This window comes from Methanolobus sp., from assembly GCF_016278365.1.
Lineage (GTDB): Archaea > Halobacteriota > Methanosarcinia > Methanosarcinales > Methanosarcinaceae > Methanolobus.
Genome location: NZ_JADQBZ010000002.1, coordinates 129,561 through 179,496 on the forward strand (window position 1 = coordinate 129,561; position 49,936 = coordinate 179,496).

Consider the following 49,936-nt stretch of genomic DNA (forward strand, 5'->3'; position numbering starts at 1 on the left):
TACATAGGGCGATGGATATTCCATGTACTCCCGGGCCTTAGCGGTCCCATTGGTCACATTAGGACTCTCTTCTATCCCTTTGAACCACTGGCCAGCAGGGTTACACCCAACAGCATAGACACGATTATATTTGTCCTCTGACGAGTTTACAACAGCAATATCAATGGTATCGCCGTCTATCCGCTCGAGGATTGCAGGGGTTGGAAGATCCAGACCATCTGTTACATTATCGATCTGGTTAGACCTTACGAAATACGCTCTGGATATCCAGATAGGAGACTGAGATGTTCCTGTATTATTCCACTTGACCTCAAAAACGCAATTATAGTACTCTGCAATATCGCTGATAGCATCCATTTTTGTCTTATCTGGCCTGAATACGAACTCCTTTTTAGGTATTGCAGGAGGTGGGGTATTGACCTTGTAAGGCTCGATCCCGCTGATTATCTGCCAATTCACACCACCCAGCAGTTCCTCGATGTACCAGTTCACACTCTCATCTGCAGGCAATACCAGCAGTTCCTCGGGAACGAACTGTCTTGACAGGAACCAGCCGTGGTCATAAGCAAATATCTGGACCATTGACCCTGCGTTCTTTAGCGTGTAAGCTTCGTCGGGAGCAGTAACGCCATAAAAGACAGTTCTATCGACACCATCATTATCTTTCAGCTGCACAGGCACATCAGTATAGTTTGCAGGAATATCCACATCCGACATGCTTGCTTCCATCTGCCAGAAAGCGTCACTTATCGACTTGGATATCCTGATAGAACTAAGAGGATAATTATCTAGGCCTGTCATGCAGTATGCCTCACAAAATTGATATTGTATGTGTACTTCCCACTGCCCTTGATGAGCTCTTTATATCGAACCGGCGGAGCAATGTAGCATTTTGTGAACGACTCTGAATCTATGACAAGGGTTCCGGAGGAGCCTAGCTTCCCGAGCAGGTTGGATATCTCAGTGAAATCCTCTGTGTAGCATTCGAAGGTCCTGGCAAACTTCTGCTCGGGCGAAGCCTGGATATACACTTTGCCTGACAGCAGGGTCGTTTGCTTGAAAGGTGCATCGACTGCGATCTCCCCTTCTTTAATGACAGATAGTGTTACTCCATCAAAGGATACTGCCACTCTCAGTACCCCCTACGAACATGTTTTTGTCTATTGTACTGTTCAAGGTCCCTGACAAACTTCTCGAAAGGATAATCTGCAGACAGGTTGACGTTCTGAATAACGAACTCATCACCTGCATATGTGTTATTGGTGGTACTGGTGCTTGTGGAGAAGTTTCCAGCTACACTGGTCAGACCCGAGGACAGCATGGCATCCATCTTCCCAACTGACCTCTTAATAGGGGACACAAAGAATGCATCCCAGTTTGGAAGCTCCGATAACGGTCCAACCTTTGCGGGGCTATGAGGTAGATATCTTGAGATACCCGAGAATACATTCGAGACCGTAGATGTCAGAGGATTCACCATTGCCTTGATGCCGTTGATGAAGTTCTGTATCAGGTCCTTCCCTGACTGGTAGAAACTGCTGCTAGCAGATGTGAATATTGAAAGTATAGGCTCAAGTGCATCAGATATGATAGAATAAAGGAAACCCATGCTGTTCTGGGCTATGTTCTGTAAGGTCTGCCAGGCTCCTGCCCAGTCACCTGTAAGGACCTGAGAGAACAGCAGTATGAGATCGAGCACCTGTTCAAGGACGTATTCAAATGTTCTCAGAACCAGAGGCAGCCATACCATAATATTATCTACAACATGGTCTGCAATGTATGAGATCAATGTCCCGAGGATGGATATGATGACAGATACTGCAGATGCTATCGTGTCTCCGTTTGCTGCCCACCAATCACTGATCTTGTTCATGGTATTGGATACGAGATCTTTCACGAGAGGAATGAGCGGTTCAATTGCTGTTCGAATGTTCTCCAGAGTTTCCCTTACAACGGGAGATACTTTGTCCCAGCTCTTCCAAATCAGAAATGCACCCAATACTAGAGCAGCAATTGCTATTCCCACTGGCCCTGTAATTACTGCAACTATGCTACCCAGTGCTCCGGCCAGCCCGGCGCCACCTAGGAAAGTTGTCAGTGTTCCAATAGCCCCGATTGCAGAACCTGCTATTATGAGGATAGGACCAATCACTGCAGCCACAGCAGCAATTGTCACTATGAGCTCTATTATTGGTTTGGGTATCCCGGACACAACATTGAGGACATCCGTGAAAGCCCTGACAAGAGGCATGAACCCTTCTGCAATAATGTCTCCGAAGGTTATCATTACACCTTCCAGTGCGGACTTCAGTTCACGCATGACCCCACCCGGTCCACCCTCCATCTCCTCGGCCATCCTGGCAGCAGCTCCTGCAGAGCTCTCCAGCAATTTCGTCTGCTCACGTATAGCATCAGAACCCGCAGATAGGAGTGCGATCATACCAGGTCCTGCTTCCTGGCCAAAGAGTGCCATTGCATCTGCTGTGGACAAACCAACTGTACTCAATCTCTCAATGATATCTGTAAAAGACTGCGTGGTGGGGTCAATATCAGCAAGTGTGAGCTGGTATTTCTCAAGTACCCTGGCAACCTCGGCTGTCGGATCTGCAAGCCTTGTCATTGCACCTCTTAATGCAGTACCTGCACGGCTTCCCTGGACACCAGCATCTGACATCTTGCCTATTATGGAAGCTGTCTCTTCCATGGATATACCCATGGCAGCTGCAAGAGGAGCAACGTAGGACATTGCCTCTCCCAGCTGGATGATATCGGTGTTCGATGATGCAGACGCTTTGGCCAGGACATCTGCCACTCTTCCGGCTTCAGTTGCTTCCAGGTTAAAACCGGTGAGCACGTTCGATGCGATATCGGCAGCAGTTCCGAGGTCGATGGCTCCAGCTGCAGCAAGATTGAGCATGTCGTCGATGGACTCCATGACCTCGGATGTGGAGAATCCTGCCATTGCAAGGTACTGCATACCTTCTGCAGCTTCACTTGCAGAAAAACGTGTAGTTCGGCCAAGCTCCCGGGCTAAGTCGGTCATCTGTTTGAATTCATCGCCTGTTGCACCGGAGATGGCCTTGACCTTTCTCATGGAGTCATCAAAAGAGGAAGCAGTATGAAACGCCACGGCACCAAGTCCCAGGACAGGAGCGGTAACGTAGGTGGAGAGCGTTTTCCCGGCAGAGGTCATTTGTTTACCTGCTTCCTGGAACTTCTTTCCCATCTGGCTAGCCTGTGAGCTCACGTCCTCAAAAGCCTTCTTTATCTGGCTGATATCCCCGATGATGGAGACTATGAGCTCACCAACAGAAGCCATGTTCACTCTCTTTTTATCCTGTTTCCGTAAAGTTCGTAGAATTTATTCAGATCCGGTCTGTCACTATTGCCTGCTTCACTTGCCTTTTCCTGGCCTCCAAGAGCCTCTCCAAGAACACTCCAGAATATCTTTGCCTGCAGTTCTATGGATTTAATCCCTTTCTCATAGTAGAGCATGACCTGGTTCATCGACATACGGTCCAGCAGATGTTCCGGGGTGGCCCAGGAGTACATGATCCCCATCTGGGAGAAAATGTCCCCGATGGTCACTGACAGTTTTTTTCAGGATCCTCGGCAGGTTTCATCTCCTCAAGTTTCCGGACGATCGGCTCCAGGACGAACTTTGAGAACTCCACAAGGGTGAACATGTCCACATTGTCCATGAGCCAGTCTGCGGTTATCTTCGGGTTTGAGCGCTGGCATGCGGTTGCTACGACCTCGACAAAGCCTTGGATGTTCTTCCCTTCCTCAAGGCTTCGGACCTTCTCCGGAGAATCGGTCATATCGATGAGTTTCAAGGTTGCCCTTGTTGAGAACACTGAAACATCAACCTCTTCACCTGCGACCCTAGCAAGCCGTTTAGGAGGAACGATGGTATCGAAATCCTTCATGATATCAGAGCTCATGTTCAGACCCCCTGCTCATCGTATATCTCAAAAAGCTGGTCACCAGCAGTCCTGGTAACATCGAGGACGCCTTTCATCTTCAGGTGTGGCATTGCCGGGTCATCACCGTCATCTGCAGGGAACTCGATGTTCTGTCCCTCGTTAACTGTGGCCTTGTAGAGTGTGATCCTGAATATCTTACCATTCTCATCGGTGTTGGTTATGCGGACCACACGGTCTGATATTGTGGTCTTGCCACCGCTCTTGAGGGTCACTGCGGAGTTTGGAGTATAAGAGTAGTCCACCAGCACTCCTTCTCCGTCAATGATCACAGAGGATGCTGCCACTCTGGCGATGCAGGTGTATCCGGCACTGTCCACGGCTATCACGTAGTCGGTGTTCTGGACAGCTGCATTGCTGCTTGCATCGGTGACAACGATAGAACCGACCTCAGTACCATCCCCGTCCTTGTGTTTAAGTCTCACAAAATCAGTACCATTGAGGATATGGGCTTCATTTTCTACAGACACCGGTGTCCCGGCAACGGCTGCATAGGTGTCAAGGCCACCTCTGATAGTGTTGAGGTTTGCCAGGTCGACCTCCATCATGTCGCCTTCGATATAAGCTACATGCTCCTTAATGCCTACCTTCACGACGCCGGCATTATCTGATCTTACCTCTACGTCTTCCCATTCTTCCTTGAAGACGGCACTACGGATCGCTCCGATGTTAACAAGCGTTGCAATCGAGGTTCCTACCTCAAGCTTCCCGGACCCAAACCTTATGGACCCAGAGTTCTGTACTGTTGTCTGTGCCATTTTTTTTCACCTAGATGTGTATGATCTTGAAATCAACAGGCACATGGAAGAGACCGGTCTCGTCCTCGATAGCATCATGAGAATTCTCGTAAACGACCTGCTTGATATGGTTCCCCGATGCTACGCCTTTGTACCTTACAAGACAGTTCATCGCTGCCTCGGATAATGTTTGTACTATTACGAATGATTCTGCCCAGCATGAGACCTGGTACCTTGGCGTGCCATGACCTGTAATGTGGTCAATTGGATTGCTTATCTTGTGAATGCTTATTGCAGGCAGTGGACAGTCCAGTGGCAATCTAAGCGGATAGATCCGGTTGCCGGTAAGGCCCGTCACCGTATTGTCTGCAAGCAGCAGGTTCCTAAGAGCTCCATGTATCGAGGTCATCTGTAGCTCCTGATAACTTTCTCAAGTTTGAGGGCAATGGCTCTCTCGACCTCGTCCGTGTTCTCATCCAGCGCAGGCCGGAGGAACGGTCTTGGCGGCTGATGATATCTCCGTCCCAGTGAATCAGTATCATTGAACCCTTTCTCAAGACGCATTGCGTAGTTCATGGTAGAGCCTACCATCACCTCACACCTTTCACTTGATCTCTCCACGTATATCGGACTCACCTGTGCAATGTTGCGGAACAGATTACCGGTTATCCTGTGTGGGAAGTTGTCACCGCCTTTTCTTGAGTTCTCCTGAGCAGCTCTAACAACCACGTCTGCTCCTGCAAGTGTACCTTCCTCCAGGACATCAGCAATGTCCTTACCTAACTCTTTCAGGGTCTTCTGCAACTCCTCCAGACCGTTGACCTTCATTTTGAACATGATCAGCTCCCAAGGAACACTATCTGGACCACAATTCCCGCTATCTGCAGGACCACAACAACAGCCAGGCCGATGAAAGCGTTCCTTCCAAGCCATCTGTTCTGCCGCTCTTCCAGCATACGGATCCGTTCCTCGTGGTCCTCGATGGAACATTTCTCAAGCACACGGATCCTCTTCTCATGATCGTCAAGCTGGCAGCTCATCTTGTCGATACCGGCACGAACATGCTTGACATCGATATGGGTCTCAATTATCTTGTCATAGGTTTCCTGGTCGATATCCATCATTTCACTGCCTTGAGATCGCATTCATAGTGATGCACGGTGTTTGCCATGGGCCAGAAGACGGGCTTTACGGCTGTAACTTCGTAAGTGTTAGAGAATTCAGGGATGGTGCTTGTGATCGTTTGACCCTCTGTAACTGTTACGGTAGACGGAAGTATAATAAATAGTTCTGAGACAACGTGCTCTCCGCTATCCTGTGAGATCATCCGGCCATTACCCGGGATAAAACGACAGGCTGATGCAGCAACGGTGGTTGTGTATACAGGTGAACCGTACTCATCCTGGCCTGACTGGATCCTGGAGACAATACTGCAGGTATGAACAAGTCCGATATCGTGGATCATCATTCCTCACTGTTGACCGCCTTAATGCCTGCTCTTGCGTACAATATTGAAAATCCAGAAGTTGCGTACCTGTATTTCCTAATGTACTTTTCAGCGAGCTGTTCATGTCTGGCGATATCAACGTCGATACTGTTGGATTGGGATTCGTTGCCAAGTTTGATCTGTGCTGCCAGCTCTCCTGTGAACTTCATCTTCTGGAGGACCAGTGCAGCGGACAGGTGAATGCAGGCAGTGCTTAGGATATCATGATCTGCATCAACACTGGACCCCGTGTTCAGGGCAACAACATTGCTGGCATGATCAATGATGACAGCAATATCGTCATCTGTGAGATGTTTTGGATCTACGATCGCTCTGACCTCAACTACAGTGCACAGGCCCACTCGCTCACTTCCGTTTTCTGGCTGTTGTTGTGTCTGGAGGGGTTTGATCTGGCTCAGGCATATCTACAAGGATAAGGACAGAATTGCCCAGCCCTAGAGCTCGTTCTGCGGGGATGTCAAGCACATCCCCCTGCCTGAACTTCATCTCCTTTCCATCAACATCGATAGCAAGATTGTTCACACGTATCTGTACTTTGACCATGTTCTCACCTCAGATCGCACTGGTCTTGCAGATTGCCACGTTCTGTTTGATCCTCAGGATACCGGCACTATAGACACGACCATTGAGGTCGCCTGTATCGGGATGCTTTGAATCGACCCCATGCTCTGTCCTGAAGTCGGATGTCAGATAGAAATCAACATAAGGCTCTCCGAAGTTCTCTGTAGGACAGACAAGTCCGGTACCTGCAGTAAGAGTATTGGTACCAAATATCTGGCCTCCGTTTAGCATGTCCAGGATGTCCTGCATTTCTTTGATACCGTTAGCACTGCGACTGGCCATCAGCTGCCTGCGCTGGGCGGTTGCAAGTACCCAGTTGAAGGAAAGGCTGTCAACAGGGATGCCATCATCATCCATGAGCTCATAGACACCTGCCAGAGCATCGGTGGCATTGCCATAGGTCCCAAAGTCCTTGGTCACAGAGTAATCGTTGCCTGCACCCTCATAGAGGCCTTTGAGATCGTAATTTGTACCATCGTTGCTGATACCCATTATGATGGCTGTATTCTCTGCCTTTGCTGCCCTGTACGCAGCTGATATAGCAGATGCCCTATCAACGTCTACCCCGTTTCTAAGCCAGCTTCCATATATTCGCCTATCAACAGTGTAGTCTTTCCAGTAGACAGGTACCTTTGAGTTGGTCAGATATACCTCGACCTTATCCTCGTTACCATCGCGGAAACCGTACGATACGTACCCATCACTGACGTCAGTGATCTTGCCCCAGTCAACGGAAGTGATACCGAATCCCTTCTCCGGGGTCACATGCACGAGTTTCCTCCCGATGAGCGCGTTCCTGATAGCAGGTACAAGAGAGGAATCAATTTCTTTAGAGAATGTTGCGAGTGCGTTTGTCATTTTATCACCTCATATGAGACTCAGTACCACAATGTCTGCAGCTGCAGAGGTAGCATCAACGGATTGCTGTGCTATCGCGACAACAAGTCCCTCGTCGGGGATGGAACCACTGACTATTGCTCCGTTTGCTGCTCCGGATGTAACCGGGGTAGCTCCAGAATCAATTACAAGAGATGTTGCAGCGGAAAGCTCACCGTTTGCAGCAGCTACAAGTCTTGTTCCCTTTGTGACGTTCTGGCCCGATGCAAGTCTGCCAACTATCAGGAAGCTTCCACCGTACAGGATAGCTGCCATGTCATTCTGGGCGTAAATGGTGTCAACATCTGTAGGCATGAAAACGGGATTTGTCTGCTCGTATCCAAGCCAGCCCAGCGCAGGACCACCTGCAGTGTTCACTACCATGTCATCATCATTGGTACCCCTCTTGACCAGACGGCCCGGGTACATGTTCGTGGCAGTCTCGACCTTAAGCTCCTGAGTAAGGGGACTACCGCCTGCCACTATCTTGTTGACCGGTTTCACCACACCTGAGTATGTCATTATGCCACCACCCATTCTTTCTTAGTGCTATCCCATCTACCGACAGTCCCGGCTCCGGTTGAGCTGGGGTATCTGATGCTTTCAGCAGATGCTCCGAGCTTTATGCTTCCAAGGTCCTGTGCAAGCTTCTCGATATCCGATGCTGTCAGATGCTGGTAATCTTCAGATTTTGTTTCGAGGTTCAGGTCCTTTCTGGCAGCTGTAAAACTATCCATTGCAATGGCCCTTCTCTGCTCTTCCTTGTAGGCCACGATCTTTGCAGTGGCAATCTCGTCTGCTTTGCTTGCAACAAGTTCCTGCACCTTTTCCAGAGGGACAGAGGTTGCCTTATCCTTTTCATAAGAAGCGGCCACTTTTTCGAGAGCCTTGACCTTCGTTTCAAGTTCTGTTCTGGCAGCTTTCAGGCCCTCGATCTCCTTGTTCTTAGATGCATTGTCCTTTTCGAGCTCAGCAAGCTTTTCATCCGGTGAAGGATCTCCACCGTTGTTAGGATTGTCTTTGTTGTCTGTCATAAGATCACCTGATGCGATGACTTTGAATTGATGAATATTACGTACCGCTACCTTTCCTTCCTCAGCTGCCGCTATGCTCCATATTGCCTGCTCCCACGCAGGATTCTGGACAAGTGTAAGGGACCTGGCCTGGATTCCATTGGCCCAGTTATCGTTAATTGAATCGGCCAGAGAATAGACACTCCAGGTGTTTTCCCAGGTCCCTTCCTGGATCTTTCTTTCAGCCACAGAGTCGGTTACTGATGCTCTTGCTTTGATCTCGGATCCTTCACGCCAGGCGTCGATGACCCTGCCTATCTCAGCGTTTGGATCCTCCGAAAAGTCACATTCGTGTGGAGCATCCCGTGGACATATTCGCAGAACAGAATTCTTGAGAGAGGATATGGCATTGTCTGCTTCTGAAGAGGGAATGCCCCATCCATTCTTGTTTACCTCGTCGAGTGGAAATGCAGTACCTTCAATAATTATAGCCATCGACAATCAAGTACAAATACAACACCTATAAAAAGATTATACAAAAGAAAACTAGCAAACAAGCAAGATGGATTATCCACTTTTGCGCTTTCTCCACTTATAAACCAGGATTAGGAGAACAAGAATAATAAGAAGCGGTAGCGCAAAATAATGTAGCAGAGTGAGAATTAATATGATAATTACAAATAATAAATAGGAAGCAGCGTTCATTAAACGGGACATTTCCAATGTCTTGAAGTTCATTTTATTATCATTGTTGTATCCATCGGAGTCGGTCTTGATAAGCAGTGCGTCTTCTCCACCATGCGAATAGGTAATTCCGGTTAATACATAGCCACCATCATTGGTTTGCCGGACGGAAAAACCTCGATCTTCTCCATCACCACCAAACATACGATCCCATTCCTTATTGCCCTTTGAATCGGTTTTGATAAGCTGGATATCGTAACCGCTTCCTGCAATGATGTAACCATCATCCTTTGTCTGCCTAACATCTTCCCCTTCTATCTCCTTAATCCATTCCTCGTTGCCTTCAGAATCGGTTTTTACAAGCCAGTCTCCGCCGATAATATAACCGCCATCGATGGTCTGTTGGACGGACCGGCCGTTTTGATATCCTCCCCGGCCAAATACCCGATCCCACTCTTTATTGCCCTTGGAATCAGTTTTAATGAGCCAGATATTATCTCCATACCCATAGGAGGATGTAGACCCTGCAACAATATAGCCACCATCAGTTGTCTGCTCGACGGAAGAACCGAAATCATCATCTTCCCCTCCAAATGTGGTATTCCACTCCATATTGCCAACGCTGTCGGTTTTAATTAGCCAGACGTCACGCTCATCTCCCGTATAAGTACCAGTTATGATGTAACCGCCATCGGAAGTCTGCCGGACAGATCGACCTGTGTCATCGTTACTTGCATTAAAAACCTTCATCCATTCAAAAGTGCCGTTTGCAGTTGTTTTAATCAGGCAGGCGCCTTCCACGAGATGATGCTCTCCACCTGCCTCCCAGTATTTGTGGTAGTAGCCGGTTACTACATACCCACCATCAGAAGTTTGCTCAACACAATATCCTCCCACGTTCTCACCGTACTCCCCGAAGAGAACGTTTTCCCATCTCTCTTCCTGTGACTCCCCAGCTGTCCCACTGACAACAATCACCGATAAAAAGAAGATTAAAAATACAGCCGTGCAGAATTTCCCTGCTGTGAACGACGTTGCTTTTTTACACATAACATCCCTTTTGGTTGAGTCGTACTGGAAGATAAATTAATTATTCCAAAGTATTAAAAGTATAAAGGAGTTGTGAATCTGTAGAATCTACTAGAAAGATGGTGAATTGGTACTGACTAATTAACACTATTCACCATTATACTGAATGCTCGCACGATTTGTGATTTTACACTGGCTCCTGCCGGATCTCATCCCATGAGTCGTCAATTATGGCTTTTGTGATTTTGCGCTGGCTAAAGGAAACTCTTATTGTATGATCTGTGAGCGATTCAGTCAACACTTCATCCGAGTGGTCACCGTAGCCTCCATGGATGCTGGTGAATGTGTAAATCAACAGATGTGTTGAAGGTAGTTCATCTTGTCGAATATGTTCGTCTAATGTCAGGTTTGAACCATCAAAACTGTAAGTTGGCATAGAAGTGATCCACTGTTCGACTATTTCTTGTGCCTCTTCAAAAGAAGGCTCTAATGCAAGCAATTTCACAAAAAGCATGTAATCTTCGATTTGATACAATTCTTCAGGTTGATATTCTGGAGAATCTGAATCAATGGTTAAAGTATGAATTATGCCATTCTGTAATACAATTACTTCCAAAGTACCAGAGCCTGAAACATCTGGTTGGATCTTCTGTGCCTGAGAAGAAGAACTGATCTCAAGGAAGGGTTTTTCTTTCAACGTATAAGGAGGCTGTTTCCACTGATATTCGATCATTGGCCGGGTATAGTGTGCTTTGAGTTGATGGGTAAGGCTGTAAATACTGAGGTCCATGGAAGTTGAATTAATTATTAACTCCTGTATTTCCATATCAGTAACTGAAGTAGTTACATATTTCATGGACAGTATAGTTGCATTATTTAATATTGTAACTTCATCCTGATTCTGTTCTGCACACCCCGAGCTCATCAGAATTAAAAGAAGAAACACTATGATTGTTTTTGTATGCGTCATAAATAAATATATATGTGCTCTGTCATATAGGACTTTGCAGATTTCACGCTTTGCTCAAATAATACTATGATTGTTTTTTAAGTATATTCTTAAAAACTATTGGGCCGATAAAAGCAAATCCAATTCCTATGAGAATTCCCCTATGTATTCCAGTTGTTAAATCATGAGACAAGTATCCTAACACTGCACATACAATTAGAATTAGAGTGAAATACATAATTTTTTCTTTCGTTCGATATATGTTCATTTAAGCAGTCCTTTATAAGATTATTTTGTTTACTATTGTCTTTTTTGTACCAAAATAATAATTACTTTACTATAAAGGATTAGTGGTCCTCATTATCCAAGCAAAACCACTGGATTTTCCTTTGAGCCCGAAAAAATATGGGTATATGAAAGGCAAAAAGTACTGGAATCAAACAATAGAAGTTAACTGCAAAACACTAGTGCATAACCTTGACAGGTATGTTAAACTGCTTTCTGGGTTTTCCTATCGTTCAGAAACTTAGTTAAGTCCATTCCTGAAATAAAATCTTCAACCACGCCAATTAAAAACAACCTGTACTCACGCATGAAAACTGTCTCATGCGTGCGCATAAACCACTTCTGAAAATATTCTGCTCTTCAATTCATTCCTTACAGTACGTTTCGAGACTATATCCACCTTTGACTCGAACTCTTCTTCAAGAAGAATTCCAAGAGCCACGAGATTAAAAAGATCCGCACCTTTCTCAAACTCAACAAGAAAGTCTATATCGCTTCCGGGTTTGCTTTCATTCCTCACCACCGATCCAAAAAGGCCTATTTCCTTTACCTTGTAGTTCCTTTTCAACTCAGGAAGCATCTCATTCAGTCTTCCCAGAACAATATCCCTTGTGATCATATTGATTCCTTATAGTGTACCTATCCAATAAACATCTTCAATCCTTTCTCCATCATTAGCCTTTTCTCAATATCTTTATCCAGGATGAACTTAGATATCCGATATTTCTCATTGAACCTGTCAATATTCTCAAAAGCTTTCTCTACAACTTTCTCATCAGCCAATTCCTTAAGGAACTCCCCGCTTTGCCCCATCTGGTGAAGGAAGTCACGTTTCTCGAACTCTGCATCAGGATTAATTTCCCGGGTAATTGGCACTGGTTTTAGGCTTGATCTGCAGTGATGGTGCAAGGGGGGTCTGTACTGATCTAAATAATCAGATTCCGTTGAGAATATCGTCCCATGCAAGGTCCTGCACTGATCACTTGTCCTATCATCAAGTTCAGCATCGAACTCAACGTATTCCACTCCACGCTGTCGATACCGGTACACAGTTGTATTGGTGGCGACATCTGCAGTGAATGTCCGGGCAAATCTCACTGCCTTGTATCGCTCCCCTTCCCAGAGATCTTCTATCCTTTTAGCCAGCTGGTTTGGATGTGTTGTATAGATGGCCTCATCCTTGAGAATCTGGATGATAGATCCCGCAACATTTTCCGCCAGGTCCGTGGATAGTCTCACAGCCTCTTCTGTTAACACATACGAATCTTCGATTGAAGCTGCAGATACCTGTTTCAATTGATTGTCCGCGTAGAGCAACGATTGTTTGATGATCTCAGTGATGATAGTGTCCAGTTGCTTCACATAGGTCTTGGAGCCAAATTCCCGGTGAACGTTGCGGATAAGCTCTCGCTCATAGTCCATGGTCTTTAATGCAAATGCTTTTTCCAATGTGCGATCTAAAAGCAAGATGAGCCGGTTCTCGGCCTGGACAATTTTAGGAGAGTTCATGAGGGACATTTTATCACCTGCTTACGGAAGCCGCAAGAAACACAGAGCAACAAAAGCAAGCACAAAAATCCATGTAAAAGTTGCAACAACGATGAAGCTGTTCTTATGCCTGATCATTCCCCTTCCACCGGGAAACCACCCCATTTGAGAAGTTGCTCTCTTGTGAGAACACCGCTATTGTACCATTCTATCACATCACGTGACTCTAACTGCGGACGGCTCAGCTCCTCGAACTCTAACCACACAGAATCTTCTGTCTTGTTCATGAGCCGAAGGCGCATATTAATGGCATTGTTGGCGATGTTCCGTACAATATGCTGCAGCCCTTCCAGGACGACCATACGGTCCTCTTCGGACACATACCCGGCTGCGTAGGTAGACCCTTTTGTATCTCCCATGCTGAGAGGAGACTGTAACAAGCCTATCTGGATGTCTGTTTCCAATGATTTCTTGAATGACATGACATCCAGGGACCCTTTTGCATCAATGGGAATAACATCCAGACCTACTGCAGCAATATCTTCGTTCTCAGAGAGGTACTTGTGTTCGTCAAGCCAGGCGTCTATGACCTTCTGAGCATCCTCTATGCTGACGATCTCCTGCTCGACCAGCTTTTCCAGGAGCTTGAAGTCAATAAGATACCTTCCATTACCGTATTTCTTAACGAATGAAACGTACCCGTGGTTGATATTCAGTAAGTTCCGAATACTGAGCTCAATGGGCTCCATCATGGAAGCACCATAAATACCATATGTATCTCTCTTAAGAGGGTCCTTCTGAACAGTGTCCCAGGCATTATAGGATCCGCATACCACATCACTGATCTTCAAGATCTTTCTTTTGGCCTTGTCGCTTTCATTGATAACAACGTATCCGGTGGGTGGAGTGAGGATCTCTTTCGGGTTCATTTCGCCAACCGTGAAATCCTCCGGGAGGATGGTTGTGTTCTGCATGAGCAGGGGTATCAGGGAGAACTTCTCTGCATTTCCGGTTGGTACTGCCACATATGTTCCATCCCTGCAAAGGAGCCTGGCAAGTGTCTGCAGTTGCTCAAGGAAATTGACCCTGGCAGACCATCGTTCGAACTCTTTTATGATTTTGGAACCGGTTCCATCGAACTGCATGCCCTTTACAAGGGAAAGTGCCAGCTTGTTCAGAGATGTAGAAACATGTGGAGTGCTGGTTGAGAGCTGCTGGTAGTACATAAACCGGTTATCAGTATCGAAGTTCTGATAGCCTCCAAACTTAGTAGATTTATCTGTTCTTTTTATACCTGCAGAGGCCATGAGAGTAATCGGCTTGATATGTGGACTATTGATATTTGCATTTAGGCGGACCATAAAACCTCATAAATGATTCTTGATCAGAGCTTTTGCTTCTGTAGCGGTGATCTTACCATCTTCCAATGATTGGAAGATATCATAAACGAGGGCCTTACGTTCTTCTGTTGACTTGAACTTCCACCAGAGCTTTGCCCGTATGACTATGCCTGCACCTATTCCTATCAGGAAGGTAGCTATTTCAGTTGCGTATGATTCTATCATGGTTTGCTGCTCCTGGGCTCATGTTGGCCACACCACTCATCGGAAGGAACAACCGGGAACCCAACCTTTGCAACAGGAGACTCGCGTCTACAAAAACCATATGTAACTGCCGTTGACTTGAAAAAAGTGCATGTGGAACAAGATTCGCTCATGCAAGTAAATCAAAATACATCTACTATAAAAAATTTATACATACAGGATATGATCGATTATGCAAATTACCAGTATATTTTAGTCCTGAGTTTCCAATTTTTAAGCGCATATCAGTAGAAGACGTAAATACAATCTACCAGAAGGATGTTATTTTAGTTTCTTACCAAACCAAATAATGAAGTAATTTATGAGGAGAGAGAGCTCATTATCATTTGCAAAAAATGAATAAGACATTTAATGCACAAAGAAGAAGTGTGATTTGTTAAGTTAGAGGCTATAAATGGATAGAAGCACTTAATGTACAAATAAAGAGTATTATTTGTTGAGTTAGTGACTATAGTACAAAAATACTGAAATAACGTTAATTTGATATGGCTAAATTACTCAACATATAGAATACACACTTATAATAAGAAACAAAACGTTGTGACAACTATGCCTTTAATTTTGGAATTATCACTTTTTGTGCTATTTACAACTATACTTGCCGCTTATGTTGAACATAAATACTGCATTTTTGACAAAATAATGAGGATTAAGTATCATATTTTAAATCCAGAAGTAGAAATAAGGTTTTTCACAACCTACACATCTAATGTACCTTTTGCAAATTTAAAGCCGATTCTCATATCAACTTTCCAAAACTGTTGTGATCATATAAGAGTAGATAAAAATTCAAACCATAAGTTAGAAATCTTAGTTGATAGTTCTTATTGTGTTAGTTTTCAGGCCATTTCAAATGAAGAGATTTATTTTCAAAGTGACAACATAAAAATGAAAATGAATTCAATGGTAACGGTTGCTGAAAATATGCTTAGTTTATTAGATAATATTGCGGAGAATATTATATCTAAAAATTATGCATGTAACGTAAATAATTACACTGTACATTTATGCCTACCATTTAAAAAATTAATTTGTAGAAACTTAGTTTCTAATAGTGCAAATGCACACGCATATAAATTTGTAATGTATAATGAGGGGTATTCAAATGAAATGCTAGCATTTGAAGACCTTGTACGAATAAAAGCCAAAAAGAAAGATGATCTATTAAAACTGATGGAACTATTCACATAATCCTTTAAATACTCAACTACAGCTGCAAATATGGTTTATGGGACAACAAGCACTCTTTTTTTAGAATATCGAACTACGCTTTCTGCAACACTGCCAAGCAATACATGGCTGAATCCTGTCCTTCCTAGAGTCCCAATAACTATGAGATCTATGTTGTTTTCTCTGGCAAAATCAATGATTCCATCACGAGTTGTCTTGGCGTTGATCACAAAAGGTTCCACATCCACTCCCTGGCTCTTGCCTGCTGCTACTACATATTCAGTGGCTTTAAGACCTTCCTCTTTTAACTTATCATCCAATGCCTTTACCCACAAATCGCTCAACATAACTGGAATATTATCCGAAGGAATGACATAAATAGCTTTAACTTCGGCACCGTTTGCCTTTGCGAGTCCAATACCACAATCTATCGCATTGATGGCATTTTCAGAGCCATCTGTAGCTATCATTATCTTTCTTATTGCAGTGCAGCGCATTTTATTCCTCCAGATGATATTTTAAACAATTGGATATTTGACATCAGATTAAACTTTCATGAATCTTCTTCGTCTTCCGGTACATGGAGTTTACAATTTTGCTGTAGATCACAGATCATTTGAGCGGTTCCGAACACCCTTTCAACAGGAATGACAAAACCTAGCCCAGTCCCCGGCTTATTAAGGCCCACATCTTCACTGATAAACTCGATGATCTTATCAGCATTTACACATTCTGCCAATGTAAGTACAACTTCTTTTTCCGGTTCAATCAGCATACCCAGGAGACTCTTGTTCTCATGAACTCCTGTGCCTCGCCCGAAAAGTATCGTTCCTCCCTTGGCGCCTGCCTTCCGGGATGACTTTATAACTCTGTCACCCCATCCTTTCTTTACTATTGTTACTATAAGGATCAGGTCATTTTCATCAGACATTATTTTTACCTCCAATATATCTCATATATACTCCTAACAGCATTACAAAGATGATGGGTGCAAGCGCTATGAGTGCTATCATACCGAAACCGTCAATTACAGGGTCCCTGCCTTCCTGGGATGATGCCACACCAACGGCCATCGACATGAGGAAAGTGACGGCCATGGGACCTGTAGCCACTCCTCCCGCGTCAAAGGCAATTGCTATGAAATCCTTATCCGAAAGCCACATCAGCACTATAGCAAGAAGATAGCCTGGAACTATTATGTATAAGAATGGAAAGCCATAAACAAGCTTAGCCATTGCAATAGTCACGAAAACGGCCACACTGAAGGAGAGCGTGTAAAGCATTAGTTTTGACTTGATGTAACCAGTGGACGATTTCTCTATCTGGTAGCACAGCACCCTTACAGCAGGCTCTGCATATGTTGCCAGGAAGCCAAGGAAGAAACCAACTGGCATCATGAGCCATTGATGCTCCATTGTACCTAGAAAGCTCCCTATTTCAGTTCCTACTGGTAGGAAGCTATTGTACACACCATAAAGGAATAATATCATTCCAAGGGCTGTCATTGATATTCCCAGCAAGAGCTTTACTAGTTGCGAAGTCGGGAACTTGAGATATAGGAACTGGAATATGATAAAGAAGAATACGAGAGGAAGCAATGCTTGCAGAACTTCCAGAACGATGTCTAATAACCCATGCTCAACACTCAAATCAAAATACCCCCATGAGCATAACAGTTATTATGGGGCCGACTGCAGCAAGACCTATCAAGCCAAAACCCTCTGAAAGTTCAGATTTCTCGCTTATAACTGATACAATACTTGTCCCAAGTGCCATGAGTACAGGTATTGTCAGGAGCCCTGTTGCAACACCTCCGGAATCAAAAGCAATGGCAAGATACTCGGGTTTTGTAAAGAAAGAGATGGCTATTATGAATAAATAGGAAGCTGTAAGCAGGTATTTTATTGGCACGCCATAAACTATTCTCAACATAGAAATGGATATAAATATCCCTACACTGGTGGATATGGCTAAGAGGAATACATTACGAGGGATACCGTCTCCATTCAAAGATTCCATCATTGTGCTTAACACCCTTACATTAGGCTCTGCAAGCGTCACTATGAAAGAGAGTATGAAAGCAACTACCAAAATTAAAATCACTGAGTTGTGCTTTGGTAATTCCGAGCCCACAGCGTTTCCCATGGGCAGCATTCCCAATTTTACACCAAACAGAAACAAGATCATGCCTATTATAACCAGAAAAGAACCTCCAAGGAAGTTTATGAGCAACTCTTGACTGGTGCCGATGAACAGAAGGATCAAAAGTGCAACTACTGTTAAGGGTACTACTGCCTGAATTACCTCCCAAGTTGTTTCTTTGAAGTCTTCTAACATACAGAGTTTCCTCCCCGAAAATCGATTAAAGGCAGAATCTGCTTCGATGTAAATCAGCAGGATATTATAAAAGATTAATCACTACGCTTGTTGAATCTATCAATTATGTTGAATAATATAAAAAACGAGTTATAGACTTAAGTTAAGCGAGCACCCCCATCACCATTACGCTTAGTATTGGGCCAATTGAAGCAAGGCCAATCAAGCCGAAGCCTTCGGACAGCTCAGACTTTTCCCCCAGTACTGATACTACACCTATGCCCAGTGCCAGGGTCACAGGCACGGTCATAGGACCTGTGGTCACACCCCCTGCATCAAAAGCTATTGCAAGATATTCGGGTTTCGTGAAAAAGGATAGCATAATAACTATCAGATAACCCGCTGTCAGCAAGTACTTTATCGGTACACCATAGACTATCCTGAGCATGGAAACCGATACAAAGAAACCTACCCCAAGAGCAATGGACAGGATCAGTACGTTACGGGAAATACCATTCTCGGACACCGAATCAATCATTGTGCTCAGCACCCTTACATCAGGTTCTGCAAGTGTAGCCATGAAAGACAGTAAAAAGGCGACTCCTACAATGAAGATCAGAGAATTGTGCTTTGGAAGTTCGGAACCAATGGATTCTCCGATAGGCAGCATCCCCAGCTTGACACCCATGAGGAAAAAGACCATCCCTGCTATGACCATTATAGTCCCTGTAAAGAAAGAGAGGAACATACCGGAATTAAGGCCAATGACCAGCATGATCAGGAGCACAGCTGCTGTCAAGGGCAATACAGCCTGGACTACCTCCTTGAATGTTTCTTTAAAATCCTGCAGCATTAAATGGGGTCTCCTTGATGGGGGCAGCCTCTTTGCTTTCACTACTTGGAATGACAAGCACTGGTTTTTTTGCATATCGCACAACATTTTCTGCAACACTCCCAAGTAAGGCACGCTCGACCCCTGTTTTTCCTTGTGTACCCATTACAATAAGGTCGATATCATTCTCTGTTGCGAAATCGATAATTGCATCTACAGGTTTTTTATCTTTGATAATTATGGCGTCCACTTTTACTTCTTCATGGAGGCCAATATCAACTACATGCTCAATAGCTTTTTTTCCTTCTTCTCTCAAATAGTTAAAATATTCTTTAACCCACATATCACCGCGCATTGAATGAAGGAAGCCGGTAGGTGTCAGAACATAGAGAGCAGTGACATTAGCTCCGTTCTCACGTGCCAATTTTATACCCCAATGTACTGCGTTCTTTACTTTCTCAGAACCATCCGTAGCTATCAATATTTTCTTTATCTTTGCGGTCATCTCTCTGCCTCATTAGATGATTAGTATTTAAGGTTTATATAATTAAGTGATAATTTTAAATTTGGGAAGATTCGTCTATGTCATTCAAACGAGGATTTCTACAGAGCCGATTAGAGATAACTTATTCTCTCTTTCTGAAAACAAATGTAAGGCCAGGTATTTCCAACGTTGGAAGAGCGATAGGTGGACACTCTATCCCCGTACTTTTTTATAATATATAACCTATACAGACATAATTATATTATAGAACTTGAAGTGGAAAAGATGAACTCGAAGAAATACTATTTATCAAAATGCCTGATACTTTTCCTAATACTATCAGCTTGCATCGCAACAACTTCCGCAGAGCCTCTTACTTTGACTGTCGGGGAGGGGAAGGATCATTTAAACATAAGTGACGCCCTTTCAAATGCAAATAATGGCAGTATCATTCTTGTAAGCGATGGAATATACACTGAAGAAGATCTGGTTATTGACAAGAGAATAACACTTATTTCTGAAAATGGATCACAAACCACAACCATAAAGGCTAATCCAGATAGCGACACCCTAATTACAATAACTGTAAATAACGTCACCATCAATGGATTTACTATAGAAGGCGATCTTGAAACATTTGAGGATGGGCTTTTAGGACGCAATGGAATTTCATTGGAGTCGGTTTCAAGTATCACTATTACTAATAATGAAATATTTGGCTTCTATGATGCTTTAGTCACTGATCAATCTGGCAACAACTTCATAGCCAACAATACATTTCTAAATAATTCAATGGGTGTATTCTTTGACTGTTCAATGAACAATACCATGCTCAACAATACATTTGAATCGCACTTAACAACTTTTGGTGTTGATGGTCCCGCATTAGAGAATTTTGTTCACGTTGTCGAAAATAACACCATCGAAAATAAGACAATCTATTACTGGGTAGATATGGCAGATGCCAAAATACCTTCCGATGCAGGCCAGGTATATGTTATCAATTCCACCAATATAACTGTCAAGGACCTTGTATTGACACATGGTTATGATGGTGTTGCATTTGTAGAAACAGACAATTCCAGAATTGAAAATGTTACGACATTCTCAAGCAGCTACGGTATATCTCTAATAGGCTCAAATAACAACACATTGAGCGACAATATCATTTTACAGTGCGACTATGATGGCGTTTATGTGGTTGAATCTCATAACAGTATTTTGAGTAATAATATTATTCTTCTTTGCGGCGATGAGGGCATTTATATCGGTAGATCAGATAATGCTACTCTTAGCAGCAATACCGTTGTGCTTTCTAACGATAATGGTATTTTCATCGACGAATCTAACGACAGTACTTTAAATGAAAATACCATCGCAGCCTGTAACCATAATGGGATACGGATTGACCACTCACAGAATAACTCTCTGACCAACAACATAGTTACCTATGGTGGTCTCGATTCTGAGCATATTGAAACTGCAGGTATTTTACTTTCTGGATCCGACAATAACACTTTGATCAATAATAGTGCTGACAGCAATCTTGGGACAGGTATTGCTGTAGTTTCCTCTGACAATAATATCTTAAGAAGAAACACTGCTAATGAGAACAGTTTGGGCGGGATTTGGATAGCCTCATCCGACAATAATACCTTGACAGATAATCTTGCCACTGACAACTACTATGGAGACCTTCTCTCTTTAGGTGTGAACATAGATACAGCACTTTTTGGAGATGATTCACATATTGATAGTTCAATAACTAATATACTGGCAAACAAATATGCCAATGATAATTCCTTAGACAATCTCTTCTCCGAAGCCATTAATTCATATCCTGCCACTTTTGAGAACACTTTGCATAGCAGGACGGCGGCTAGTAGAAAGAACCCAGTTCGGGAGGATGTCGGCCTACAAAGCGTTTCAATTAATGGCGGTGCGAGGATTATACTACCCGGCTCCGGCATATTTGTAGTTGAAGGTGAAAATAATACGTTAACCAGAAACATGGCATTCAATAACCAATATGACTTTTGCTCTGCATTATCTTATAACCTAGAAGTAGAAAAACTAATGCTGATAAAAGATCAGGCGCAGATGTCTTTCACCGTTGATGAGGGTATTGTGCTCTTATCCGGCAATGAATCCAGTGATGTGTCTCTTCCAGGAAAGACAAATGTTAATGGTTATATTGATATGCTCGCTGTTATTGATCCAGATATTGGCTATAGCTCAGTTGATGCTGAAATTAATATAGTATTGCCCACAAAGCTGGAATTTAAGTTCCTTTATGACGATTCTGGAATGAGCAGTAATGGCGAATCTTCAATAAGACTCTATCAGTTGAACGGTACCAAATGGACCTCAATTCCAAATTCGTCTTTGAACACAAACGCGAACTATGTTGCAGCAGCCCTTGACTGGCAATACATTACAGAATATGATTCACTTGATATAGGCATTAATTCCCCAACTCCGTATTATGGAATGGTTACACTGGCACTCTTCAAGGATCCGGAGCCACCCCGTAGTTCTGGCAGCCTTCCGCAAAGCCTTAAGGATTCAACTAAAACGGATCTTCCCATCACTAATGACGGAGAAATTACAAAAGACACTGTTGTCAAATCAAAGAACTCAGACGCTACACTTACTCTTTACAAAGGAACGAAAGCAATTGATGTCTCCGGAAACCCTGTGAACATTATAAGAGTTACACCTTTCTCGTATGGACCAGCTGGAATTCCTGCAGATGCTACAGACCATGGACTTTACTTCAAGTTTGAACCGTCCGGGACCACGTTCAGCCAGGATGTTATGATAACTATGGAATTTAATCCGGAAGACTTTGAAGGCAGGACTCCTGTAATCTATACCTATACCTCTGAGGATGGATGGATCGCCCTGGAAACCACAGTTGACTGGGAAAATGGCAGAGCAACAGCAATGATAAGTCACTTTTCATTCTATGCACTGTTTGGGACTGATGCTGAGCCTGTAAAAGAAGCCTCATTCGAGCCAACTTCAGAAACTATCGAAACAGTCACATCTGAAGGGAACTCTGCTGAAGAATCCACCGATGAAAAAGGACTTGGGTTCATTTCATGGGTAGTTGCAATTGTGCTTGTAATAGGCCTGGGAATTGTCTATGGAACTAAGAAAAAGAAGGATGGAGGGCTTTAAGCCCTTCCTTTTTTATGGAGGTTTTCTGCAGAGTTATTTATGTTATGCTTGTACTAGAAAAGGTGTCAATAATTGATCCATTTAGAGTATTCATCAACGAAGGTCTTGATAATATCATCTTTAGATAAATTCTCTATATCATGTTCACCGATACTACCATTTCTGATAGATATCTCCACTTGAGGTGTCCTTGGTAGACTTTCATCGGCATGCTCTGGGAAGGCAAAACCCGCTTTCTGATATGCTCTACCTTCTATCAAGAAATAGAATTCTTCCACCTGCTCCTCAGTTTTGATTTCAGAAGGAAGATACACTGTCAGGGAAGCAGAACCCAAGCCTGAGTCATCAATATCTATGACGACTATTCGTCCATATTTTTCAATTTCCATCTTTAGGTCATTATAGGCTGGGACAACTATATCTTTTAAAAAATAACCTATGTTAACTTCTGCAAGCTTGACACTCGTTTCTTGAGTAGTTATGTCTTCCAAATCATTTTCTTCTAACTGGAAGATCTTCCTCAGTTTCCCTTTCCACCCATTCATTTGCCTTTACCAGTAAAAAGTTCTCCTACTAGTTCTTTGGTCTTTTTACTTGATTTATTTTCCGGTAAACCATCTAAAGGCTCCGCAGCTTCGTGACTGTTTTTATCTGCGCCTAATCCTTTGTAAAGACTATAGCACATCAAGATCAGTACTATACAAAATGGCAAGGCTGTTGTAAGTGCAGCCGTCTGCAAGGCTACAAGCCCTCCGGTTAACAAAAGGACAGCTGCGACCGTTCCTTGGATAAGGGACCAGAAAATCCTTAAGGAAATCGAAGGCCTGGGGTCACCTCCAGATGAGAGTATGGCTATTACAAGAGAACCTGAATCAGAGGAGGTTACAAAGAATGTCATGACAACAATAGTGGCAAGAGCTGAACTGACCATGGAGCCTGGTAATGCATCAAGCAGTACATAGAGTGCTGTAGGGATGCTTGTTTCAACGGCCTGAACAATTCCACCATTCCCGAAAAGTTCGATATGTATTGCAGTGTTGCCAAAGACGATTATCCATATGAAGGTGATTATTACAGGAGCGAGGAGAGCACCCCGGATGAACTCTCTTATCGTACGGCCACGAGAGATTCTGGCAATGAACATACCTACAAAGGGAGACCATGAGATCCACCAACCCCAATAGAACATGGTCCACATTTTTTGCCATTCCATCCCAGTGAAAGCGTCTGTCTGGAATGTCAAAACAACGACATGTTGCAAATAGTAACCTACGCTCTGTACATAAGAGCTTAGTAGAAATGCCGAAGGACCGACCACGAAAACAAAAAGCACCAGTGCAAGCCCCAGCAATATGTTCATCTGGCTTAAAATGCGTATGCCGCGGTCAAGACCTGATGCAACTGAAATCGTAGCTGCCAAGGCTATGAATATAACGAGGAATATTTGGTTATTTGCAGAAACTGATAATATGCCCAGGTAGTCCATGCCGGAGTTGATTTGCATTACACCTAGGCCAAGAGAAGTTGCAACTCCAAAAAGTGTACCAAATATGGCAAGTATTTCCACTATATTGCCCCGTACACCATATATTCTATTGCCAAATATCGGATACATTGTAGAACGAATGGTCAGTGGCATATCATGTCTGTATGAAAAATAAGCAAGTGAAAGACCCACGACTGTATAGATAGCCCATGCATGAAGCCCCCAATGGAAAAAGGTGAGATTCATGGCCTCGACCGCTGCCTCAATGCTTCCTGAAGCAACTTCTTTGGGTGAGGAAAAATGGATAATAGGTTCAGCAACACTGTAAAAAAGAAGACCTATACCCATACCCGCACTGAAAAGCATTGCAAACCATGTTACATCTTTGTATTCAGGTCTGTCAGATTCTTTACCCAACCGTATGGTTCCATAGCGACTGAAGTAAAGCCAAATGACAAAACCTAAGAAAAATGCCACTGAGAGAATATAGAACCATCCTAGATTCACAACTATCAAGTCCTGGACAGTCGTGAAGGCATTTGATACTTTTTCTGTGAAAAATATTCCCATGTACACAAAGGATAATACTAAGACCACCGATACATAAAATACCTGTGAGTTTGTGCCTGGGTTGTGTAGTTTATCCATGGTGAACTCCTATGACAGTGTATAAGGGCAGGCACATATCTTACAAAAGATTTACGACTGAACCCACCTTAAAATTATAAAAACCCTCTTTTCTACTTGTATTATGGGGATGTTAATGGAATTCAGAGAACTCTCTGATGAACAATGGAAGTTTATTAGACCACATTTACCACCACAACCCATTGTTGGAAAAAAGAGAGCTGACGACCGTAAGGTCATCAATAGCATTCTCTTTGTCCAGATAACTGGTTGCAGGTGGAGAGACATGCCACCTCAATATGGTTCTGGTGTTACAGCATGGAGAAGACTGAAAGAGTGGTCAGAAGAAGGAATATGGAACAAGATCATGGAATCCCTACGGGATTCCGCTTATCAAGATGGTAATTATCTATAGAAACTGCGTGTGTTAATAGTACTTTCATCGAAACAAAAAAAGGGGAGAAGATTGCGCATACAACGGTCACAAGAGAAGGAAAGGCGTAAAGATCCAGGCCTGTGTAAGCTGTGAAGGATTCCTTTTAACCCTTCAAATATTCTCTGAAAAAGATTATGATAATCAACATTTCATCGAAGTTATGGAAGATCTAAGGATCAAGACTAGCAGAAGACCAAGAACAAGACCACAGGAAGTATTGGCGGAAGCAGCTTACGATGATGTTGATATAAGACAACATTTAAGGTCTAGAGGAATACAAAGCAACATTCCCATAAATCCCAGGAACACGAAAACAAGGAAAAGAGGAAGACCTACAAGATTCAATCCAAAAACTTATGCTAAAAGAAGAGCAATAGAACGATTTTTGCATGGTTGAAAATGTGATTTAGAAAATTAGTGACTAGGTATGAAAGACTTAGCATAGTGTTCAAAGGACTATTGGATATTGCATGTTTCATGCTGTGCTGGAAAAGAGGGTTCAGAGAGGTTAGGAAATAGGCTCATCTTTTAACCAGTTGTATTGGGACTTAAGACCCTGAAGCATGTTCTTGAGCTCATTCTTACTTATGGATCGGTTCTCATCCGTGTAAGCTGTACTCTTCAAGTTCAATGCCCAGTTTATAGATGAACCTCCACGTACCAAACTGTTTCTCAAAGAAATCTATCTATGATCTACGTGGATATAATCGATATTTGTAGGCTCTTAACATACGCAAAGTATTTTTGCTAGTTGATAGCATATATATTTAATGTTTGACCATGTATACGATTCCAGACACCTTTCAAATACAACTGGACGTAATTCATCCACCGGTCCCATTTCTTCGAAATGGAACTCCCATTAAACCTATGATTTAATGCGACATTAAATTGGGTGGTCTTTTTACTCCAACGTGATAAAATTCGTTAACCGATGACAAATGATGGAGATTTACATGAAGAACTGGGAAATCAGGAGATAAGTGGAGACTCAAAATCTTGAATATGATTGACTATCCCCTTCAGCGCGCCTCAAGCAACCAGTACCACAAAGGCACATACTTGATCTTCCCACCATCAACCTTCTCTTCGCCAAAGATATCTGCTGTGATGATAGTTCCCTCTTTTATCCTGAAGTTTTTCATTCCTGCCAGGAGACCACTTATCTCACGTTCTTTTGTTTCCGGGCTGGATAAATCTGAGCAGACTTGGATCAGTCTGACGGGGTCAATACCTTCCTTAATTACAAAGTCAACCTCAAGTCCCTTCTGGTTCTGCCAGTAGTAGACCTCACTTCCAGAGCGTAGAATATGGAGAAAGGCCATATTCTCATATAACCTTCCTGTATCCGAGGACAGTTTAAAGGATACGGCGTTGATCATACCTGTGTCAATGCAATAGAGTTTCCTTGGTTTGTTCATCTGCTGCTTCAGGGATTCATCAAAATGTGTAACGCTGAAGAGCAGGAATGCATCCTCAAGGTATGCAATATAATCTATTATTGTATCCGTACTGAGGGAGGAATAACTGGAAAACAAACGCCTGAGGGAGTTATAAGTATGTGGCTTTGCGATGTTGGAGATGCAGAAGAGCGCCAGATCCCTGAATATAAGGGGATTGCGGACGCTATGTCTTGCGATTATATCACGGTGGATTATGTCATCAAAGTAGGACTGCAGTGTTTCACGGTGTCGGACTGATGGGTAGACGATCGTTTCAGGGAATCCTCCTTTTTCCAGGTACTCATTGAACATGCGTTTCATCATTGCCTTGTCTTCAGAGTAAGGAAGCGTTTTCAGGTCGTACTTGATCTTGTGAAAATCAAGGAACTCTGCAAAACTGAAAGGAAACATCCTAGTACTGAGATGCCTTCCGGTAAGCAGTGTGGATATATCCTGGGATAACAGGGAAGCATTGGAACCACTGATGACCATCTTCACATTTTGCTTCCTGTCATATATTCCTTTAACCCACCTCTCCCATAACGGAAAGTTCTGGATCTCGTCCAGGAAAAGGTATAATCGGTCCTCTTCAGATATTTCCTGCATTTCACGGAAAGTTTCTATCAGCAATTGTAGCTCATCCCCTTTCAATGGCTGCAGTCTGTCATCATCGAGGTTTAGGTACAGGATATTGCCCTTTGGTACACCTCTGTCGATGAGCTTTGAGATCAACTGGTACATATAATAGGTTTTACCGCATCTTCTGACACCCACTATGTCATTTACGTGAGGTACGTCGATATTAAGTTCGTACCTGCGCCCCTGCAGCGGGGGTAGTGTTCTCCCCTGCCAGTCGATAATAGCACTTCTTAGTTTCTCTCGTGTATCCATATAGAACCATCAATCATTTTTACTTATAAATCCATCGATTATACTAGACAAGAACATACAATTTTGTCTAGCATACTTGACATACGTATATTCTAACGGTAACAAGTTCAATAAGAAATATCGGATCTTGAAAAGAGATTGCTAATGCAGAACGGCTTGAAGATATCCATACAATTTGTCAAATAAAAAAGAGCGATTATTCAACAAATGAACTATTCATTAAAAGTTTAAATAATAAGTGAGTGATACAATATAATGATAAAATAGGTAATATAAAAGGATGAATAGTAAAAATGAAATCAAAACCATTGGTGACAATATTCCTCTTGATAACGATAATTGCGCTTTCGGGATGTACAGACATAAGTGACTCATATAAGCCTGGAAGCTTCGGAACAACTGAAGAAGAGCAACAGATAGTTGAAGCCGTCACTGAAAAATATGGTGATATGACAGCCACAGGTGAACCAAGACTCCTTGAAGTAATGATGACATCATCAACACAAAACTTCATACCTGTGGATAAGGTACTCAAATATTCAAAGGACTCTGAAGATTTGTATGTATGGTTCATCTACGACAATTTCAATTACGACAAAATAACTGTAGAATGGATCTACCTTGATACTGATTACTCTATCCACACCTTCGAATCAGAGACAGGTGAAGACTTTGGACGTGGGACGTTCATACTCGAGAAGCCAGATGATGGTTGGCCGATTGGAAACTACAGAGTGATAATAAGCGGAGTAAATGTGGAAGAATCAGTGGACTTTGAGATAATAGATGGAGAAACGGTTTCAATACCATTGGAACTGCTGGAAGGTACAAAAACAGGCAGTAATAATACAGTAACAACAGGAAACGTACCAAGTCCACAAAGTGGATTCATATCTGAAAGCACATCATACAGCTTTGTAGGAGAATGGTCAACAAATTGGGGAGATATGACGATCACACAATCAGGAACTAAGATAATTGGTGAATACACATACGATCAAGGAAAAATTGAAGGTGTTGTAAACGGCGATGTATTTATAGGTACCTGGTCCGAAAGTCCTTCATATTCAGCTCCTAACGACGCAGGTGATGTAGAACTTAAATTAAGCAGTGACGGTAATTCATTGGAAGGAAACTGGAGATACGGCTCAGACAGTTCAGCATGGAACGGTGGATGGACAGGAATCCGAAAAGCATAATCAACAACATCTTCAAGCGCAGCTTCATCAGGCACAATACCCGGACGGCATCTCGTAGAAGTTGAAGACTACGGAATAAAACCTGCGTCTTAATTACATTTTTTCTTTTTTGAAAGGCATTGATTCACCAAAATATTATGATTTGGCATTGTTAATTAAGTATAGTTAGTTCATTATTTCTATACTTCATCAAAAGAAGAACAGAGTGTTTTAGCATTCCAAGACTCTTGGTATAACATTTTGTTTTTCTTCGCAGTCTTGCCAGAAAGTGCCTGAATATGCTGTTATATCCTTCCACTGTATAGGTTTCTGCTTTGGATCGTGTATGAACCTCATCTGGAAGAAACTCTGCATATGCTTTCCAGTTATCAGTCATCACTCTCCCTATCTCCTTTTTCTCTAGTTTTTTCCAGAGCTTTTGTCCTGTTTTGGTTCCCCTGCTACCAAAAGAGCAGTTGATGAATTTTTTTCCCAGCTCTATCAACAGCAATCCATATCCAACAATATTTTTTTTGTTTCCAATATAAGTATGCATCTCGTCTAACTCAACGATCTCTATCTCGTTTTCACTTTTTAGATCCTCTAATTCTGTCCAAATGCCTTTATCCAATTTTGAACAGAAACATGACTTACTCCTAAAAAACGTCCTATTGAACGGAATCCTAATCCTTCCAGATATAGCTGTAAAGCTTGTCGTTTAACGGAGGGATGAAAGGCAGTAGACTTAAGTTCTACTGTATAATTGTATCTACATTCATGGCATTGATAGCGTTGGAGTCCTTTGATTTTACCGTTCTTTTTATTATTAAAGCTATTGCACTTGGGACAATTCACGCTTTAATGTAAGATATCATAGTACATAACTATATATGCTTACCAATGCCGATATTTTTACTTTACGTGTCGATACTCCCTGAAGATATGATTCTACAATAGCATTCTCTAATGCCTTCTCTGTTCGTGAATATCTTTCAAAGACTTGTATCGTAAATGGAACATCACGTAACTGAGGTTTCAGTAATTCCAGCTTTCCATGCCTGGTTGTAAGAGATCGCTCTTTGTAACCATTACGCTGAGCTTTTCGTTTCTCACTACGTTCATATTTTCCCGCACCTGATTGTTGTAAGGCCTCAACTTCCATAACCTGGTTCAAGAACCAAGTTATAAGAGTTCTTACAGCATCTTCTCTATCGACAAAATAATCTTCTAATAGGTCATATAGATTCGTGGTCCTGTGCCTTCTTAGTTTGTCCAATTATTCTAAGAGGTATAGGACTATTGTATTTTACAGAAAATTAGTTACGCTGCCCGACCCAACGACACAGGTTATTAAAATAACATCATTGAAACTTGAACTTAGACATGAAATCCCTATCCACTTCGATACTATCAACCAGATTGAAGTAGATAACGAATACCTCTATGTTTCAGTGACACACGAAGAAAACTCCGAATACGAAGCTGCAAAATGGCTAGGATTAGACCGTAACACCACAGGACATATAGCAGTAGTAGCATCTCCTGATACTGGAAAGATAATGAAGCTCGGTAGATCAGGACAACATATTCATGAAAAATACAAACATATCCGCAAAAATCTCCAAAAAAGAGGTAAGTATAGAAAGGTGAAACAACTTAAAAACCGTGAAAGTAGAATCTTTCGAGACATTAATCACAAAATTAGTAAAAAAATTGTGGAGAATGCCTTTGAAAATGGCTACGGAATTAAGCTCGAAGAACTCAAGGGTATCCGTAAGAACAAGAAACAAGCAAAATTATTCCGTTATTCCATGAATAGTTGGTCTTTCTATCAACTCCAAATGATGATAGAGTACAAAGCCAAACTACTTGGAGTTCCTATCGCTTATACCGACCCTGCATACACTTCTCAATCATGTAGCAGATGCGGTCATATAGGGAACAGAAATGGCAAAAACTTTGAGTGTCCTTCATGTGGACACGTTGAACATGCGGACATTAATGCAGCTTTCAATATCGCATTATCTCCAAACATCATTCTATTCACAACAGAAAGTGATGTTGTGAAGGGGGATACTGGCATCCCCAAAGCAGCAATAATTAGAAAGCAATTAACCGTAGAACCCCACGCACTTTAGTCGTGGGAGTATGTCAGTGCCTGCTACTTCCACTATGCTTACAAAATCAATATATACTCATAAAATAATGACTTCTGTGCTCATGTATGATTCGGACGCCCTACGCGCTTTTGGGCGCTCCTGTATCATACCATCCCCTCGTTTTTGTTTTTCCAGCGCAATTCCACTTTGCCAAAACCCCGCAAACTTGCTTTGTTTGGAAGGGATAGAATTATATTAAAGCACAATATTATAATTATAATAATATAGATACATTTAGTCTGAGTGATTAGATGCAAGAAGAACCTCTACAAAAGCTGAACGAAAAAGAATACAATGTAGTCAAAATACTACAGACTATCAAAGTTAGAAGATCTCACGCACTAGTGATCGTCGCGCTTGCTGGTCGGAAAGAACTGAAATCGTCTGAGATCGAAAAGGTGACTGGTCTTTGTCAACCCGAAGTAAGTAATACAATGCGTGACCTCAGGAAGATGGATTGGGTAAGTGTACAGAAGGATCCATTTGTTGAGCAGAAAGGCAGACCACATAATCTTTATAAACTGAAATATCCGTTGAAAACAATCATCAAAACACTTGAGAAGCAAATCCTCAGGGAACAACACGAAAATTTAAAGATTATCGCAAAATTGAAAGAAAGAACTTGAAAGCCGATAATCATATTTCCTTATCAAGAACTGCCAATTGACCACGACTAAACAGGTTGTCCGACAATTACTGGCATTAATATAAAAACTCCTTATTTTCCCATTTAAAAGAGTCAATGCCTTTTTCTTTGTTCTTCCGATGAACTTGACTTGTCATACAGCCTGTCAATGACTACCGACTTCAGTCGGTAGTCGTTGAGAAGTCCTCCAAGTGTTTTATGAATAATTCGTATTGTTTTTCCAATTTAACCATCAGGTCTGTCATTTCCACTACATTGCCTGATCTTGCTGCTTCTTCAACTTCGCATGCAATGCTACTTAAAACCATACCACCGAGGTTCGCTGAGGAACCTTTTATCTGGTGCGCATAGTTACCGGTATCCTCGGCATTTTCACATTCAATACTTGCTCTCAGAGCTCTTATATGCTGCGGTGCATGCTTTATGTACGTAGTGAAAAGATGACGTGCCAGTTCAATATCGCCATCAATTCTCTCCATAAACGCTTCCTTATCAAAAATAGGCATACCCGATTGTTGATTTTGTTTAGAAGCGATGCAAACCTCGCTTTTCTCTCCATATAATTTATTTGACCACTTCTTGATCAATGTTAAAAGCGATTGCATTGAAACCGGTTTTGCAATGTAATCATCCATCCCTGCGTTAATAAAGCGTTCTCTGTCACCATCAATAGCATGTGCTGTCATTGCAATGATGGGTATTTCATGGTTAAGAACGGAAGAACTGGTATCCCTTATTATCCTTGTGGCCTCAATACCATCCATCTCAGGCATTTGCACGTCCATGAGCACCAGGTCGTAGGGAATCATTTCAAGTGTTTTGATTGCCTCTTTTCCATTGGCTACCGTATCTACTTTGTGGCCTATTTTCTTAAGCATGCTTTGAGCGACTTTCTGATTTACAATATTATCCTCAGCCAGTAAGAACCTTAGACTTTTTACTCTTTCAGAGGATTCTGTCTTCGAAGCAAGTGAAGGCGGTTCTTGTGGATCCTGATCTCTTTTGAGAGCGGATGCTACTTTATCGAGTAGCTCTGTATGATTGACTGGCTTGCTAATCAAGGCAGTGAACTTGCTTTTATCAAAATGATCAGAGTCTGGCCATTTCCCAAGTGACGTCAGCATCATAAGGGGAATACCTTTAAGTTTTTCATCAGATTTGATCACATTGGTAAGAGTAATACCATCCATTCCTGGCATTTGCATATCGAGAAGTGCTATATCGAATGGATTATTGTCTTCATGTGCTTGATAAAGCTCTTGTAATGCTGTAGTTCCACTATGAGCTTCGCTTACTTTAGCTCCTCGCGACAAAAGCCAAACTTTCAGTATTTCACGATTTGTTGCATTGTCATCCACTATGAGTATACGTGCATCCTTTATGCAATACATTGAGCTGTTTAGTGGTTTGATGCCTAAATGCTTAACAAAAGGAATTATGAACCAGAACTCAGATCCTGCTCCTTTGTCACTGATCACACCTATCTTTCCACCCATCATCTCCACAAGTTGTTTAGAGATAGCAAGACCAAGACCTGTACCGCCATACTTCCGGGTGATGGATGCATCTACTTGATAGAAACTATCAAAAAGAGACCCTATTTTATCTGCAGAAATGCCAATTCCAGTATCCTTGACTGAAAATCTCAACATGGCTTCAGAGTCTGTTTCTGACTCAAGGCTTACACGCACAACAATTTCACCATTTTCGGTGAATTTGATCGCGTTCCCAGTTAAATTCATCAATATCTGCTGTAAACGACTGGGATCTCCTCTGATATTAACAGGAACATCTGGGTCAGATGCGCAGATGAATTCCAATCCTTTACCGTGGGCCTTTACAGCCAGCATTGAAGCAAAGTCATCAAGCATATCACCCAAATTGAAATCCAGAACTTCCAGTTCCAATTTGCCAGCTTCTATCTTCGAGAAATCCAATATGTCGTTTATTAGATTTAGCAACAATTCTCCGCTGATCTGTATCGTTTCAACATAATGTTGCTGCTCTTCGCTAAGTTGAGTTTCCGCAAGCAGACTGGTCATGCCGATCACACCATTCATGGGCGTGCGTATCTCATGAGACATGTTGGCCAGAAACTCCCCTTTTGCTCTGGTAGCTTCCTCTGCTTTTAGAAGAGCTCTATCTAATTCCAGATTTTTTCTGGTAATGTTAGATGCATATTCCTTCAGTTTTTTCTCAGCAATCTTACGCTCTGTGATATTGGTATGCGACACTACGACCTTACGTGGAAAAGAATCTGTACCTTCGAAAGGCCGAACTTTTCCTATAAACCACCTACTTTCTTCAGGGGAGTCACATGGATATTCAAGATTAAATTCCTCACTCACCCCTGCCATTACATCTTCTATCCCTTTTGCGAACAGCCGACCTAAATCACTATCTTCGCCAACTGAGTTTTTTGCAATCTGAATATAATTTGTTCCTTCACTGACCTTTTCAAGATCAGCTGAGTTCTCAATAGCAAAATCCTTCCATGATTTATTTGTTTTGATAATAGTTCCTGTTTCATCCAATACACAAATATTTGCATCAAGGGAATCAAGAGTTGACTGATTCAAGTGATTCAGTTCCGTTATGATTTGTTCTACCTGCCAATCAGAAGTCATATCACGTCCGACGCCTACCAGCCCGACTGTCTCCCCTTTAGAGTTTTTCAGGGGCGCCTTGATCATATCAAGCAAGACTTTTCTGCCGTCAGGGTAATTAACCCATTCTTCATTGTGCCTGGCCTTTCCTTCCATGAGCACAATATAATCATTTCCTCGGAAAGATTCTGAAAGTTCCTTACTGAAGATCTCATAGTCCGTTTTGCCTATTATCTGGCTCTTTTCTCTGCCCATGAACCTTGAACATTCAGGATTGCATCCCATATATGTGCCTTTTAGATCTTTGAAAAAGATTATGTCTGGTATTGAATCAAGAAGCCCTTCTAAGAGAGAGTTTTTATTTTCAATCTTTTCTTCTGCTTTTTTACGATCAGTTATGTTTCGAACTATAGAGATTACTTTATCTTTCCCAAAAGAGGCCATTTTGCACTCAAAATACCTGATCTCACCTTCGATAAGGAGGTGATACTCAATGGTTTTAGTAATTTGCTCAATAAGAACCCTATCGATGGTCTCTTTCATTTTGATAGCCAGTTCACTTTGAAACACATCAAAGATAGTCTTGTTCAAAAATTGTTTTTTAGGCATTGCCAGATCTTCGTCATCTGCTGCTTTGTAATCAATGAATACTCCTCTCTTATCCAGCACAAATATCAAGTCAGGAATAGCTGCAATTAACGATTGATTATACAAATTACTAATAGTTAGGGCTTCTTCGTTCTTCTTTCTCTCAGTTATGTCACGTATTGCTGAAACGCGCATATGTCGCCCATTGTGCATGAGATTCAAACTTTCTACTTCAACAGGTACGATTGTCCCGTCTTTTCTTACACAACGCACTTCATATGGTTTCGTAGATTTTTCTTGCACTTTCTGTATGAGAAGAACATGATCATCAGGATGGAAAATAATTGGTGTAATATTTTGCCCTAGCAATTCCTCAGGCGCATAACCTGTTATGCGAACCATTGCCTCATTAACTTCAAGAGCTATACCATTCTCGTGTATAACGATGCCTTCAAAAGACACATCTGAAAGTAAACGGTATTTCTCCTCGCTTTTCCTTTGCTCCTCTTCCGCAACATGGCGCATTAAAGCTTCTCCAATATGAGAAGCAATATCTTCAAGCTGCTCTATAGCTTCAGACGAGAAGCATCCTTTCCGGTAATCAGCAAAGTGAATCAGACCCACAATCTCGTTTTTCATTCGAATAGGCACAAGTGCTACAGAGGCATATCCTTGATGAACACATTCGTTGCGTGGATGCAAGCGAATGTCCTGTTCGGCTGAAAGATCAAGAAGAGGGAAGGAGTCGTTAGTCCAACAGCTTCCACCTCGCGTAAAAAGAGAGTTGAAAGGATCTGTTTTACCTGAAATAACCAGGCCACATGTACATTCTAGCATAATAATGCCGTTACAGTCCCTGCAGAGACCTCCTTCCTGGTTACGTAAGACCAACGAGTTTTCCAAGCCCAAAAAATCAGCCGGGAATCCGTCACTTGCGATATATGGATAATCATCCCCTTCCTTCAGGCGAATGCCTATTGCGTCTACTCCAGTAAGCTTTTTCAAAGTGGAGACGATTTCTCTCATTGAATCATACATATCACTTGGTTCATTGAGGATACGCAAAACCTCAATTCCCATCTCGTGGTAAGCTTCACTTCTCTTACGCTCAGTGATATCTCTGGCTATACCTTCCAAAGCAAGTAGATTTCCATTATCATCATAAATGAAAAAATTCTTTTGTTCTACCCAAATAGTCTGCTCGTCTTTTCTTACCCAACGCAATGTTACAGTCTTTCGATCATTTAACTCTTCTTTGAATAAGGATTCAAGTACATGAGCATCATCTGGATGCACTAATTTAAACCCGAGGTCTGGATCTTCATAATGATCTTCAGGTGTATGTCCTGTGATTCTGGTTGAAGCTGGGCTAACATATGTAAACCTTCTTGTAGGAGAGAACTCATAGCGATATATCAGATCTTCAGCATTTTCTGCTAGCCTTCTGAAACGCTGCTCACTTTCCTTTAGCAATTCATCTGCGTTTTTGCGTTCAGTAATGTCCTGGAAGACCGTCACAAAGATTCCTTTTTCTACCTGATAAGCACTAATGCTGTAGTATCGCTTTAATGGCTCAGAGAATGTTTCAAAATTGGCTGGTTTTCCATTAAGTGCAACATCACCATATACCTCAATAAAAGAAGTTTTCTCTATGCCTGGAATAACCTCACTCGCACATATTCCAATAACATCCTCAACTTTAAGCCCTGTATGTTTCTCAAAGGCTTCATTTGCTTCCAAAAATACATAATCAATGGGTTTATCATGCTCATCCAAGATCATTTTATGAATTGCAACACCACTGAGGGCGTTCTCAAAGAGGCCGCGATATTTATTCTCACTCTCGTGCATCGCTTCTTCAGCACCTATCTGCCCTACTATATTCCACACAGAGTCCATAAGCAAAGTTAGCTGTAGCTCATCTACTTCCTCGTAAGCTGAATCCTTGTTTGCAACCCCTACAACGGCCACTATCTTATTATTTCTGAAAATGGGCACCGTCATAAATCTGTGAAGTCCAACATGTCCCTGAGGATATCCTTTTTTTAGAGGGTTGGGGGCAATGAAATCATTTATTATGATAGACTTGCGCTGCCTGACAGCTTCTCCCCAGATACCTGTATCATCCAGGCTGTAAACCGTCTGTGGGTTAGCAATCTCACACTCTTTCATTACGCATTTTGACCACGTATTCAGAGTGAACTCTTTTCTTGCTTCGCTGTAATAATAGATATAACCAAATTTGCTGTCTGTAAGAGTTATTGCTTTGTTAAGGGCAAAGTCAAGACACTCCTGAACCGAATCATGTCGGAACTGCAGGATTTCAACAAGGCTTTTCAGTCGTTTCTCCCTAAGAAGAAGCTCTTCTTGAAACTTCTTTGTTTCAGTTATATCTGTATGGGAGCCAGCCATGCGATATGCAATCCCGTTTTCATCTCTGAGTGCTTCTCCTCTTGCCAGAACCCATATGTATGAGCCATCTTTGTGCAAGAGTCTGAATTCAATGCTGTATGCAGGAAATTTTCCATTCAAATAACTATGAAGGTAATCTTGGACACGTGCTTTATCTTCCGGATGCAATCTGTCTTCAAAACTGGATAACTGATTGGGCAGCTCTGAGTCATCATACCCTATCATCTGCTTCCATTGTGGAGAGAGGTATAATGAATTATTCCGCATATCCCAATCCCATATACCGTCATTGGAGCCATTGACTGCCAGCATGAACTGCTCACGACTTTTTTGTAGCTCCTGCATGATCTGTTTTCGCTCTGTAATGTCTATGGAATATTCGATTATACTTTCAAGATTTCCTTCTTCATCAAAGAGAGGATAGGCATTGATCTCTACATATACAGGTGTGTCATCTGCTCCGAGATGAATATGTTCTAGTTTTACAGGTTTTCCTGTTCGTCTGATTTCTTCCAGAGGGCACGGATGATCCGAGTCACTGCAGGGTTTAGAAAGTCCATGGCTTGCTTCGTAGCATTTGCTGTCTACTTTTATATAGTAATGGTTTTTGGCAAAGGAGTTTGCAAGTTTAATGGTATGGTCTTTAGCATCGATGACCATAAAAGGATGGGTAAGTGCATCCAGTATATGGTCAAGCATATCCGTTTTTTGAATCAAGCTCTTTTCAGCTGCTTTATTCTTTGTGACATCAGAGATCACGCCAACGATACCTTTAATGGTGCCATCAGGATCCTCTATTGTTGATTCATCAAAGATTACATCTCTAATATTTCCTTTTCCATCTTTTATTTTCCATTCATAATGTTGCTTTCCAGGATTCCTATATAGAGCATCATCCATTTCGGAATATTTATTCGCAATTTCTCTTGGGGAAATATCATAGACGGTCTTACCTATTATCTCAGCATGCTTAAGCCCCATTAATTCTTCAAAGGCTTTATTGCAACCAATATACCTTCCCTCAGAATCTTTAAAGAACACAGGATTTGGAATAGCTTCAAGAAGGGTAGCAATAGCATCTCTATAATGCAGTGCAAATTGTTCTGCCTCCTTCCCTTCTAGTGTTTCACGGTGATGTACTGACAAGAAGGTTTCCTCTTGATTATTGAATTCCATTTTTTTGCACATTTACTTTCTTCCTGCTTAGCTGGCAAGCGATTTCTTTCTATAGGATCTGTTCAGCGATCAAATATTCTGTAAAACTAAAAGATCACCCCGGGTTATACATTAATATAAAAATTGATGTATATATACATTGACAGGCAGATGTTTATTTAGATGTTGAATAGTACCGGAAACAAATAGACTTATATATATCTGCCCATATAATTTTAGTGACAGATGTCAAAATAAACTTGAGAATCAAAATGAGTGATAATTCCCTAAGCAATGGGTCTTCAAAAATCTCAAAAGAAAACCATAATGCAGAAACAGTTGATTACATATACTCGTGCTTTTCTGAGATCAATCAATGCATGCTTCATCTGGGTGGAAATTGTGATGATAACATTCAAATGCTGACTGAGCTTTGTGGCAGGCTTTTGGGAGCAACCTGTGCTATCTACAATCGTCTGGAAGATAATACACTACTCTCCTGTGGACAGTGGCATGTGCCTCCAGATTATAATCCCTGGGACAAACCTGATGGCCACATTTGTTATGACGTTATCCTCAATGATATCAATGGTCCGTTTGTTGTTTGTAACCTGCCAAAAACTCATTATGCAGTAACCGACCCGAACGTGGCAAAGTATAATTTAAAAACGTATATTGGTCATCCTATAAGATGTGGTACCTCTTTCGTGGGTTCTATATGTGCCGTATTTCAGCATTATTTTGAGCCTAAGGATGATGATAAAAAAATAATAGGGATAATTGCATCAGCTATCAGCCTTGAAGAGGAGCGCAGAAAAGCTGAACACAAAAATCGTGAGCAAGAGCAATACCTACGTGCTATCCTGCAGACGACAGCAGATGGCTTTTGGGTAGTTGAAACAGACGGTTCAATCATTGAGGTCAACGAAGCTTACTGCAGAATGTCTGGTTATTCTCGCGAAGAACTTCTGAAATCCCATATTTCAGATCTTGATGCATTAGAGAAACAATCTGAAGCCTTAGAACGCATTGAGCGGATTATCCGGAACGGATCTGAAATATTCGAAACACGGCATCTCAGGAAGGATGGCAGCATATTTGATGTTGAGGTTTCTGTTACATTTCTCAATGTGAACACAGGGAAACTTGTCTGTTTCGGTCGTGATATTACAGAACGTAAGGAACAAGAAAAAGAAAGTGCAATCTTGTTGGATCTGCTTAGAATTCTTGATCAACCTAATGGTTTTGACGAATTGCTGCGCGATATTATTCAAAAGCTCCATGAGATCTCAAACTGCGAGGCAGTTGGAATTAGGTTGAAAGAAGGAGATGACTATCCGTATTACCAAACATTTGGTTTCCCGGAAAGCTTTATTCAACTCGAGAAATCTCTCTGTACCCACGATCTCAGCGGTCAGGTTATCAAGGATGAGCTTGGCAATCCTGTTCTGGATTGCATGTGCGGGAACATCATTTGCAGGCGTTTTGATCCAATGCTCCCCTTTTTTACTCCTCATGGCAGTTTCTGGACCAACTCAACATCTGAATTTTTATCGACTACTACTGAATCGGATAGGCAGGCCCGCACCCGAAACCGTTGCAATGGTGAAGGTTATGAGTCTGTCGCATTGATCCCATTGTATGTTCATGGAGAAGCATTAGGATTGATCCAGTTGAATGATCCACGCAAAGGAATGTTCACAAGAAAGATCATTGCCTTTTTTGAAAGGCTTGCTGACAACATTGCTCAGACATTGATACAAAAGAAGATACAGATTAAGGTAGAACAAAATCAGAAAAATATGGAAAGCATTTTTAGAGCTTCACCCACTGGAATTGGTGTTGTTGAAAATCGCGTATTCAAATATGTAAACCATCGTTTATCTGAAATGACAGGGTATAGTTCCAGTGAACTGGTCAGCTCCAATGCTCGCATTCTGTATCCCACTCAGGAAGACTATGACTATGTTGGAGTTGAAAAGTATAGACAGCTAGCAGAAAAAGAAGTCGGTGAAATTGAGACACGATGGAAATGCAAAGATGGCAGGATCATTGATGTTTTGCTAAGGTCAACTCCTATAGATGTCCATGATTTTTCAAAAGGTACTACTTTTACTGCATTGGACATAACTGTAAGAAAACAGATGGAGAATGCTCTTACCTTAAGTGAAGAAAAGTATCGCAACCTTGTGCAGAAATCCCACAGCATCATTCTTAAATGGGATCGACGGGGAAAGGTGTTGTTTTTAAACGAGTTTGGGCAGCGCTTTTTTGGATACAGTGAAGAGGAAATCATAGGCAAGAATGTCATGGGTACTATTGTGCCTGAACAAGAGGTTACAGGTCGCTCCCTCTCATCCCTCATGAGTGATATTTTCGAAAATCCTGGAAAATATGAATACAACATCAATGAGAACATGTGCAAAGACGGAAGAAGAGTCTGGATCTCATGGTCAAATAATCCATTATATGATTCAAAGGGACAAATAACAGAGATGTTTAGTGTCGGAGTCGATGTCACATCTGAAAAGCAGGCTAAAGAGCAATTAAAACTGCAATCCCTTGTTCTTGACCAGATAACTGACTGCGTGACAGTTGCTGACCTGAATGGCATCATAACTTATGTCAATAAGGCGGAAGTACAAGCTTTGGGCTACTCACACGAAGAACTCATTGGTAAACCAACGAAAATATTTGGAGATAATCCTGAAAGAGGTGCAACACAGCAGGAAATCCTGAAAGAAACACTTCGAAATGAACACTGGCATGGAGATGTAATGAACAAGACCTCCGATGGTCGTGAAGTATTAATTGACTGTCGAACCCAAGTAGTACGCAATGAAGTAGGACAGGCTATTGCTTTGTGTGGGATTTCCACCGACATCACCGAACGCAAGCTTCAAGAAGATAAATTGCTTAACAGCGAGCGACAGCTGTCCAATGCACTGAAAATTGCAAAAATGGGCCACTGGGAACTGGATGTCAGCAGTGGTGTATTTACTTTTTCGGATAGTTTTTACGACATATTGCATACCACTGTAAAGGAAATGGGTGGCTATGAGATATCGATCGATGAGTACACCACCCGCTTTGTACATCCAGAAGACAGTCATCTCGTTCATGAGGAAATACTGAAGGCATTAGAGTCCGAGAATCCTAATTATGGTCGTTATCTGGAACATCGCATGGTTTACGCTGACGGCTGTGTAGGTCAAACAGCAGTGAGATTTTTTGTCGTAAAGGACAGCAGTGGTAAAACTATCAAAACCTATGGCGTTAATCAAGATATTACAGAACGCAAACAAATAGAGAAGGCATTGATAGATAGCAACCAACGTTATCGAGAATTGGTTGAAAGAATTAATGATGGTTTAGTATCATTTGATGCAAAAATGAATTACATTTTTGTTAACGACGCTGGCGGGAAATTGCTGGGGAGAGATCCGAAAAATCTAATTGGGAAAAACTATTGGGAGGAATATCCTGAAGCAAAAGGTACTCTTTTTGCTAATGCTTATATAAAGGCATTTGAAACACAAGAAACAATATTCATTGAAGAACATTTCAAGCCATGGGACCGTTGGTTTTCAAATACAATTTATCCTTCACCAGATGATATTTCAATTATATTCCAGGATATCACTGAACGTAAGAGGGCGGAAGAGGCACTTGAAGAGAGCAACAAGAGAATGGAAGCATTTCTGCAGCTAAGCCAGAAAATAACTTCTTCTGTTGAACAAAATGAGCTCATGCAAGCGATTGTAGATGATGCAACTAAGATTATCGGCATAGAGAATGGCGCTGTATATCTGCTGACAGATGATGATCAAATATATGTTGCAGCAACAACACCCGCATTTCCTCCTAATTTCCCTGAAGAACTCTGCTTAGCTTCTTTGGACAAACATCCTCATATTAGAAAAGCTATTACATCAGGCAAATATGTCATCATGCCTGATTCAAGTACTGAGAAACTCACGCCATTAGAGCAAGAAATCGTTAAGATAATAAATATTCACTCGGCTCTTTATCTTCCCATACGTCTAAAGGGACACTCGATCGGAGTGCTAATACTATCATCAAATGAAAGAAAGTACAATTTTTCAGATGAAGAAATTTTTCTTTTACAGGGTTTTGCGAATCAGGCAGCACAAGTATTCGAGAATGTCCGCAATTATAAGCAGTCAAAGGAGTATGCAAAGGAACTAGAGGAGGAAATTGCTGAGCGAAAAAGGGCCGAAAATTTGCTTATAACAGCAAGAAAAGATGCAGAATCGGCTAATATGGCAAAGTCTGAATTTCTTGCCATCATGAGTCATGAACTACGTACCCCACTGAATGCAATTATCGGGTTTAACGAAATACTTCAGGACACAGAACTGAATCATGATCAAAAACACTATGTTGAAATCGTCCAGAAAAGCGGCAAGGCGTTACTTGATATAATTGAGGATATACTGGATTTCTCAAAGATTGAAGCTAGTAAATTAAAATTAGAGATGCTAGACTTTAATCTGTTGGAGTTGCTAGAGGGTTTTGCAGACACTATGATTCTTCGTGCAACACAAAAAGGACTGAGATTAGTATACAATGTTGATCCAAACGTACCCTCTCTGTTGTGCGGAGATCCAGGGCGTCTACTTCAGATACTTTCCAACCTGGCCGGAAACGCAATCAAATTCACTTCTCAGGGTGAAGTGGTAATTCACGTCTCTGTGGAGTCTCAAGAAGATGAAAATGTCCTGCTTCGCTTTTCAGTTAAAGATACTGGAATCGGGATTCCTGAAGATAAGATTGAATTCATATTTGAGAAATTTGCACAGATAGATGCTTCAAACACTCGTAGATTTGGAGGCACTGGATTAGGTCTTGCAATATCTAAGAGATTGGTAGAAATGATGGGAGGCAACATTGGTGTGTTCAGTGAAATTGGAAATGGATCCGAATTCTGGTTTACAGTACGGCTGAGAAAGCATTGCAGGACCAAAACCGTAAACAAGGTGGATCCAGCGTATTCACTTCAAATTCATGATAGTGATTTACGCATTTTACTAGTAGAAGATGATATATTCAACCAGAAAGTAGCGCAAGAAATGCTCATTAAATTGGGTTTCAATGCTGATGTTGTAGCCAATGGAAAAGAGGCAATCAAAACACTTGAAATGATTCCCTACGACCTGGTGCTCATGGACGTGCAAATGCCTGAGATGGATGGTATTGAGGCCACAAGGATAATAAGGGATACCAGTTCTTCCGTTCTTAACCATGAAATACCCATCATTGCAATGACAGCACATGCTATTGATGGTGACAGAGAACGCTTTATTAACGCAGGGATGGATGATTACATTGCAAAACCAGTTACTTTAAAAGTACTCAAGCAATTAATCAATAAATGGCATCAGATTATTCTGATTAATCAATAATTATCTAAGATTTCCAATTTCGTGTTAAAACTGTAATATTATTTTCCCGAATGCTATTATGGAAATGTTAACAAAGAAGAAAGTGAGGTGTGTGATATGAAGGTGATGCGGGTTATTGGTACTATTAAATTAAAATCACACACCTCTAGAAGGGTAAAACAGTTAAATTATAAAAATATATTTTATTTTTAAATAGAAAATAAATTACTGTAATGCAAATTCGAAGTATTGGAAGACTAGAGATTCTGCATTCGGCTTCAACATCTAGTAGGTAGGAGAACGCCAAATAAATTATTTTATTTGTATTATATAATTATTATTAGTAGCGCGAATTATATATAAGTTTGTGATAATCTCTTTTTATGTTCAACGATTGTTTCTTTTGTGGCAACTCTTATGGATATGATGCCTTAGAAAAAAAGCATCTCCACAAAGTTGGGAAATATTTGGTGTGCCACCTCTGTTTAACTGAACTGGAAATTGCCTTAGAAAGTCAACTATCTCGCACTACCGGCCTTCGATCAGCGAGGATGGGGTTTGAAAGTCAATTAAGCATTCTCCAGGATGATTGAAGAACTTTGCTGAGATGTACGTAGACTGAAAGTATCGTTTTCCGATCCAAATCGACAGTTAAACGCTACAGTTAGCAAATTTCTTCTGCAACTTTGTTTGCAGCTCTCTTCTTCATTTTTAAAATATCAGTTGGAGATAATTGACTACCAAGATTAGAATTGAATCATGTGCTTCACATATTCACCACTCAAAAAGAACACATATCTTGTAAAAATAATACATAAAATGCTAAATAATATTTAAATTATACCTCACGTGGTCTTCTCATTTCGATAGATTTGATCTGTCTCTTTGGACAAATCGTATATAGGTTTCAATCACCCGGAAGACCTCATAAAAAAACCCATTGCCGAGTCATAGCCGGCTCTTTTTGAATGTAGCAGAATATCTCAAACAAAATGCTATATTTCATTCAAAAGTAAAAACGTACCACCTAACAAAAATCTCAATTGAGGCGACAATATTGAAAAGTAAAAACCAAATAACAACTAAACATGGAAAAATGGCTCTGTAGAAATCCTTATTTAAACAAACAATAATATTTTAACATACTTATCAATATTATGAACTATTCCTTTTATTTTGACTTCTGTAACCTGATTCCAATATTTCTTGGCCTTAGTTTGTACACCATATTTCCTTTTGAGCACTGAGAACATCGTTTCTACCAGATTTCTTTTATGATAGAGTTTCCTATCAAACTCCTGTACCATTTTCTTACGGAATTTTCCTTGATCCTTTTTCTTTTCCTCTGTCTCAGAGGGATTATAGCTACTGCATGTAATTGTTCTCTTGTTAGCGAATGTATAGCTTCTGAATCATATGCTTTATCCATTACATAGTAGTTTGATCTGCGAGTTTTATTACATTGTTTTACAGGCTGTCCGACAATTCAATTTCACCGAAAAAACAGAGAAAAAGAAGGCCTATAAAGGCTTTAAATCGAGAAGTAAGGAAATGTACTATTACTGCTAGTAATTGTCGGACAACCTGTTTAGCAATGTCAATACATGCTTTGCATCATTGACAGGTTTACCTGATTCTTTTAAACCAGTTACAATGAACTTAGCAGTATCAACAGCGATACTTGTTTTCAGAAAAGATCTTCGTTTCTTTCCTGTTCTCCAAGAATAATAGTAGCTACAATGACCACTGGTAAACCCACTTGAATCAATAGCAGTAACTTCTATCCTCTCTCCATGTAAATAGAACAGATCAAGCGTTTGCTTTAATAGTCCGTTAAAGTAAACAGGCTTAATTCTTCTACTGAACTTATGAAGTGTGGTATAGTGTAGAACTTGTTTTAATCCAATTTTTGACCTAACATTATCTATTAATTCGACAAGTTCAAAGATACTTCTGTAATCTGTGTTCAGATACTCCTTTAACAAAACCAGGCTCATTAGCTGGTGTTGCGTATATTTCCTCTTAGAATATTTGCAACTGTATATTGGTAAATGTGAGTTTCCTGATACAGCTAACGCTGTATCAACAAACTTTAAGTACTTGTTACACTACCATCAAATCACAGATTTAATGGGAGTTCCAGATTTACAATCTGGAACAAAACACTAATCATCCCCTTTGTGTTTTTGGTAGCAAGTGAACACTTTGGGGTTTTCTCCTTTTTAAATGACTACGTAATTTTTAGTAGGAAATAGGTTTTCTACAGAGCCCTTATTTCAATATGATTGGAATATCGAACCGGAAAGTGCTGCCTTTACCAGGTTCACTTTCCACCCAGATGTTACCACCGTGAAGCTCAACAAACCTTTTAGCTAAAGCTAACCCAATTCCGGTTCCGCCATATTTTCTAGTTATCGAACCGTCTATTTGGATGAAAGGATCAAATATCTTACCGATATCCTCTTCAGCAATACCGATACCATTATCAAAGACAGAAAATAAGACTCGATCTCCTTTTAGCTCAGCTTCTATCTTTATTTTACCTTGATTATCCGTAAACTTAATGGAGTTCTCAAGTAAGTTATATAATATTTCAGTAAGTTTGTATTCATCGGCTAATATTGTAGGAAAATCAGAAGAGACGTTGGTATCTATTTGTAATCCTTTTTTTGATGCATTTAGCTTTAACAGATCCACAGTATCAGATACAATTTCCCTAATTCTGATTGGCTTCAAAGAAAGCTGTTCCATTCCAATTGAACTATATTTAGAGAAATCGAGTACTTTTTCGACGGTCGACAAGAGGCGCTGACCGCCTTCATAGATATTTACTATGTACTTTTTTTGTTCTTCAGTAAGATTATGTGATTCTTTATTTAGGAGGATATCTGAGAAACCAAGCACAGATGTAAGTGGAGTTCTAAGCTCATGGCTTATATTTTTCATTACCTCACCCATGATTCGGTTTGAATTGTCAGTAGTGAGTTTCGCGTATAACATGGCTTCTTCTGCTTTTATGCGAGGTGTTAAATCGGCTTGGGCACCTATTATGCGATGAGATGTACCATCAGCATCAATATCAATTGGTTTACCTCTGCTTGAAACCCATATGTATTCACCAGACTTGTGCTTAATTCTAAAGTCGATATGAAATGGCTTTAATCCACTGACACTTCTGCATACTGTATTATAGACTGCCGCTTTGTCATCAGGATGTATGAATTCCATGTACGAATTGATGGTGGTGGGTAGTTCCCCGGGCTCATATCCTTGTATCCTATGGAACTGAGAGCTTAGAAAAACTTCTTGAGTGTCAAGGTCAATATCCCATAGACCATACTCTGCAGCTTCCATGGCGAGAGACAATCTTTCCTGGCTCTTCAGGAGATCGCTTTCAATTTGCTTTAAGTCAGTGATTTCCTGATTTACAATAATTGCTCCTTGTATCTTGTTCTGATCATCAAGCACTGGTGCAGTATAGTTCAAAATTGTCTTCTTCTTCCCATCAAAGGCCTCTATTTCAAGCATCTCATCGACAACAGTAGTACCTTCTTTGACTGTATGAGCCAGAGCCCAGTCATCCGGAGTTATCTCTTTTCCTAAAGGAAGTCTGCGTGCTTTGAATATCCCATATTCCTTAACATCGACATGAGGTTCAGCACCCCATATTTCAACTCCTTTTTTGTTTCCACTGAGGAGCTTACTGTTACTATCTGCAATCCAAAGTCCTACTGGAAGTATTTCGAATATCTTGCTAAGAAGTTGTTCCCTCTTTTTCAATTCATCCTGAGCCACTTTCTCCTCAGTTATGTCCTCTGTATATGTGATTATGCCGCCGATCTCCCCATCTGCCCTGTACCACGGACTACATTCCCAGCGACTGTATATGATTGAACCGTCTGGCTTTTCAAAAAAGTCCTCATTGTTTTTTTCGGTTGCGCCCGAAAGACATCTCATATGTATGTCTCTTAATTTATCGGCCAATTCAGGGAAAATATCATAATGATGCTTGCCGATGATGTCGCGCTCTTTTAGATTAAAGTATTGCAGGTAGCGGTCACTAATAGCAATGTAGCGGAGGTCTTTGTCGTAAACAGCTATTGCGATGGGGATATGCTTGAGGATAAAGTGCAAACTTGGTTCAGTTTGTTGATAATGATTTTTTAATTTAACTTCATACATTGATATTCTAAATATATATTAAACTAATATATATGTTACGTCGATATGTAAAACTATATTAAAGAGCTATATTTGTCCAGCTTCCCATTATTTCATGCTAAATTTAAACTACATCAGCTCACGCATTTCTCAAAAAAGTATCGAAAACTGAGACGTGCACTACTTACATGAATGATACTGAAATTAAGATTGTACCATGTGGCAATCATAATTAACAGTTAAATATCTAGAGGGGAGGTGGGTGAAAATGAATAATGTGAAGTAGGGCGTACTACAAAATCAATTCACACACCTCATGAATGAGTATATAACATCAAATGATAAAAATATTATGCATTATTACAGATTTACCACGTTGGAGTAAGAAGGCCACCCATTTTAATGGGTGGTAGTTCACTAACTTCTCTATGGAATACAAAATCAATTAGAAGACTGCATAATTCTCTTATTCAGTTTAGCGAAGTTCATACGCTTGAAGAAAAGTAAGTAAAAGTATCCAGCATGAATGACATTTCCTGCCCTACAGATTTGTACTAGGCTTCTTATCATTGCTTCACAACGCGTTTAGTTCATCCCATTGAACTATTAACTACGTATTCTAGGTGGTACTTGGATACAGGAGATAGTTCAAATGAAAGCTATGCAATACCTAATGCTTTGCTTAGTGCTGATTGCTATTGCTGCCGGCAGTGCAACTGCACAGGTATCTGAAGGCTCAGAAGTACAAATCACAACAAATGCATCACAGCAGAACGATCCGGCTATTTATAATGACACGATAGTCTGGACAGATGGCCGTAATGTCAATATCACTGAAGATGTTGAAAACATGTCCCTGCAGAACATATTCAATGCAAACATAGACACCTACATGTATAACCTGTCCACAGGAGAGGAAATGCAAATATCTGAGAACGGGGCCGCTCAGATGGCCCCTGCGACCTATGGAGACATCGTGGTATGGGAAGATTACAGCAACGCCAGCTTACCGGCAGATGAGATGGACGTGGATAATGTCACACTGGATGACTGGCTTCAATTTGATGTAAATATCCAGATGTACAATAAATCTTCTGGCGAGAGCCATTTGATCGTGGATAATCACTCCTTGCAAGGAGAGCCTGCAATCTATGGCGAGCTGGTGGTGTGGCATGATCTGCGTAACGGCAACTTTGATATTTACGCGTATAACCTGTCCTCGGGAGAAGAAATACAAATAACCGGTAATGAGTCGGACCAGATGTACCCTGCTGTCTATGGCGACAGGATAGTGTGGGAGGACTCACGTAACGGTAACTCTGACATCTATATGTATAACCTATCCAGCGGAGAGGGGATGCAGATCACCAATAATACATCAGATCAGCTATCTCCTGCTATCTATGGCGATGTGATCGTATGGGAAGATCACACCAATGTCAACCTATCGGATATAGACAATATAACACTGGAGAACTTCACTCAGCTGGATATCAATATCCATATGTACAACCTGTCCACTGGGGAAGAAAACCGAATCACCTCAAATGCATCCGCCCAGATAAACCCTGCAATTTATGGTGACAGGATAGTGTGGGAAGACCTTCGCAATGGAACCGGAGATATCCACATGTATAACCTTTCCACAGGAGAGGAAGAGCAGATCACGGAAGATAGTTTCTGGCAGAAAGCTCCCGATATCTATGAAGATAGGATCGTATGGACCGATTATCGCAATGGAAATCAGGATATCTATGTTTTCGATTTGTCCTCCGGAGAGTTTAGTCCAATCATTCCTTCTGTGGCTGTTCGAGATGATGACTTTGATGACAGGGACGATGATCTAAATGACAGAGATGAGGACTTCGATGACAGAAATGATGATTTAGATGATCGGGATGAGGACTTCGATGACAGAAATGATGATTTAGATGATCGGGATGAGGACTTCGATGACAGAAATGATGATTTAGATGATCGGGATGAGGACTTTGATGACAGAAATGATGATTTAGATGATCGGGATGAGGACTTTGATGACAG

The 49,936-nt window shown here is 41.4% G+C and carries 43 protein-coding genes and 4 pseudogenes (1 of these 47 running past the window's edge); 9 read left to right on the forward strand and 38 right to left on the reverse strand.

Translation table 11 applies throughout. The features are described from left to right. The 22 genes from QZZ22_RS00695 to QZZ22_RS00800 all read right to left on the reverse strand — a co-directional run. Window positions 1–801 carry the 5' portion of a hypothetical protein gene (locus QZZ22_RS00695; protein ID WP_292461624.1) on the reverse strand. The gene continues 651 nt to the left of window position 1, outside the view, so 801 of the gene's 1,452 nt are visible here — the first part of the coding sequence; its start codon is at window positions 799–801; the stop codon falls past the left edge of the window. Further along, complete coding sequence (locus QZZ22_RS00700) at window positions 798–1,130, reverse strand: hypothetical protein (protein ID WP_292461626.1); 333 nt, start codon at window positions 1,128–1,130, stop codon at window positions 798–800. Before QZZ22_RS00700 ends, QZZ22_RS00695 begins: the two co-directional genes overlap by 4 nt. Before the next feature lie 2 nt (window positions 1,131–1,132). Then, entirely contained in the window at window positions 1,133–3,319 is a 2,187-nt protein-coding gene (locus QZZ22_RS00705) for a phage tail tape measure protein (protein ID WP_292461628.1), read from the reverse strand. A 2-nt stretch (window positions 3,320–3,321) separates the two neighbouring features. Beyond that, window positions 3,322–3,588, reverse strand: coding sequence for a hypothetical protein (locus QZZ22_RS00710; RefSeq protein WP_292461629.1), 267 nt, complete (start codon window positions 3,586–3,588; stop codon window positions 3,322–3,324). Beyond that, window positions 3,585–3,944 (reverse strand): hypothetical protein, encoded by a 360-nt coding sequence (locus QZZ22_RS00715; RefSeq protein WP_292461631.1) that lies wholly within the window; start codon window positions 3,942–3,944, stop codon window positions 3,585–3,587. Before QZZ22_RS00715 ends, QZZ22_RS00710 begins: the two co-directional genes overlap by 4 nt. Window positions 3,945–3,946: 2 nt before the next feature. Further along, complete coding sequence (locus QZZ22_RS00720; RefSeq protein ID WP_292461633.1) at window positions 3,947–4,741, reverse strand: hypothetical protein; 795 nt, start codon at window positions 4,739–4,741, stop codon at window positions 3,947–3,949. Between the two features lie 10 nt (window positions 4,742–4,751). After that, the gene (locus QZZ22_RS00725; protein WP_292461635.1) at window positions 4,752–5,129 is read right to left on the reverse strand and encodes a DUF3168 domain-containing protein; all 378 of its coding nucleotides are present in this window, start codon (window positions 5,127–5,129) and stop codon (window positions 4,752–4,754) included. Next, on the reverse strand, window positions 5,126–5,557 hold the full coding sequence (locus QZZ22_RS00730; RefSeq protein WP_292461636.1) for an HK97-gp10 family putative phage morphogenesis protein: 432 nt from the start codon (window positions 5,555–5,557) through the stop codon (window positions 5,126–5,128). Before QZZ22_RS00730 ends, QZZ22_RS00725 begins: the two co-directional genes overlap by 4 nt. A 2-nt stretch (window positions 5,558–5,559) precedes the next feature. Further along, a complete protein-coding gene (locus tag QZZ22_RS00735; protein ID WP_292461638.1) occupies window positions 5,560–5,844 on the reverse strand; it encodes a hypothetical protein in 285 nt (94 codons plus the stop codon). Continuing rightward, window positions 5,841–6,185, reverse strand: coding sequence for a putative minor capsid protein (locus QZZ22_RS00740; protein WP_292461640.1), 345 nt, complete (start codon window positions 6,183–6,185; stop codon window positions 5,841–5,843). The genes QZZ22_RS00735 and QZZ22_RS00740 overlap by 4 nt, the downstream gene beginning before the upstream one ends. After that, window positions 6,185–6,568 carry a hypothetical protein gene (locus QZZ22_RS00745; RefSeq protein WP_292461642.1) on the reverse strand — a complete coding sequence of 128 codons (384 nt, stop codon included), beginning with the start codon at window positions 6,566–6,568 and terminating at the stop codon, window positions 6,185–6,187. The genes QZZ22_RS00740 and QZZ22_RS00745 overlap by 1 nt, the downstream gene beginning before the upstream one ends. A 4-nt stretch (window positions 6,569–6,572) precedes the next feature. Continuing rightward, window positions 6,573–6,770: a hypothetical protein gene (locus QZZ22_RS00750; protein WP_292461643.1), complete on the reverse strand. Its 198-nt coding sequence runs from the start codon at window positions 6,768–6,770 to the stop codon at window positions 6,573–6,575. Window positions 6,771–6,779: 9 nt separating this feature from the next. Beyond that, entirely contained in the window at window positions 6,780–7,646 is an 867-nt protein-coding gene (locus tag QZZ22_RS00755) for a family 1 encapsulin nanocompartment shell protein (protein ID WP_292461645.1), read from the reverse strand. A 9-nt stretch (window positions 7,647–7,655) separates the two neighbouring features. After that, window positions 7,656–8,186: a hypothetical protein gene (locus QZZ22_RS00760; protein ID WP_292461647.1), complete on the reverse strand. Its 531-nt coding sequence runs from the start codon at window positions 8,184–8,186 to the stop codon at window positions 7,656–7,658. Next, the gene (locus QZZ22_RS00765) at window positions 8,186–9,172 is read right to left on the reverse strand and encodes a hypothetical protein (protein WP_292461649.1); all 987 of its coding nucleotides are present in this window, start codon (window positions 9,170–9,172) and stop codon (window positions 8,186–8,188) included. The genes QZZ22_RS00760 and QZZ22_RS00765 overlap by 1 nt, the downstream gene beginning before the upstream one ends. A 72-nt stretch (window positions 9,173–9,244) precedes the next feature. Next, entirely contained in the window at window positions 9,245–10,339 is a 1,095-nt protein-coding gene (locus QZZ22_RS00770) for a hypothetical protein (RefSeq protein WP_292461651.1), read from the reverse strand. A gap of 238 nt (window positions 10,340–10,577) precedes the next feature. Continuing rightward, window positions 10,578–11,360 carry a hypothetical protein gene (locus tag QZZ22_RS00775; protein WP_292461653.1) on the reverse strand — a complete coding sequence of 261 codons (783 nt, stop codon included), beginning with the start codon at window positions 11,358–11,360 and terminating at the stop codon, window positions 10,578–10,580. A gap of 583 nt (window positions 11,361–11,943) precedes the next feature. Then, complete coding sequence (locus QZZ22_RS00780) at window positions 11,944–12,243, reverse strand: nucleotidyltransferase family protein (RefSeq protein ID WP_292461655.1); 300 nt, start codon at window positions 12,241–12,243, stop codon at window positions 11,944–11,946. Window positions 12,244–12,263: 20 nt separating this feature from the next. Further along, window positions 12,264–13,142: a minor capsid protein gene (locus QZZ22_RS00785; protein ID WP_292461657.1), complete on the reverse strand. Its 879-nt coding sequence runs from the start codon at window positions 13,140–13,142 to the stop codon at window positions 12,264–12,266. Window positions 13,143–13,246: 104 nt separating this feature from the next. Beyond that, complete coding sequence (locus tag QZZ22_RS00790; protein ID WP_292461659.1) at window positions 13,247–14,473, reverse strand: hypothetical protein; 1,227 nt, start codon at window positions 14,471–14,473, stop codon at window positions 13,247–13,249. A gap of 6 nt (window positions 14,474–14,479) precedes the next feature. Beyond that, window positions 14,480–14,677 carry a hypothetical protein gene (locus QZZ22_RS00795; RefSeq protein ID WP_292461660.1) on the reverse strand — a complete coding sequence of 66 codons (198 nt, stop codon included), beginning with the start codon at window positions 14,675–14,677 and terminating at the stop codon, window positions 14,480–14,482. Next, window positions 14,674–14,829 (reverse strand): hypothetical protein, encoded by a 156-nt coding sequence (locus tag QZZ22_RS00800; protein ID WP_292461662.1) that lies wholly within the window; start codon window positions 14,827–14,829, stop codon window positions 14,674–14,676. Before QZZ22_RS00800 ends, QZZ22_RS00795 begins: the two co-directional genes overlap by 4 nt. A gap of 427 nt (window positions 14,830–15,256) precedes the next feature. Between QZZ22_RS00800 and QZZ22_RS00805 the strand changes: the two genes are divergently transcribed. Then, window positions 15,257–15,907 (forward strand): hypothetical protein, encoded by a 651-nt coding sequence (locus QZZ22_RS00805; protein WP_292461665.1) that lies wholly within the window; start codon window positions 15,257–15,259, stop codon window positions 15,905–15,907. Between the two features lie 35 nt (window positions 15,908–15,942). On the opposite strand, the gene QZZ22_RS00810 is transcribed toward QZZ22_RS00805, so the two are convergent. The 6 genes from QZZ22_RS00810 to QZZ22_RS00835 form a co-directional block, all read right to left on the reverse strand. Further along, window positions 15,943–16,383 (reverse strand): universal stress protein, encoded by a 441-nt coding sequence (locus tag QZZ22_RS00810; protein WP_292461666.1) that lies wholly within the window; start codon window positions 16,381–16,383, stop codon window positions 15,943–15,945. A gap of 56 nt (window positions 16,384–16,439) precedes the next feature. Then, window positions 16,440–16,817, reverse strand: a complete 378-nt coding sequence (locus QZZ22_RS00815) for a P-II family nitrogen regulator (protein WP_292461668.1) — start codon at window positions 16,815–16,817, stop codon at window positions 16,440–16,442. After that, entirely contained in the window at window positions 16,810–17,535 is a 726-nt protein-coding gene (locus QZZ22_RS00820) for a DUF1538 domain-containing protein (protein ID WP_292461671.1), read from the reverse strand. Before QZZ22_RS00820 ends, QZZ22_RS00815 begins: the two co-directional genes overlap by 8 nt. Window position 17,536: 1 nt before the next feature. Continuing rightward, complete coding sequence (locus QZZ22_RS00825) at window positions 17,537–18,223, reverse strand: DUF1538 domain-containing protein (protein WP_292461673.1); 687 nt, start codon at window positions 18,221–18,223, stop codon at window positions 17,537–17,539. Between the two features lie 142 nt (window positions 18,224–18,365). Then, window positions 18,366–19,055: a DUF1538 domain-containing protein gene (locus QZZ22_RS00830; RefSeq protein ID WP_292461675.1), complete on the reverse strand. Its 690-nt coding sequence runs from the start codon at window positions 19,053–19,055 to the stop codon at window positions 18,366–18,368. Further along, a complete protein-coding gene (locus QZZ22_RS00835) occupies window positions 19,039–19,539 on the reverse strand; it encodes a universal stress protein (protein WP_292461678.1) in 501 nt (166 codons plus the stop codon). Before QZZ22_RS00835 ends, QZZ22_RS00830 begins: the two co-directional genes overlap by 17 nt. Before the next feature lie 264 nt (window positions 19,540–19,803). Here QZZ22_RS00835 and QZZ22_RS00840 point away from each other — a divergent pair, with 264 nt between their 5' ends. After that, window positions 19,804–22,701 (forward strand): NosD domain-containing protein, encoded by a 2,898-nt coding sequence (locus QZZ22_RS00840; RefSeq protein WP_292462167.1) that lies wholly within the window; start codon window positions 19,804–19,806, stop codon window positions 22,699–22,701. 65 nt (window positions 22,702–22,766) lie between these two features. Here QZZ22_RS00840 and QZZ22_RS00845 read toward each other — a convergent pair whose 3' ends face one another. Then, on the reverse strand, window positions 22,767–23,246 hold the full coding sequence (locus QZZ22_RS00845) for a hypothetical protein (protein ID WP_292461679.1): 480 nt from the start codon (window positions 23,244–23,246) through the stop codon (window positions 22,767–22,769). After that, entirely contained in the window at window positions 23,243–24,835 is a 1,593-nt protein-coding gene (locus QZZ22_RS00850) for a BCCT family transporter (RefSeq protein WP_292461681.1), read from the reverse strand. Before QZZ22_RS00850 ends, QZZ22_RS00845 begins: the two co-directional genes overlap by 4 nt. Before the next feature lie 115 nt (window positions 24,836–24,950). Here QZZ22_RS00850 and QZZ22_RS00855 point away from each other — a divergent pair, with 115 nt between their 5' ends. Beyond that, window positions 24,951–25,229: a transposase gene (locus QZZ22_RS00855; RefSeq protein WP_292461683.1), complete on the forward strand. Its 279-nt coding sequence runs from the start codon at window positions 24,951–24,953 to the stop codon at window positions 25,227–25,229. Between the two features lie 91 nt (window positions 25,230–25,320). Further along, window positions 25,321–25,647, forward strand: a complete 327-nt coding sequence (locus tag QZZ22_RS00860) for a transposase (protein WP_292462169.1) — start codon at window positions 25,321–25,323, stop codon at window positions 25,645–25,647. A gap of 111 nt (window positions 25,648–25,758) precedes the next feature. Here QZZ22_RS00860 and QZZ22_RS00865 read toward each other — a convergent pair whose 3' ends face one another. Beyond that, on the reverse strand, window positions 25,759–25,926 hold the full coding sequence (locus tag QZZ22_RS00865) for a hypothetical protein (RefSeq protein WP_292461685.1): 168 nt from the start codon (window positions 25,924–25,926) through the stop codon (window positions 25,759–25,761). A 346-nt stretch (window positions 25,927–26,272) separates the two neighbouring features. Further along, entirely contained in the window at window positions 26,273–27,583 is a 1,311-nt protein-coding gene (locus QZZ22_RS00870; RefSeq protein ID WP_292461687.1) for an ATP-binding protein, read from the reverse strand. Window positions 27,584–27,876: 293 nt separating this feature from the next. Here QZZ22_RS00870 and QZZ22_RS00875 point away from each other — a divergent pair, with 293 nt between their 5' ends. Continuing rightward, entirely contained in the window at window positions 27,877–28,782 is a 906-nt protein-coding gene (locus QZZ22_RS00875; protein WP_292461688.1) for a hypothetical protein, read from the forward strand. A gap of 151 nt (window positions 28,783–28,933) precedes the next feature. On the opposite strand, the gene QZZ22_RS00880 is transcribed toward QZZ22_RS00875, so the two are convergent. Continuing rightward, window positions 28,934–29,616, reverse strand: a protein-coding gene (locus QZZ22_RS00880) for an IS1 family transposase (protein WP_292461690.1) whose coding sequence is annotated in 2 segments (ribosomal slippage) — window positions 28,934–29,373 and window positions 29,373–29,616 — 684 coding nt in all. Because the reading frame shifts where the segments join, the coding sequence is not laid out codon by codon here. Between the two features lie 58 nt (window positions 29,617–29,674). Continuing rightward, window positions 29,675–30,037 (reverse strand): annotated as a pseudogene (locus QZZ22_RS00885) (transposase); the annotation flags it as partial. Here QZZ22_RS00885 and QZZ22_RS00890 point away from each other — a divergent pair. Continuing rightward, window positions 30,009–30,899 (forward strand): transposase, encoded by an 891-nt coding sequence (locus tag QZZ22_RS00890; RefSeq protein WP_292461693.1) that lies wholly within the window; start codon window positions 30,009–30,011, stop codon window positions 30,897–30,899. The pseudogene QZZ22_RS00885 and the gene QZZ22_RS00890 overlap by 29 nt on opposite strands. Before the next feature lie 272 nt (window positions 30,900–31,171). Next, window positions 31,172–31,546, forward strand: coding sequence for a transcriptional regulator (locus QZZ22_RS00895; RefSeq protein ID WP_292461695.1), 375 nt, complete (start codon window positions 31,172–31,174; stop codon window positions 31,544–31,546). Between the two features lie 181 nt (window positions 31,547–31,727). On the opposite strand, the gene QZZ22_RS00900 is transcribed toward QZZ22_RS00895, so the two are convergent. Then, complete coding sequence (locus QZZ22_RS00900; protein WP_292461697.1) at window positions 31,728–38,348, reverse strand: PAS domain S-box protein; 6,621 nt, start codon at window positions 38,346–38,348, stop codon at window positions 31,728–31,730. 251 nt (window positions 38,349–38,599) lie between these two features. On the opposite strand from QZZ22_RS00900, the gene QZZ22_RS00905 reads away from it, so the two are divergent. Then, entirely contained in the window at window positions 38,600–43,753 is a 5,154-nt protein-coding gene (locus QZZ22_RS00905; RefSeq protein WP_292461699.1) for a PAS domain S-box protein, read from the forward strand. Between the two features lie 1,097 nt (window positions 43,754–44,850). Here the strand turns inward: QZZ22_RS00905 and QZZ22_RS00910 are convergent. The 3 genes and pseudogenes from QZZ22_RS00910 to QZZ22_RS00920 form a co-directional block, all read right to left on the reverse strand. Next, window positions 44,851–45,197 (reverse strand): annotated as a pseudogene (locus QZZ22_RS00910) (transposase); the annotation flags it as partial. 124 nt (window positions 45,198–45,321) lie between these two features. Then, window positions 45,322–45,837: pseudogene (locus QZZ22_RS00915) on the reverse strand (IS5/IS1182 family transposase); the annotation flags it as partial. A gap of 166 nt (window positions 45,838–46,003) precedes the next feature. Continuing rightward, window positions 46,004–47,914, reverse strand: coding sequence for a PAS domain-containing sensor histidine kinase (locus QZZ22_RS00920; protein WP_292461701.1), 1,911 nt, complete (start codon window positions 47,912–47,914; stop codon window positions 46,004–46,006). A 631-nt stretch (window positions 47,915–48,545) separates the two neighbouring features. Between QZZ22_RS00920 and QZZ22_RS00925 the strand changes: the two are divergent. Further along, window positions 48,546–49,936, forward strand: a pseudogene (locus QZZ22_RS00925) (hypothetical protein); the annotation flags it as partial.

Bases quoted from the DNA above. Each gene is read 5' to 3' on its own strand.
- QZZ22_RS00705 (WP_292461628.1), bottom strand. From the start codon at position 3,319: ATGGCTTCTGTTGGTGAGCTCATAGTCTCCATCATCGGGGATATCAGC.
- QZZ22_RS00715 (WP_292461631.1), bottom strand. From the start codon at position 3,944: ATGAGCTCTGATATCATGAAGGATTTCGATACCATCGTTCCTCCTAAA.
- QZZ22_RS00720 (WP_292461633.1), bottom strand. From the start codon at position 4,741: ATGGCACAGACAACAGTACAGAACTCTGGGTCCATAAGGTTTGGGTCC.
- QZZ22_RS00725 (WP_292461635.1), bottom strand. From the start codon at position 5,129: ATGACCTCGATACATGGAGCTCTTAGGAACCTGCTGCTTGCAGACAAT.
- QZZ22_RS00730 (WP_292461636.1), bottom strand. From the start codon at position 5,557: ATGTTCAAAATGAAGGTCAACGGTCTGGAGGAGTTGCAGAAGACCCTG.
- QZZ22_RS00735 (WP_292461638.1), bottom strand. From the start codon at position 5,844: ATGATGGATATCGACCAGGAAACCTATGACAAGATAATTGAGACCCAT.
- QZZ22_RS00740 (WP_292461640.1), bottom strand. From the start codon at position 6,185: ATGATCCACGATATCGGACTTGTTCATACCTGCAGTATTGTCTCCAGG.
- QZZ22_RS00750 (WP_292461643.1), bottom strand. From the start codon at position 6,770: ATGGTCAAAGTACAGATACGTGTGAACAATCTTGCTATCGATGTTGAT.
- QZZ22_RS00755 (WP_292461645.1), bottom strand. From the start codon at position 7,646: ATGACAAACGCACTCGCAACATTCTCTAAAGAAATTGATTCCTCTCTT.
- QZZ22_RS00760 (WP_292461647.1), bottom strand. From the start codon at position 8,186: ATGACATACTCAGGTGTGGTGAAACCGGTCAACAAGATAGTGGCAGGC.
- QZZ22_RS00765 (WP_292461649.1), bottom strand. From the start codon at position 9,172: ATGGCTATAATTATTGAAGGTACTGCATTTCCACTCGACGAGGTAAAC.
- QZZ22_RS00775 (WP_292461653.1), bottom strand. From the start codon at position 11,360: ATGACGCATACAAAAACAATCATAGTGTTTCTTCTTTTAATTCTGATG.
- QZZ22_RS00780 (WP_292461655.1), bottom strand. From the start codon at position 12,243: ATGATCACAAGGGATATTGTTCTGGGAAGACTGAATGAGATGCTTCCT.
- QZZ22_RS00785 (WP_292461657.1), bottom strand. From the start codon at position 13,142: ATGTCCCTCATGAACTCTCCTAAAATTGTCCAGGCCGAGAACCGGCTC.
- QZZ22_RS00790 (WP_292461659.1), bottom strand. From the start codon at position 14,473: ATGGTCCGCCTAAATGCAAATATCAATAGTCCACATATCAAGCCGATT.
- QZZ22_RS00795 (WP_292461660.1), bottom strand. From the start codon at position 14,677: ATGATAGAATCATACGCAACTGAAATAGCTACCTTCCTGATAGGAATA.
- QZZ22_RS00800 (WP_292461662.1), bottom strand. From the start codon at position 14,829: ATGAGCGAATCTTGTTCCACATGCACTTTTTTCAAGTCAACGGCAGTT.
- QZZ22_RS00810 (WP_292461666.1), bottom strand. From the start codon at position 16,383: ATGCGCTGCACTGCAATAAGAAAGATAATGATAGCTACAGATGGCTCT.
- QZZ22_RS00815 (WP_292461668.1), bottom strand. From the start codon at position 16,817: ATGTCTGATGAAAATGACCTGATCCTTATAGTAACAATAGTAAAGAAA.
- QZZ22_RS00825 (WP_292461673.1), bottom strand. From the start codon at position 18,223: ATGTTAGAAGACTTCAAAGAAACAACTTGGGAGGTAATTCAGGCAGTA.
- QZZ22_RS00830 (WP_292461675.1), bottom strand. From the start codon at position 19,055: ATGCTGCAGGATTTTAAAGAAACATTCAAGGAGGTAGTCCAGGCTGTA.
- QZZ22_RS00835 (WP_292461678.1), bottom strand. From the start codon at position 19,539: ATGACCGCAAAGATAAAGAAAATATTGATAGCTACGGATGGTTCTGAG.
- QZZ22_RS00840 (WP_292462167.1), top strand. From the start codon at position 19,804: ATGAACTCGAAGAAATACTATTTATCAAAATGCCTGATACTTTTCCTA.
- QZZ22_RS00845 (WP_292461679.1), bottom strand. From the start codon at position 23,246: ATGAATGGGTGGAAAGGGAAACTGAGGAAGATCTTCCAGTTAGAAGAA.
- QZZ22_RS00850 (WP_292461681.1), bottom strand. From the start codon at position 24,835: ATGGATAAACTACACAACCCAGGCACAAACTCACAGGTATTTTATGTA.
- QZZ22_RS00855 (WP_292461683.1), top strand. From the start codon at position 24,951: ATGGAATTCAGAGAACTCTCTGATGAACAATGGAAGTTTATTAGACCA.
- QZZ22_RS00870 (WP_292461687.1), bottom strand. From the start codon at position 27,583: ATGGATACACGAGAGAAACTAAGAAGTGCTATTATCGACTGGCAGGGG.
- QZZ22_RS00875 (WP_292461688.1), top strand. From the start codon at position 27,877: ATGAAATCAAAACCATTGGTGACAATATTCCTCTTGATAACGATAATT.
- QZZ22_RS00895 (WP_292461695.1), top strand. From the start codon at position 31,172: ATGCAAGAAGAACCTCTACAAAAGCTGAACGAAAAAGAATACAATGTA.
- QZZ22_RS00900 (WP_292461697.1), bottom strand. From the start codon at position 38,348: ATGGAATTCAATAATCAAGAGGAAACCTTCTTGTCAGTACATCACCGT.
- QZZ22_RS00905 (WP_292461699.1), top strand. From the start codon at position 38,600: ATGAGTGATAATTCCCTAAGCAATGGGTCTTCAAAAATCTCAAAAGAA.
- QZZ22_RS00920 (WP_292461701.1), bottom strand. From the start codon at position 47,914: ATGTATGAAGTTAAATTAAAAAATCATTATCAACAAACTGAACCAAGT.